34 protein-coding genes (1 of these 34 running past the window's edge) are annotated in these 57,671 nt (G+C 46.0%); 7 read left to right on the top strand and 27 right to left on the bottom strand.

The features are described 5' to 3' along the window. Together KUA46_RS00170 and KUA46_RS00165 are read right to left on the bottom strand one after the other, a co-directional pair. Positions 1 to 67 carry the beginning of a polyprenyl synthetase family protein gene (locus tag KUA46_RS00170; protein WP_153140001.1) on the bottom strand. 908 nt of this gene lie to the left of the window's left edge, so 67 of the gene's 975 nt are visible here — the first part of the coding sequence; the start codon lies at positions 65 to 67; its stop codon lies beyond the left edge, outside the window. Positions 68 to 108: 41 nt separating this feature from the next. Further along, positions 109 to 834, bottom strand: a complete 726-nt coding sequence (locus tag KUA46_RS00165; protein WP_217326279.1) for an energy transducer TonB — start codon at positions 832 to 834, stop codon at positions 109 to 111. A 102-nt stretch (positions 835 to 936) separates the two neighbouring features. Between KUA46_RS00165 and porQ the strand changes: the two genes are divergently transcribed. Together porQ and cmk are read left to right on the top strand one after the other, a co-directional pair. Then, positions 937 to 1,884, top strand: a complete 948-nt coding sequence (gene porQ, locus KUA46_RS00160; protein WP_218486670.1) for a type IX secretion system protein PorQ — start codon at positions 937 to 939, stop codon at positions 1,882 to 1,884. A gap of 37 nt (positions 1,885 to 1,921) precedes the next feature. Next, positions 1,922 to 2,614 carry a (d)CMP kinase gene (cmk, locus tag KUA46_RS00155; RefSeq protein ID WP_118063612.1) on the top strand — a complete coding sequence of 231 codons (693 nt, stop codon included), beginning with the start codon at positions 1,922 to 1,924 and terminating at the stop codon, positions 2,612 to 2,614. 414 nt (positions 2,615 to 3,028) lie between these two features. Here the strand turns inward: cmk and KUA46_RS00150 are convergent, their stop codons facing one another. Genes KUA46_RS00150 through KUA46_RS00140 form a run of 3 tightly spaced genes read right to left on the bottom strand, consistent with a single transcriptional unit; the run spans position 3,029 to position 10,592 of the window. Further along, the gene (locus KUA46_RS00150) at positions 3,029 to 3,916 is read right to left on the bottom strand and encodes a 4-hydroxy-3-methylbut-2-enyl diphosphate reductase (RefSeq protein WP_218486710.1); all 888 of its coding nucleotides are present in this window, start codon (positions 3,914 to 3,916) and stop codon (positions 3,029 to 3,031) included. Positions 3,917 to 3,929: 13 nt separating this feature from the next. Next, positions 3,930 to 4,994 carry a DUF1573 domain-containing protein gene (locus KUA46_RS00145; RefSeq protein WP_218486671.1) on the bottom strand — a complete coding sequence of 355 codons (1,065 nt, stop codon included), beginning with the start codon at positions 4,992 to 4,994 and terminating at the stop codon, positions 3,930 to 3,932. A gap of 33 nt (positions 4,995 to 5,027) precedes the next feature. After that, the gene (locus KUA46_RS00140) at positions 5,028 to 10,592 is read right to left on the bottom strand and encodes an alpha-2-macroglobulin family protein (protein ID WP_218486672.1); all 5,565 of its coding nucleotides are present in this window, start codon (positions 10,590 to 10,592) and stop codon (positions 5,028 to 5,030) included. A 158-nt stretch (positions 10,593 to 10,750) separates the two neighbouring features. On the opposite strand from KUA46_RS00140, the gene KUA46_RS00135 reads away from it, so the two are divergent. Next, positions 10,751 to 13,246, top strand: coding sequence for a GH36-type glycosyl hydrolase domain-containing protein (locus tag KUA46_RS00135; RefSeq protein WP_218486673.1), 2,496 nt, complete (start codon positions 10,751 to 10,753; stop codon positions 13,244 to 13,246). Positions 13,247 to 14,043: 797 nt separating this feature from the next. Beyond that, positions 14,044 to 14,469: a hypothetical protein gene (locus tag KUA46_RS00130; protein WP_218486674.1), complete on the top strand. Its 426-nt coding sequence runs from the start codon at positions 14,044 to 14,046 to the stop codon at positions 14,467 to 14,469. 8 nt (positions 14,470 to 14,477) lie between these two features. Here KUA46_RS00130 and uxuA read toward each other — a convergent pair whose 3' ends face one another. From uxuA to KUA46_RS00085, 9 genes are all read right to left on the bottom strand, one after another. Next, positions 14,478 to 15,749 (bottom strand): mannonate dehydratase, encoded by a 1,272-nt coding sequence (uxuA, locus tag KUA46_RS00125; protein ID WP_218486675.1) that lies wholly within the window; start codon positions 15,747 to 15,749, stop codon positions 14,478 to 14,480. Between the two features lie 33 nt (positions 15,750 to 15,782). Continuing rightward, entirely contained in the window at positions 15,783 to 17,372 is a 1,590-nt protein-coding gene (locus tag KUA46_RS00120; RefSeq protein WP_218486676.1) for a mannitol dehydrogenase family protein, read from the bottom strand. 245 nt (positions 17,373 to 17,617) lie between these two features. Then, a complete protein-coding gene (locus KUA46_RS00115) occupies positions 17,618 to 18,934 on the bottom strand; it encodes a DNA recombination protein RmuC (protein WP_153093245.1) in 1,317 nt (438 codons plus the stop codon). Positions 18,935 to 19,126: 192 nt separating this feature from the next. Beyond that, positions 19,127 to 21,445, bottom strand: a complete 2,319-nt coding sequence (locus KUA46_RS00110) for a glycoside hydrolase family 3 N-terminal domain-containing protein (RefSeq protein WP_218486677.1) — start codon at positions 21,443 to 21,445, stop codon at positions 19,127 to 19,129. 52 nt (positions 21,446 to 21,497) lie between these two features. Further along, entirely contained in the window at positions 21,498 to 22,499 is a 1,002-nt protein-coding gene (locus tag KUA46_RS00105; protein WP_256624994.1) for a COG1470 family protein, read from the bottom strand. Between the two features lie 74 nt (positions 22,500 to 22,573). Beyond that, positions 22,574 to 24,352, bottom strand: coding sequence for a SusD/RagB family nutrient-binding outer membrane lipoprotein (locus KUA46_RS00100; protein WP_218486679.1), 1,779 nt, complete (start codon positions 24,350 to 24,352; stop codon positions 22,574 to 22,576). Positions 24,353 to 24,410: 58 nt separating this feature from the next. Next, the gene (locus KUA46_RS00095; RefSeq protein ID WP_218486680.1) at positions 24,411 to 27,587 is read right to left on the bottom strand and encodes a SusC/RagA family TonB-linked outer membrane protein; all 3,177 of its coding nucleotides are present in this window, start codon (positions 27,585 to 27,587) and stop codon (positions 24,411 to 24,413) included. A gap of 28 nt (positions 27,588 to 27,615) precedes the next feature. Beyond that, entirely contained in the window at positions 27,616 to 28,836 is a 1,221-nt protein-coding gene (locus tag KUA46_RS00090) for a glycoside hydrolase family 5 protein (RefSeq protein ID WP_153079329.1), read from the bottom strand. A gap of 179 nt (positions 28,837 to 29,015) precedes the next feature. Further along, positions 29,016 to 33,149 carry an ATP-binding protein gene (locus KUA46_RS00085; RefSeq protein ID WP_218486681.1) on the bottom strand — a complete coding sequence of 1,378 codons (4,134 nt, stop codon included), beginning with the start codon at positions 33,147 to 33,149 and terminating at the stop codon, positions 29,016 to 29,018. Between the two features lie 124 nt (positions 33,150 to 33,273). On the opposite strand from KUA46_RS00085, the gene KUA46_RS00080 reads away from it, so the two are divergent. Then, positions 33,274 to 34,560 carry a M18 family aminopeptidase gene (locus tag KUA46_RS00080; protein ID WP_217745764.1) on the top strand — a complete coding sequence of 429 codons (1,287 nt, stop codon included), beginning with the start codon at positions 33,274 to 33,276 and terminating at the stop codon, positions 34,558 to 34,560. 56 nt (positions 34,561 to 34,616) lie between these two features. On the opposite strand, the gene KUA46_RS00075 is transcribed toward KUA46_RS00080, so the two are convergent. The 12 genes from KUA46_RS00075 to KUA46_RS00020 form a co-directional block, all read right to left on the bottom strand. Beyond that, positions 34,617 to 36,290 carry a DUF6377 domain-containing protein gene (locus KUA46_RS00075; protein WP_217326265.1) on the bottom strand — a complete coding sequence of 558 codons (1,674 nt, stop codon included), beginning with the start codon at positions 36,288 to 36,290 and terminating at the stop codon, positions 34,617 to 34,619. A 273-nt stretch (positions 36,291 to 36,563) separates the two neighbouring features. Beyond that, positions 36,564 to 37,919: a DUF5121 domain-containing protein gene (locus KUA46_RS00070; RefSeq protein WP_217326264.1), complete on the bottom strand. Its 1,356-nt coding sequence runs from the start codon at positions 37,917 to 37,919 to the stop codon at positions 36,564 to 36,566. Positions 37,920 to 37,961: 42 nt separating this feature from the next. Continuing rightward, positions 37,962 to 39,509: a glycoside hydrolase family 30 protein gene (locus KUA46_RS00065; protein WP_022120678.1), complete on the bottom strand. Its 1,548-nt coding sequence runs from the start codon at positions 39,507 to 39,509 to the stop codon at positions 37,962 to 37,964. 58 nt (positions 39,510 to 39,567) lie between these two features. After that, the gene (locus tag KUA46_RS00060) at positions 39,568 to 41,094 is read right to left on the bottom strand and encodes a RagB/SusD family nutrient uptake outer membrane protein (RefSeq protein ID WP_153114172.1); all 1,527 of its coding nucleotides are present in this window, start codon (positions 41,092 to 41,094) and stop codon (positions 39,568 to 39,570) included. A gap of 12 nt (positions 41,095 to 41,106) precedes the next feature. Further along, positions 41,107 to 44,085, bottom strand: a complete 2,979-nt coding sequence (locus KUA46_RS00055) for a SusC/RagA family TonB-linked outer membrane protein (protein ID WP_022120676.1) — start codon at positions 44,083 to 44,085, stop codon at positions 41,107 to 41,109. A 461-nt stretch (positions 44,086 to 44,546) separates the two neighbouring features. Then, positions 44,547 to 45,857, bottom strand: coding sequence for an ATP-binding protein (locus KUA46_RS00050; RefSeq protein ID WP_118082016.1), 1,311 nt, complete (start codon positions 45,855 to 45,857; stop codon positions 44,547 to 44,549). 302 nt (positions 45,858 to 46,159) lie between these two features. Beyond that, on the bottom strand, positions 46,160 to 46,564 hold the full coding sequence (locus tag KUA46_RS00045; RefSeq protein WP_153093238.1) for a hypothetical protein: 405 nt from the start codon (positions 46,562 to 46,564) through the stop codon (positions 46,160 to 46,162). Positions 46,565 to 46,735: 171 nt separating this feature from the next. After that, positions 46,736 to 46,897 (bottom strand): hypothetical protein, encoded by a 162-nt coding sequence (locus KUA46_RS00040; protein ID WP_218486682.1) that lies wholly within the window; start codon positions 46,895 to 46,897, stop codon positions 46,736 to 46,738. A gap of 24 nt (positions 46,898 to 46,921) precedes the next feature. Then, the gene (locus KUA46_RS00035; RefSeq protein ID WP_218486683.1) at positions 46,922 to 49,414 is read right to left on the bottom strand and encodes a BspA family leucine-rich repeat surface protein; all 2,493 of its coding nucleotides are present in this window, start codon (positions 49,412 to 49,414) and stop codon (positions 46,922 to 46,924) included. Between the two features lie 92 nt (positions 49,415 to 49,506). Then, complete coding sequence (locus KUA46_RS00030; RefSeq protein WP_022120788.1) at positions 49,507 to 49,767, bottom strand: hypothetical protein; 261 nt, start codon at positions 49,765 to 49,767, stop codon at positions 49,507 to 49,509. A gap of 116 nt (positions 49,768 to 49,883) precedes the next feature. Then, positions 49,884 to 51,035, bottom strand: coding sequence for an AraC family transcriptional regulator (locus KUA46_RS00025; protein WP_256624995.1), 1,152 nt, complete (start codon positions 51,033 to 51,035; stop codon positions 49,884 to 49,886). 478 nt (positions 51,036 to 51,513) lie between these two features. After that, the gene (locus tag KUA46_RS00020) at positions 51,514 to 52,836 is read right to left on the bottom strand and encodes a RagB/SusD family nutrient uptake outer membrane protein (protein ID WP_022121396.1); all 1,323 of its coding nucleotides are present in this window, start codon (positions 52,834 to 52,836) and stop codon (positions 51,514 to 51,516) included. 307 nt (positions 52,837 to 53,143) lie between these two features. On the opposite strand from KUA46_RS00020, the gene KUA46_RS00015 reads away from it, so the two are divergent. Further along, on the top strand, positions 53,144 to 55,504 hold the full coding sequence (locus KUA46_RS00015; protein WP_194257182.1) for a TonB-dependent receptor: 2,361 nt from the start codon (positions 53,144 to 53,146) through the stop codon (positions 55,502 to 55,504). 12 nt (positions 55,505 to 55,516) lie between these two features. After that, positions 55,517 to 56,107, top strand: coding sequence for a nicotinamide riboside transporter PnuC (gene pnuC, locus KUA46_RS00010; RefSeq protein WP_006847825.1), 591 nt, complete (start codon positions 55,517 to 55,519; stop codon positions 56,105 to 56,107). A 148-nt stretch (positions 56,108 to 56,255) separates the two neighbouring features. On the opposite strand, the gene dnaA is transcribed toward pnuC, so the two are convergent. Further along, positions 56,256 to 57,671, bottom strand: coding sequence for a chromosomal replication initiator protein DnaA (gene dnaA, locus KUA46_RS00005; RefSeq protein ID WP_153138951.1), 1,416 nt, complete (start codon positions 57,669 to 57,671; stop codon positions 56,256 to 56,258).

The following is a 57,671-nucleotide window of genomic DNA, read 5'->3' as shown; positions in this document are numbered from 1 at the left end:
TTCTTTCGTAAGGCAAATTAGCCAGAAACTCATTTACCATGCTTAAAATTTCATCTGCTGTCTTCATAATAATGTATAATTTATAATGTATAATTTACAATGAATAATTTATAGCTGGAACACTACCGGGATGGCAATCATCGTGCGACAGACCTTGCCTTTATCGATGCCCGGTTTCCACTTCGGCATCATCTTCATCACCCTCAAAGCCTCGTTGTCGAGCAATGGATCTACCGAAGTGCTTACCTTGATATTGGCAACACTTCCATCCTTGTTTACGATAAAGGATACCACTACGGTTCCCTGAATCCTATTCTTCTGGGCAGCTACAGGGTACTTCAGGTTCTTGGTAAGCCACTGCATGAAGGCAGACCAGCCACCAGGAAACTGCGGTATCTTCTGCACGACGGTCAGTTTGATAGGAGCCTCAGCTCCCGGATTCTCAATGGGAGTTTCAGGAACCGCTTCCTTCACCTCAGCTCCATCCACTACACCCGAGCCGTCGCCGATAACCAGTTCGCTGGTTGTAGAACTGATTTTCTGCGGTGCCTTCTGAGTCTGTTGCTCGGCAGCCTTCACTTCCTGAGTAATTGACTTAGAAGCAGGAGCCGAAACAGCCTCTGCACTCACCATATCTTTCAGGTCGGGACGAGCCGACATTTCCAGATCCTGTGAAAGATCTTCCATCGATTCCGACAAGTCATCATCTCCCTGCGGACCTTTCTGATATTGGAGTCCTACGAAGATGAAAGTAAAAGCCAGCAGCAAACCTAGCAGGAAAAATGTAACCCGCTTATCTTCCAGTTGTGCGCTATTTGATTTCTTAATTTCCACAATAAAAACCGTTTAAAATCGTTATTTCCTACGAAAACATTGCAAAATTACTTCTTATTATTGAAAAAAGCAGTATCTTTGCCAAAGAATTAGAAAATTTAAATGAAAAAATATGTAATTTCCGCAATATTGACGCTTTTTGCGACAATTATTGATGCTCAAGAGAGCCAAACGGGGTATAATTTCCTTCGCTTGCCGGTGAGTGCTCACGCAGCTGCTCTGGGTGGCGACAACATCACCTTGATAGAAGATGATGAGGCACTCATATTCCATAATCCGGCTCTTCTGTCATCAGTAAACGACAAGACGGTCAATCTCAATTATATGAACTATATGTCGGGGGTGAACACTGCCTCGGCTAGTTTCAACCGTATTGTCAACGACAAGGCTTCGTGGGCTGTTTCGGCTCAGCTTGTTGACTACGGCAAGATGAAAGAGACGGATGAGAACAACATCCAGATGGGTGAGTTCTCTGCAAAGGATATTGCCATTGCGGGTTACTTCTCTTATATGCTCGGTGAAAAGTTTGCGGGTGGTATTGCCGCCAAATTCATCACTTCGTATATTGGCGATTACAATTCTATCGCTGTGGGAGTGGATCTGGGCATCAACTATTACGACCCTGAAACGGAATGGTCGGTTTCTTGCGTGGCAAAGAACCTGGGTGGACAGCTGAAAGCTTACGACAATGAATATGAGAAGATGCCGATCGACCTGCAGTTGGGTGTGACGAAACGCTTTGCTAACGCACCGTTCAGGGTATCAGCCACACTGGTCAACCTGAACCATTGGGACAGCAGTCTTCGTGATCATGCCGTAGTAGGTGCCGACATTCTGCTTTCGGAGAGCCTGTGGATAGGTGCCGGCTACAACTTCCGGAGAGCCAACGAGATGAAAATCAGCACCTCAGAAGATGAGGAAAGCAGTCATGGAGCCGGTTTCTCTGTGGGTGGCGGTATCAACCTGGAGCGCTTCCATCTGAACGTTGCCTACGGCAAATATCACGTCAGTAGCAGCAGCCTCATGCTGAACGTAAGTTACAGATTATAAATTCTACATTATTATACATTAAAGTTAGTTCGAAATTATGAAGAAAATAACAATAGCAATAGACGGATACTCTTCTTGCGGTAAGAGTACGATGGCAAAGGATCTTGCCAAGGAAATAGGTTATGTTTATGTAGATACGGGCGCCATGTACCGCTCGGTAACTCTCTATGCGCTGCGTCATCAGCTCTTCGAAGCAGATGGAGCCGTAAAGACAGAAGAACTGCAGAAGGAGATGAAGAACATCAGCATCTCATTCAAGTTTAATGAAACAACCGGTCGCCCAGACTGCTATCTGAACGGCGAACTGGTAGAAAAGGAAATCCGTTCGTTAGAGGTTTCCAACCACGTTAGTCCGATTGCCGCCGTTCCTTTCGTCAGAGAGGCGCTGGTAGAGCAGCAGCAGAAGATGGGCGAAGACAAGGGTATCGTGATGGATGGTCGCGATATAGGTACCACCGTGTTCCCTAATGCCGAACTGAAGATTTTCGTTACAGCCAGCTCACAGGTGAGAGCACAACGCCGTTTCGATGAACTGAAGGAGAAAGGAATGCCAGCCGACTTCGATGCGATTCTGAAGAATGTAGAGGAGCGCGACTATATCGATACCCACCGCGAGACTTCCCCACTCAGAAAGGCTGATGATGCCATCACGCTCGACAACAGCAACATGACCATTCCTGAACAGAAGGCATGGCTGATGGAACAATATCAAAAAGCAATAGCAGAATAAGCTACAGAAAAGAGACTGCCGGGTTATTTATGCAAAAATACGTTAAATATGCTACTTTTACCGATAAATTTATTTTATTTGATGAAAAAGATTTGGAAAAAAAACTTCAATTTAGTATCTTTGCAATCATATTAACAAGGTAGTAATGATATAGATTATAAATTTTGAGTTAATTACTGTTTTTTGAAGGTGATAGGTCTTCGGGAGAAGATTTATCACCTGTTTTATTTTCAGACAGTTTATAAAAGATAAAGCCCCCCTTGCTACCGCAAAACGCGGTAGCAAGGGGGGTTAACTAATTAATAACCAATATATTAAGTTTTTCAATCAACGATAAAACTATCCTCTACCCATATACGGTGAAACACCGTATCAAGTATATCAAGTTACTGATAATCAACTCTTTAACTTTTACTACAACAGAGCAGAACTTTCCTTGATAATCTTCTCCCTGCACTCTTCCATCAGCCACTTCGGCGTACTGGTAGCGCCACAGATACCAACCGTTTCCACATCCTTGAACCAGTTCATATCTATTTCGTCGGCACTTTCTATCTGGTAGCTGTTGGCATTCACGCTCTTGCATTCCTTGAAAAGCACCTTACCGTTCGAACTCTTTCTGCCACTCACAAAGAGGATGACATCATGCTTGCTGGCAAAGGCAGCGATGTTAGGCATGCGGTTAGCCACCTGACGGCAGATGGTATCGAAACTCTTGAAGACAGCGCCCTCAACAATATGCTCCTGGCAGTATTCGATGATGCGGTGGAACTCATCGAGACTCTTGGTAGTCTGGGAGTAGAGATAGATATCTTTAGAGAAATCCAACTGACCGCTTTCCTTCAGCTGCTTCACATCCTCAAACTTCTCTACCACGATGGCATGACTCTCCGTCTGCCCCACCAGTCCGAGCACCTCAGCATGCCCGTTCTTGCCGAAAATCACGATCTGTGCCTCCGGATTGTTGACATACTGCTTCTTGATGCGGCGCTGCAACTGGAGCACCACAGGACAGGTAGCATCGATGATTTCAATGTTGTTCCGTTCGGCAAGGGCATAAGTTTCAGGCGGTTCACCATGAGCACGGAGCAAGACCTTTACGCCCTGCAGTTCCTCCATCTGCTCATGGTCTATCGTGATGAGTCCCGCTTCATGCAGGCGCTCCACCTCCATACCGTTATGCACAATATCGCCTAGGCAGTAAAGTTTACCGCCCTTAGCCAACTCCTCTTCAGCTTTCTTGATGGCAGTGGTTACGCCAAAGCAGAACCCACTGCCGTTATCTATTTCTATCTGCACGATATTCGTTTTTAATTCATTGTACATTAATCTTCACCACCACCTTAGCATGTTCAGGATCATTCGTAATCATGAGGATACGAGGGTGTCTGACACGCGATTTCTTCAAGTCGGCAGCCACAGCCGTCACCTTCATCTTAACGGTCTCTCCTGGCTGAATCTTACTCTTCTTCAGGTTCACCTGCAAGCCCATCGTAAACATCTGCATGCTGCGGATATCCAGTTCCGACTTACCCTTATTGGTAATCAGAATCTCACCCTTCAGTTTCTTCTTTCCATTGAAACTACCCAGATTGAGATCGGTGGCAGACATCTCTATCTTCGGAGCCAGTGCCTTCTTGGCTGGAGTCATGTTCTCGAAACCAGGAAGAAGAACGGCTGATACCACGATTTCCTTCTCAGGCGCAATCCTATCGCCAGGACGCTCACCGAGATAAACCGATGTCTGGTTCAAGCCCAGGTCGCGCAGTTTCTTGGAATCCAGCACGAAACTGATTTCGGCAGAATGACGCGGAGCTACCTTGGAAGGCGATACGAAAGCATGAAGATAGGGTGGCAGATGCATCACTACCGGCTCCAGTAATTCGTCGGTAGGATTGAAGATATGGATGCGCTGAACCGGACGGTCGCCACGGTTCACGTCATCAAACTCCACCTCCTGGGCATCACTCTTGATGACACCCAACATCTCATCGTAAGAACCAGCGAAATCTACTACGCTGCCCACTACCTTTCCCCTCATAGAGAGGATGAACGGGTCTTCACCCGCATTGGTATAGAGGCAAACCTGCTTGGTGAAAGTACCCATCTGCTTGGCATCGTATACCGCCTTGATGACGAAACTTTCGCCGGCAGCAATGCTCGTCTTCGGATAATCTACCTCCGTACAGCCGCAGCTTTTCAATACATTGTTGATAACCAACGGCTTGAGCCCGTCATTCTTCAGCACGAATTCGGCAGTTACAGGCTTGTTGAACACCACCTGTCCGCAGTCTACCACCTCGTGCTGGGTTGTAATCTTCTGTGCTGATGCAGGCAGCGCCAACAGCGCTGAGAGCATCCATATATTCATCCGTTTCATACTATTCTATTTTAAATTATCAATCTATAAACTTTAATTATTAACTTTCAATTCATAAGTCTCTGTGCGGCCACCAAATTCCGGACTGTAGGTACACTCAGCGGTGCAAGTTCCGCTCTGATAGTCGCCCTTTCTATCCACGTAATACTCCATTTCTACGATGTGCATACCTTTAGATAAACGATCGAAATAAAAATTTGTTGCATAATCTCTTGGAGAAACATAGCAGCCTATGCCCCACTGATAACCACTCTTCTGGTTAACCGGTTCCAGACATGCCGCACGCTTATCCGTAATCTGCACAAAGTCGTAGTCGCGGTCGGCGGTGATGAGGAGTGTTACCTTCACCATCTCACCTACCTTCGCCTGCGCCTTGCCCTTACCCTGAGATTCGGCAGGAACGATGACACGGCGCACCTTGATGCCCGACTCCATGGAACCGATTTCGCTGATAGGCTGCTTAAACTCTGCATAGACGGCTCCCCAGCTGGTATAATCGCTCTTTTTGTCGATGCTCAGCTTAGATGCCTTGCCCGGTCTTTCGGTCTTCACATAGCCCAAAGTAGTGGAATCCTGCGGCATCGGCAGCAGCTTGCCGTCCAGTTTCAGAACGGCATTCTCAGCCTTCCTGTTCCAGTTGCTCTCATTGCCCTTCATAAAGGCGTAGACAGCATCCACGGTGTTCACCGGCGTATCCCAAACCTGGGTACGTTTCGACATCAGTAGCCAGCGCTGCAGTTCCTCGATGGTCTGCTTGTCGTTCGGCTTCAGCATCTGCATCGCCTCTATCACGGATACCTGGGTAGGAATCTTATAGTTTCTCCAGCTGTAGAGTGCCTTGCGGGTATCGTAGTAGCGGCCCATCTCCTCACGGTAAACGGCATATTCGTTCACGCTCTGCAGATATTCGCCTGCCTTCTCGCGGTAAGCAGCATTCTGCTGGCTGTTTCTGGCGAGTACCACGGCAGCACGCGCCTTGCCATAGATGGAGAAATCACCGGTCATCTTCGACATCTTTTCCAGGAGATAAGCCTTATCCTGCTCCAGATTCTGCTTCATTTTTCTGCCATCCATCGAAAGGATGTAGAGATAATGCAGCGCCTGTTCGCTAGGACTCACCTTCTGCTTTTTCTCCTCCTGCTTCTTCATCTCTCTTACTTCCTGTGCGGTCTGCAGAGAGAGATAATCGATGGCGGAAGTCAGCATCCGGGCGGTTGATTTCTGCACACCTGCGATGGCATTCAATCGAACCATCATTTCGGCTACCGACGTTGTCATATATCTGCTGCCCTTCATTCCATTCCACCAGGAGAAGGAACCATTAGGGTTCTGCAACTTCTTCAGTTTCTCCACCTGATTCTGCAGACGGATGCTCTCCTGAGAGAGATTCTTCTGAGAATGATTATCCAAAGAGAGAGTCTTCTGGATATGGGAGGTGATGGTATTGGCGTAGATGGCAGACATCAGCGAGATGGCGTTCTCCTCATCCGGATTACTGATAGCTGGCAGCGCCTTCACCATCAGCCAACTTGGATTGTTGGTGTACTCGATGGTTACCTTTGCCTCTTCAGTGCCCTTCGCCTGCTTGCCCTCCTTGTTCAGGAAGAGTTTGCTCAGGTCGAAGTTCTGCTCGCCCTTCTGATGCAGGGTGATAGGCAGGGTGTTCACCACGAGTTCACGGTTGCTCAAAACCGGCAGATAGTGCTGTTCACCATCGCTGTAGCCATTACCGGCAGCCACCACCTTATTAATATATACGCCTTCTTTCAGTCCCTGGACATCAAAGGAGATGGTAGCAGAGCCCTCGGCATCAATGCTGTAGTTCTGCGTCTTCTGCCAAACCACCTTGTTGGTCTCCGGGTCAAGAATCTGCATACGGGTGTTGCCGCTCACTTTCTTGTCGGAAGTATTGAAGAGTTTCACCACGATGATAGCCTTGTCGCCCTCACGAAGGAAACGAGGCATGTTAGGCTGCACCATCACGGTCTTCTGCGCCACAGCCTCATCTACCAGCAAACCATTGCGCATCTCCTTATCATGAGCCAAGCCCATGAACTTCCAGGTTGTCACGCTTTCTGGCAGGGTGAAGTTGATAGCCACATTGCCCTGATTATCGCTCTCCAAAGCTGGATAGAAGAAGGCGGTCTCGTTCATATTCTCACGCACCTGTACCTTGTCGAGGAATTGTCCTGCATCTGACCCAGAACCACCGGCAAACTGCGGCATCTCCTCTACTACATCAAAAACCTTGTTGGCAGATGGAGCAGCCGCTCCGACACGGGTCATTTTAGAGCCGCGAATCCTGATGACTTTCGCTTCTTCTCGAACCAGCTCGTCTTTCTGTACACGAACAGCCTCAACGGTTCCGCCAGAAGAACGTTCCAACTTGCTCAGTTCCACCGCTTGCATATAAGCATAATAGCTAAAGTATTTGCCATCAAACTTATCTACATCCAGTTGCTTCTCGTCATAATACTTGGTAGGATAAACGCCATTCAAGTAAAATGAACGGAAAGTGAGGTTGTGCTTCCAGTAGCAGTTTGGCAAACTCTGATAGAAACCCAGGGAGAAATTCCAGGAATGCGGGGCTATCTGGTCGAGCGACTTGTCATAGAGTACGCTCATCAGCTGCGCCTTGGCTGGCTTGCCGTCAGGGGTGGTAATCTTCAGCGTCCACTCCTCCTTCTGTCCAGGGGTCAGACGGTTGCGGAAGGTCTTCCAGGCGATGTTCAGTTTCTTCTCAGGCAAAGGACGGGCGATGCTCATCATTCGGGTATAGCACTTACCTTGCTTCACGAAACTATAGTTCAGTACGATGCCCGATGCATATTCCTCCTTGTAGGTGAAAGGCAAGGTCACGATACTGTCGCCCAACTCCCAGGCGCCCTTCTCCAGCAGTTTGTTGCCGGCGATGATGGAATATACGATGTGCGCTCCGTTCTCCGAAGAGCCCACCTGGATATAGACCGGCTTGCCATCACGAGGGAAGGTCTTCGCCGTCTGATAATACCATTCGGTAGTTGGCTCCACCGGATGGGTATCCTTCATGCTGAAAAGGGTGAATTTCTGCTGCAGGGTATCCTGTCCGCAGATTGCCTCCAACTGATGAACGCCAGATTTCCAAACGAGGGAAGAAGATGCAGAAGAAGCAGAAGAAGCATATTCCTTGATAGAAACCGGTGCATTCGCCTCGGCATCCTTCCATTCGCCCTTATCAATTCGATATTTCAACCTACTAGAAATCGGCATTCCACTGGCATTGCGGTAAGCGAAGGTCACCGTCTTCAGACTGTCTGTTTCGATACGCTTAGGAAGATTCACCGTGAGGATGGTTGGCTTGGTGCCCAGAGGCAGACTCATCACGCCCTCATGGCTCTCACCACTGATGTCGGTAACGATGGCTGAGACCTCGAAGTTGAAGAAACGGGCGATGCGCATGAAATCGCTCATATCAGCCTCGTCTTTTCCTGACAAGGAAGCCTCCAGCGGAATCTCGACGTCGAAGGTTCCGTCCTCACGAGTCACGCAACTGTCAGTTTTCACCAACTGTCCGGCAGATCCTGCGCCCCACCACCAGAGTTGGTTTCTGCGGGTCACCTGATACTCCACCTTGGCACCCTGCACCGGCACTCCGGCATAGGTCTTGGCTGAAGCTTTCACCACCACGGTGTCGCCCCAGGTATATTTCTCGTTCACCTTCGGGAAGGTAATCTCGAAGGTTGGACGCTTGTACTCCTCAACTCTGAAATATTCGCTTGCTGTACCATTCACGGAGATGGAATACTGTCCTGTCTTTCCCTCCTTCGGGAGTTCGAAATCTACCGAAGCCGTACCATATTCATCGGTCGTAACCTTCTGTTCTGCCACCTGCTTCCAGTTGGCATCACTCAGGACAAACTTCAGTTCCATACTCTTTCCTGGCACGCTGGCATCCAACCCCTTCTTGACAGTATAGGAAATGGCTGAGGCATGTACCTTCTGCCCCGGGCGATAGATGGCACGATCGGTATAAACCTGATATTTAGTCTCATTATCCTTCTTCTCATAATAGCGGGTACGGCTAAGATAGATGTCCCTGGCTGGCGTAAACTTGTCATTGTTGGTAGAAATCAACACCATTCCATCCACATTTTTGAAGTAAGCCTCTCCGTTCTCATCTGTTGTCAAGCGGGCATGAACTATTCGCTTGTCCTTCTTCGTCTTGAAATCATACCGCTGGTCGTAGAGTTCTATCTTAGCCCCAGCGATAGGCTGTCCGTCTGTAGCATTCACCACTACATAGCGATGTTTATCATCCGGCAACTGCTGGATCATCACCGCCAGATTGCTGACATAGAAGAGTTCTCGCTGCGGAGCGATGCCGGTATTATCCGAAGTCACCTCCATCAGATAGGCACCCAGCGGCAGATTGCCACCGATTTCGATGGAATCCTTCACCTCTTCGTAATCCGGACGACCATAGTAGTTGCGGCTGAAATCCTTCTGATGCAGCTTCGTAGTCTTCTTCAGGAGCATCTTATAGGTAGCCTCATCCTGGGCATTATAATCGTTATCTGCCGTAATATTGAGGCGGGAGATACTGATTTTCAGGTTCTGAAGATTGCGCACATTCAGATGCACCCACGCCTTCTCTCCAGGTCGCAATACCTGCGGCATATCCTTCACCCGGAACATCGGTTCGGTGAGTCGCTTCTGCGCATTTCTCAGTTCGTTCATTCTCGACCATCCCCCCCAGCGGCTCAGCGCATAGTTGATATAGTTGAGCTTATCCTGCGGTTTGGCATCGGTAGCACCTTCCATGAAGCGGAAATGCTCCACGGCAAGTTCGCCTGCCTCCGGAATATCCTGATAAACCTGGATGAGCGAGTCGATGGTCTGCAGATACTTCGATTTCTTCACCTCTCTCACGTCGTCCTGGCGGTATTTCTCGATGAGCTTATAGGCACAGAGACAAGCCGCACCCCGATTGCCCACCTTATTATAATAGGTGTACAGCTGCAGATACGCCTCCTTGCTGTCTGCCTCGAATCCGATGAGATGCAGCAAATCATTCTTGAAGGAACTTCCGTCCACCCCTTTTAGAGTCAGCGGCACATACTCAGTAGAAGCATGCTTGGCAAGAAGCTCTGGGTGCGCCATCGCTTTTTTGAAGAACTCCTGGCTCTTCTTCAGGTTTACCTTTCGCTGACTTTGATAATAAGAAGCATCCTCCCTTTGTTCCAAAGAAGCCTCATCCACTTCTATTCCATACGGATTATCATGATATACCTTGCCGAGCACAGCATATCTCACCGCTTTCAGCATCGGGTCATTTGTCTTCAAAGCTTCAGCCTCCATCCGCTTCACATTCGGCGTCAGTGAGTCTGCAGAAATCTCTTTCCAGAGCATCACCTGCCTCATCTCAGCCGCCAGCAGCTGACCGTAGTCTTTAGCCGCAGAAGCCTTGGAGATGATTTTCTGCATCACCCCAATTTCGCTCTTCGGCTGGTCCTTCTGAGCGATGATGTCAGCTTGCTTCCACAAGTTGTCATAAGTTTGAGCCGTAGCTTGCAACATGGCAAACACAGCTATGATAAGTGATAAAATGTTTCTTTTCATAAGCCAACTGTATAAAATGTTAATGGAATGATGATAATCATCAAACTTTTCATTGCAAAAATACAAAAAAAAACTGTTTTCTAACCCCGAAACTTAAACTTTTTACTATCTTTGCACCAAAATAGTATATTTTACCAAGAAATAACATTAAAAAAACAATGGCAGAAAAAAAGTATGGTCATTTTGATGACGCCAATCGCGAATACGTGATTACTGACCCAAAGACCCCATGGCCTTGGATCAATTATTTGGGTAACGAGGATTTCTTCTCGCTCATCTCAAACACAGCAGGTGGTTATTCTTTCTACAAGGATGCCAAGTTCCGTCGCATCACCCGTTATCGCTACAATGGTGTGCCGATGGATAACGGCGGTCGCTATTTCTATATCAAAGATGGCGATACCGTATGGAACCCGGGATGGAAACCTTGCAAGACACCGCTCGACAGCTACGAGTGCCGCCACGGCATGAACTATACCCGCATCACGGGCAGCAAGAACGGCGTAGAGGCGAGTGTGCTCTTCTTCGTACCGCTCCATACATGGGCTGAGGTGCAGAAGATGACGCTGAAGAACCAGACTAAGGAGGTGAAGACCCTCAAGGTGTTCTCCTTTGCAGAGTGGTGCCTCTGGAATGCTGCTACCGATATGGAGAACTTCCAACGCAACTTCTCTACGGGCGAAGTAGAGGTAGAAGGCTCTACCATCTATCACAAGACCGAATATCGTGAGCGCCGCAACCACTATGCTTTCTACACAGTGAATACCGAGATTCAGGGCTACGATACCGACCGCGAGAGCTTCATCGGACTCTACAACGAGTTTGCCGAGCCTGAGGCTGTGATGGAAGGCAAGCCACGCAACAGCTTTGCCCACGGCTGGAGCCCTATCGCATCTCATTATATCGAGGTTACCTTGCAGCCAGGCGAGAGCCGCGACCTCATCTTCCTGCTGGGCTATGTGGAGAACGAACAGGACAAGAAGTTCAGCGCCAAGAAGGTAATCAACAAGGAGAAAGCTCATCAGCTTATCGCCCAGTTTGATACCACCGAAAAGGTGGATGCTGCCTTCGCAGAACTCAACCAGTACTGGGATAACCTGCTGAACATCTTCACCGTGAAGAGTGGCAACGACAAGTTAGACCGCATGGTGAACATCTGGAACCAGTATCAGTGCATGATCACCTTCTGTATGTCGCGTTCGGCAAGTTTCTTCGAGAGCGGCATCGGTCGAGGCATGGGCTTCCGCGATTCCAACCAGGACCTCGTAGGTTTCGTTCATCAGATACCTACCCGTGCCCGCCAGCGCATCATCGATATCGCCAGCACCCAGTTCCCTGACGGTGGCTGCTACCACCAGTATCAGCCGCTCACCAAACGCGGCAACAACGATATCGGTGGCGGTTTCAACGACGACCCTTGCTGGCTCATCTTCGGTACCGTAGCCTATATCAAGGAGACGGGCGACTTCTCTATCCTCGCTGAGCAGGTGCCTTTCGACAACCAGCCAGGCACAGAAGTAAGCCTCTTCGAGCACCTCAAGATTTCGATGAACCATGTTATCAACAACCTGGGTCCACACAAGTTGCCACTCATCGGAAGAGCCGACTGGAACGACTGTCTGAACCTGAACTGCTTCTCCTGGGACCCTAACGAGAGTTTCCAGACCACCGAAAACAAGGGCGAAGGAAGCAAGGCAGAGAGTCTGATGATAGCCGGTCTGTTCGTGGTTACCGGCAAGGATTATGTGGCTCTGTGCAAGCAGCTTGCCAAGGAAGCTATGGAAAGCAAGGAGGGCGAAATAGCCGGTCTTGCAGAGGAAGATTATTTGACAGAAGCCGAGCGCATGCAGCAGGCTGTAGATGAGATGAACGAGGCTGTGAAGCAGCATGGATGGGACGGTGAATGGTTCCTCCGCGCTTACGATTTCTTCGGCAACAAGATTGGTAGTGATGAGAACGAGGAAGGCAAAATCTTCATCGAGAGTCAGGGCTGGTGTACGATGGCTGGTATCGGTCTGGAAGAAGGACTTTGCGATAAAGCACTGGACAGCAGCAAGAAACGACTGGAATGCGAGCACGGAATGGTGCTAAACAACCCAGCCTACACCACCTATCATGTAGAAATGGGTGAGATTTCTTCTTATCCTGAAGGCTACAAGGAGAACGCCGGTATCTTCTGCCACAACAATCCTTGGGTCATCATCGGAGAGACTGTAGCCGGTCGAGGCAACGATGCCTGGAGCCATTATACCAAGATTCTGCCTAGCTATGTAGAGGAAAAATATCAGACACTTCACAAGGTAGAGCCTTACGTAAACTGCCAGATGGTAGCCGGTAAGGATGCAGCCAAACCGGGCGAAGGAAAGAACTCCTGGCTCACCGGTACAGCGGCATGGATGTGGTATACAGTATCAGAATTCATCCTCGGCATCAAGCCAGATTATGAAGGTTTGCTCATCGATCCTTGTCTCCCAAGCACCGCTAAGGAGTATGAGGTAACCCGCAAGTTCCGTGGTGGCGAATACCATATCACAGTAAAGAATCCTAGCGGAAACCAGAAGGGCGTGAAGCAGATTACAGTGGATGGCACTCCTATCCCAGGCACCATCGTTCCTTGCTCTGAAGGCAAGCATGAAGTAGTGGTTGAGATGTAAATCAGCCAGATCTCATCAAGTTACGATTTGAAAGTTCAATGTAACGAAACTCTTTTCATACCCATACGTTGTGTTTCACGACGTATGGGTATCACAATAAACACTTGACCCCTCATTTCAGGGGGTCAAGTGTTTTATTTATCTGATAATCTGATACTTAACTTTTAACGTAAGCACCTATTCAACAGTATCAAGAGTAAGATTCTAAGTCTCTATCATTGACTCAGTTCCTCAGTTCCTCAGTTCCTCAGTTTTTTCCTAAGGGGTATATAGCCCTTATAGTTCAAAGTTGTTTTAAATTGTTATATATTATATATTATTATATATATATATTATATATATAATAAACTTCTAAATAAAGGAAAAAGTGAAGGGTCAGAGAAAAACTGAGGAACTGAGGAACTGAGGAACTGAGTCATTGCAGTAAAAACATCATAATCCTCGTAAACACCTGATTTACTGGTTAACTCTATACTTTACGAGAACAAAGCTATGAGTTGTTACCCGTAAAACTATGAGTTGTCACCCACAAAACTATGAGTAAGGAAGTTTAACTACTTTCAATCTGAAAGCACAGTTCAAACATTTCCTTATCACACCCCCAAATTTGGCAGTATCAGAGAAAAGTTGTATCTTTGCACCGAATTCTATCCTCCGCGCCCATTCCACCCCCTTTTCTACATTTTTGGCAAAAAATGTTTCCCCATCCATACCCTCGTTCAAACTATTTTTTGTACTTTTGCAGCCGAAAAGGCATAAAGCAAACAAAAACTCAAAAAGAAAGGAAATAACAGACAATGAAAAAGATATTATATTTTGCGGCAGCCCTCGCCGCCACTGCCACTATCACAACAACCAGTACCAGCTGCAAGTTTGCACCCGACCAGCATGACGGCGACACGGTAGCTGCCAGCGAGTTTTACCCGATAGATACCTCTGCGGCTCATGCCAAGAAGATGGCGAAGATTGCTGCCATCAAGAACGGAAAAGACAGTGTAGGCATCTATTATGTGGGCAGCAATTCTACCAAAGACCTCATCGAGCTCGTATCCTATCCTTCACGCCGCGACACGATGATGTACAGCAAGACCCGACACATAAAGGTGAAGGGCAATGCCGACATCAACCACGTGGTTCGTGTAGACTTCTATCTGCATAACGGCAAGGATTCGCTGGTGAAGTATGTTGAGGAAGTGAATTTCAAATCACTTAATAGCCTATAAACTATCAACTAATCATAGAATCCCGGCTGCTTATACTCAATGCCCAGTTCATCATCTACTGTTGCGATGACACCCTGAATCTGACCCATGGCAAACATACGGCCGAGGAGAGTGTAACCGGCATTGTGACCATGATTGCTCTCATCGAATACGCCGCCTGGCTCATCAGTGAAGGTCATACCGTGGTCTACTCGCATAGGCAATCTGCGGCCCGAATTGCACTTACCTTCCTGCTCAGCCTTCTCGAAGATGCGGCAAAGTTCAATGAGATGGCCGCGACCACCCAAGTGAGAAGCCTCTGTAAAGTTGCCGTTAGGGAAGATGTAGCAGGAGCGCAGATGAACAAAATGAGTGCGGTCGGCAAACTGCTTCGCCATCGCCACACAGTCGTTGTGCTCGCCGGCAGAGAATGAACCTGCACAGAAAGTCAAACCGTTGTGCTTGTTTGGCACAGCATCGAGCATCCACTGGATATCCTCGGCACGACCGATGATTCTTGGCAAACCGAATACAGGATAAGGAGGATCGTCTGGGTGAACACACATATTGATATCGTACTCATCGCAGATAGGCATGATAGCCTCCAGCCAGTACTTCATGTTCTCCTGCAACTTCTTTTTGTCGATGCCATCATAAAGCTTCAAGAGGTCGCGGAACTTCTGGACAGGAGCAGAATCGCCCTCGCTGAAGTTACCGGATACGAAACCCTGGGTCTTGATGATGATATTCTCTACCAGGGCATGATCCTGCTCTGGTGTAGAAGTCTTCTTGATTTCATCAGCCTCAGCCACCAGGTCTCTGCCCCACTTGTGCTCCTTAGAGAACTCAGCCCAATCCTCACGAGCGCCTTCACGCTGCAGGATATAGATATCAAAGTAGGCAAACTCGCCCCAGTTCATATAGAGGTTGTTGGCTCCGTTAGGATTCTCGTGTGCCAAATCGGTACGAGCCCAGTCCAAAACAGGCATGAAGTTGTAGCAGATGCATTTGATGCCTTCCTCGCCCAGGTTGCGGAGACTTTCCTTGTAAACCTCAATCTGATGATCACGGTCAGGACCGCCATATTTCAGGGTTTCAACAACAGGCAAAGACTCTACCACGCTCCATTTTATACCGTAAGACTCGATGTACTCCTTGAGTTCATGAATCTTCTCGCGTGTCCAAACTTCGCCCAGAGGAACATCGTGCAATGCGGTAACAATGCCCTCAACACCAATCTGCTTCAACTGTGCAAGTGTAATCTTATCTTTCTTGCCAAACCAGCGCCATGTTCTTTCCATATATATTATAAAATGTATAAGTTTAAAAATGAATTATCTTGCAGAAACATATTTATGCAATGTCTGTCTTACGGCACCCTTGCCGACGAAGAGTTCCTTCACCATACCCTCAATCTGCTCGCCGAAGCCAGCCTCGTAGAGATCGAGACCGAACACATCCTTGCGAGAATAGAGATTCTTCAGGCAAGAGTAGTCCTGATCTGTCTTGCCTACCTCCAGAGGAGCCACGATGGCCTGCAGTTCTGCCAACAATGGGTCGGAAGATGGCTCGAATGGCTTCAGGTTATCATCCAATGCCTTGAGATAACGGGCGTAACCTGCCAATACCAATGGAATCAACACGAGATTGCTCTTGTCGAGACCGCGGTTGATATACTTCTTGATAGTCTCACCGAAACGGATAGAGAGTTTCTGACTGGTATCAGTAGCGATACGCTGAGGAGCATCTGGCATGAATGGGTTTGGCAGACGCTTGTTGATAACAGTGCCGATAAACTCGTATGGGTTCAATACGCCTGGGTCTGTAACCACTGGCATCGCCTCGATATAACCTATCTTCTGGATGAAGGCACGAAGGTCCTCATCAGCCATCTCGGCAGAAATCAAGGTATAGTCGAGCATGCAACCATAGATAGACATTGCTGTATGGAGAGGGTTCAGACAGGTGGTTACCTTCATGGTCTCAACCTCATCTACAGTCTTGCGGGATGTATAGAGCGCACCACCCAACTCCAATGGCGGACGACCGTTGGTATAAGTATCCTCGCAAACGAGATACTGCACTTCCTCGGCATTTACGAAAGGAGCGGTGAAAGTATGCTTCTCGGTGATAATCGTATTGTTATCCTCGAAACCATCCTCAGCGAGCATCGCCTGTACCTTCTCGTGAGGACGAGGAGTAATCTTATCAATCATAGACCAAGGATAGGTAATCTTGCTGCTGTCATTGATATAATCTACGAAACCAGCCTCTACGATACCATCCTGTGCCCAACGCTCAGCATAAGCCTTTACGCCAGCCTTAACATGGTCGCCATTGTGAGAACAGTTGTCGGTAGACTGAAGAGTAAGCGGCAACTTGCCTGCCTTATAACGCTCATAGAGAAGAGCGGTAAGCTTACCCATAGCAAAGACTGCATCAAGACCACGTGCCAAATCGGCATCATTGAAAGAATATCCCTTCTCTGTGATGGTGAAAGTTACCATCTGCAGACTTGGAGCCTGGAAAATCTGGACCAATCGTGCCCAGTCCTCACCAAACTGCTTATCCGCCTTGAGGCTTTCGGTGATAGAAGCGATGACCTTCTTCTCGATGGTTCCGTTGCTCTGGAGGCTGACGAGAAGAGAGAGATTATTGTAAGGGCGATAAGCCTTGTCGATAATTTCGTAGTCGAAGCTTTCTGCAACAATAACACCCCGATCGTACTTGCCGGTGTTAAGTGCATCGTTAAGAATAGCAGCAGGGAACGCACGGAAGATGTTACCTGCACCAAAGTGAACCCAAGTAGGCTCGTCGTGAGTCTTCTTAGCTACGGCTGCGATGTCATACTTAGGAAGCTCATAACCCTTAGCTTCCCATTCTGCAGCATTAAAGCTGTCAGAAAGAATTTCGTTCAGTTTCATGATTAATAATTATTGATGTTGTTTTATGTAAATTTTTACCTTTTTATAAGCAATACAATGATTTCTTTTCTGTTGAGTCAGGGCAAAATTACGAATTTAATCTGAAATACCGCTCCTTTTTAGAGATTATTTCAAAATATTGAACAATAAGAAACTTAAATTGAACAATTAGAAATGTTTCGGTAACAAAAAATACTTTTCGCCCTGTTTCCCTTTTAACCGGTAGTAGACTATCAGTATACACTTTACAGATTATCCAGTTCCTTGATCTGCTTTTTCGGTGTCACTCCAAGTCCCTTCAGGCTCTCTACCCTTCTCATCACATTGCCGGTGCCGTCATAGAGTTGCTTCTTAGCCTTGTCGAAGGTACCCGAAAGGCGGGTTATCAGATCACCCACACTCATAAAGGTATCTTCGAAGCCAGCCACCTTATCATACAGGTCAGCAGCCGTCTTCACGATTTTCTCCACATTCTTGTTCTGCCGGTCATACTGCCAGAGATTATACGCCAGCTGGAGTGCCATGAGCAGATTGCTTGGTGAGATGATGATAATCTTCTTCTGATAAGCATAGCGGCTGAGATCAGGCTGCTGCTTCATGGCTGCGATATAGCTGGTCTCGTTAGGGATGAACATCAGTACGAAACCGATGGCATCATCCACCAGTTTGGAATAGTCTTTGGCTGCCAGTTCATCGATGTGCTTTCGTACGCTCAGCGCATGTGCCTTCATCAGGCGTTCCTGTTCAGCCTCATCTTCAGCTGCCAGAGCATCGGAATAGGCGGTAAGCGAAACCTTGGAATCGATGACCACACTTCTGCCTTCCGGGAATCTGACGATGACATCCGGACGATAGTTCTTTCCCTCTTCATCTTTCGTATTCTCCTGAATGAAGAATTCCTCATCTTTACGAAGTCCGCTGTTCTCCAGGATGGTTTCCAGCACCATCTCGCCCCAGTCGCCCTGCATCTTGCTGTCGCCCTTCAATGCCTTGGTCAGGTTGGCAGCATCGGAGCCAATCTTCTCGGTCTGCTCCTTCAGGTTCAGTACAGCCTGCTGCTGTTCCTGCTGGAAGAGTTTCATCGTTGCCTCGAAGGTGTTCTGCAGTTCCTTCTTGTTCACCTCGTTCTGGGTTTTGCTCTCCTCTACCGATTTCTTGAAATCAGCAAACTGTTCCTTGATAGGTTTCAGAAGTTCATCCATCTGCAGTCGGTTGTTTTCCTGCAGAGCCGACTGCTTGGCAGCCAACTGCTCAGCCGCCACCTTCTGCTGTTCTATCGTCATTCGCTGCATTTCCTGCTTCAGGCTCTCGAGTTTCTGTGCCCACTGCTGGTCGCTTTCCGCCCTGAGTTTTGCCGCATACAGCCGCTCATTCTCCATTTGAGATTTCATTGATTGAACCTCAGAAGCATGATGCAGTTTTATCTGTTCGATGTTAGCCGCCAGCACCTGAGCCTTCGCTACGAGCTGGGTTTTCTCCTCTCCCGCACTTTTTGCTTCCATCAGTTTCCCTACGAAGAATCCGATGGCAAGTCCTATGATGATTCCAATTACTATTTCCATTTATCCTTGTTTTGAATGATTCTGTAAATCTGCAAAAATTATGATTTGCAAAAGTAATCATTTCAAGACATAACACCAAACATCATGGGGGATTCTTGTAGATATTTAACTCTTCTGCATTTTACTATGCAAACAAAAAGAGCGCACCACTCTTGGCACGCTCTTTTCTTTAAATCATCTTTTAAATATACATTATCGGTTGGCAGTAGGCCACTGATAAGTATCAGTGCAATGGATATCAGCACTCTGGTCGGCAATCATCAACTTGAAATCGCCTTCCTCCAATCTCCATTTGCCATTCCAACCTACGAAGGCCAAATCGTCTGCCTTTAATTCAAATGTCATGGTCTTGGTCTCACCAGGCTGAAGTTCCACCTTGTCGAAGGCACGAAGACGACGGCCATCAGGCACCATACTAGCGATGAGATCGCTACTGAACAGGAGGACACTCTCCTTGCCTGCCACCTTTCCCGTATTCTTCACATCCACGCTCACCTTGATGATGTCGCCGTGGCGGAAATCAGACTGAGAAACCTTCAGGTTGCTATATTTATAAGAGGTATAACTCAAACCATATCCGAAGCCCCACTGCTGGGTAATCTTCGCATTGTAGTCGTAAGCACCTTCCATCGTACCCACCTCCTCACTCTTCTTGAAGTCATAGTTGGCGAGCGAATTGATTTCCTTAGGATAGGTGTAAGGCATCTTGCCACTGAAGTTTGACTTGCCCGATACCAGGTTTGCCAAGGCATCGCCGCCCATGTTGCCAGGGATAAGGATGTCGATGATGCCCTGTGCCAATGGTTCGATGTCAGCGATGAGACGAGGACGACCTTCATTCAGCACCAGAACGACAGGCTTGCCTGTCTGAGCCAAAGCCTTGACCAGATTGCGCTGGTTCTCTGAGAGCCAAAGGTCGGTCAGGTTGCCCGGAGTCTCTGTATAGGAGTTCTCGCCAATGCAAGCCACGATGATGTCAGCATCCTTTGCTGCATCAACTGCGCCCTGAATCTGAGGTTCGTTCTCCTCCCAGTATTTTCCCTTCTCATTATAGGTAACACCCTGGTTCAAGATAACATTCTCCTTGCCATACTCATTACAGAATGCCTCATAGATGGTATTGTACTTACCGGCAAACTCATCGGCACGATGTCCCTGCCAGGTATAGCTCCATCCACCATCCAGGCAGCGCATCTGATTGGCATTAGGACCTGTAAGGAGAATCTTCTTGCCATGCTGCAAAGGAAGGATATTACCCTCGTTCTTCAGGAGCACCATACTCTCGGTAGCTCCCTCCAAGGCGAGCTTGGCAAACTCCTCACCACCAAACTTAGGATAATTCTTCAGTTTCTGGGTTGGGTTCTTGAAGAGATCGAGACGGTACTTCATGCGAAGCACACGGCGACAGGCATCGTCGATGCGACTCATCGGAATCTTACCTTCCTTCACCAGTTCTACAAGATAGCCACAAGCATCGCAAGAATAAGGTTCCATAATCATGTCGATACCGGCATTGATGGCGATGCGGAGCGCATCCTTCTTGTCCTTTGCCACCATCTCACGAGTATAGAGATTGTTGATGTCTGCCCAGTCGGTAATGAGCACACCATCCCATCCAGTCTCTTCCTTCAGCCATCCTGTCAGAATGTCCTTGTTGGCATGCATCGGCATACCGTTAACGGAAGCGGAATTCACCATCACGGTCAAGGCTCCAGCCTGCAGACCCGCCAGGAAAGGAGCGAAGTGCTTCTCTCGCAAGTCGGCTGGAGAGATATAGGCTGGCGTACGGTCTTTACCGGTCCAAGGCACACCATAGCCCATGAAGTGCTTCATTGAAGTGGCAATGTGATACTGGTCGATGTTGTTTGGGTCCTCGCCCTGGAAACCATAGACCATCGCCTTGCCCATCTCAGAACTGAGGTAGCAATCCTCGCCAAAGTTCTCCCAGATGCGAGGCCAACGGGCATCACGACCGAGATCAACGGTAGGACTGTAAGTCCAAGGGATGCTCACGGCACGAGTCTCATAAGCGGTAGCCTCAGCCGAACGGCGAGCAATCTCACGATTGAAGGTGGCAGCCACATTGATGTTCTGAGGGAAGAGCGTTCCACCCTGTGTATAAGTAGAACCGTGGTTCTGGTCGAGACCGAAGACACAAGGGATGCCGATGCGCTTCATCGAGATCTTCTGGATTTGTGCGATGTACTTCTCCCACTGCTTGGCGGTTGGTGCGCAGGTATTTGGAGCGTTGAGGATAGAGCCAATCTTATAGCGGGAAAGGATAGAATCGGTCTTGTGCTCGTCGATATAGAACACACCGTTCTTGTCGTTGGCACCGAAGAGGTCGGTCACCAATTCCATCATCTGACCTATCTTTTCCTCCAAGGTGAGTTTCTTCAGGGTTTGTTCTACCTGAGCCTCAATCTTAGGGTCGCTCTTGATAACTGGAACATTGGCACTGGCTGTATAAGCCAATGCCAATAATGAAATAGATAATAAAATTTTCTTCATAAACAGTAAAGGTTTGACGCTTTATGATAAAAACGGAAATCTTTCTAATATTTTATTCAATAGTTACTTTATCTACATAATAGCCATGTCCCACACAGATGAACCCATCCTGGGCAGCTATCTTGTCGAGTGCATCCTGGGTCAACACAAACTTCACGACATTGCCCTCACCAAACTCGTATGGAGAAGTCAAGTCTTTCCACCAGTTGGTGGCAAGCTTGATCTGATGGTATTTATCGTCATCCTTCATCGAGCAGTAAACTCGGAGGGTCTGCCCCTCCTTCCACTTAGCTACCTGGTCCTTAGTGATGAGGTTGAAGCTCTTGTTAGGGTCACCATCTCCCAAGTCCCAAGATACATAGTGATGACCTTCCCAGAGGGTAGTCTCCATAGATGGACGTGGCTCTGTAGTTACCTTGATTTTACCGCAAGGGAACTCTACACCACTGCCATCTACCAATGTAATGTCGTAATCGCCATTGGCGAGGTCAGAAGGAGCTGTAACTTTCAATGCCTTACCCTCATCGAGAACTTCGAAGGCAGCCTCCTTACCAGCGATGAGTACTTTCTGAACGTGATCCACCAGGTTCTTGCAGTTGCGGATGGTTGTAGTTTTTCCCGGAGCTACCCAAAGCTCGCTGGCATTGGTACCCAAAGCTGGGTCATCGGCAGCAGGAATCACGGTAACTTTCAAGGTGCGGGATGTGGTCTTATTCTTGGTGGTGGTTGCCACAATTTTCAGTTCATGATCACCTAAAGGCAAAGTCTGGTCGATAGTATTACCTTCGGCAATCTGATTGCCGTCGAGCAACCATGTCACAGTGGTGTAGTGAACAGGAGTGACTTTAATTTCCAAGTTCAATTTGGTCTTGCGATCCAACTTCTGGTCAGCCAAGTCGGTGTTCAAGATACGAGGATTGTCATCTTCTGATACGGTGAAGAAAGGATCATCGTCAGAGGAACAAGAAGACAGTGTAGCAGTGCCTGCGAGCGCAAAGCTCATGGCGAAAAGCATCATCATTGCCTTCAAGACATTACCTTTATATTGATTCATTATCTTTTTCATCTTGATAATTATTAATAGTTATGGCGTTAGCCAATTCTTAATTGTTCATTCTAAATTCTTAATTACTTAATGTATCCTTTACCATTAGCTGGAGCGAATTCTGGCTGAAGGTTGATGTTAGCCTTATCCCACCAAAGCTGCTTGTGCCAATCATCAGTACCACCCATACGCTCGATGGCAGCCTTATAGTTGACGCTGTTATACTGACCTTCCAACTCTGGATAACGCAAGCGAGTAGGCATAGCCATGTTAGAATCGGTATAAGTGAAACCATTGGTAAAGATGCCTAGTCGGCTTCTGTCCAGGATAGCAGGATAGTCGGAGCGACGCAAGTTAGCCCAACCCTCTGATGGGTTCATCATGTGGAGAATCCATGCCTGGGTGTTGATGGTCGCCTCAGGATTGTCACCCAACTTGTTGTTGGCAATGAACTCATTGATCTCATCCTCAGAAATCTTGTTGGACGTGAGATAATAGTTGTTGAGCATCTCCATAGAAGCACGAACACCTTCCTCATAGAGAGTCTCAGCGTCACCACTTACATTCCAACCCTTGGTCTTAGCCTCGGCCATGAGGAATTTCACCTCGGCAGAGGTAATCAGAATACCAGGGCAAGAAGGCATCTCAAAGTCGATGTTCAAGCATGGACGCATCATACGTGCACGAAAATCTGAGTTGTCATAATTGTTAGCATCCTGCTTAGCCAACTTAGCGAGAGTAGGAAATTCTGATACCTCAGGCACGTTCATCCAGTCGCTATACCAAGCAGCACCAGGATTACAAGGCTCCTCACCAATACCTTGACGCTGGAAGTAAGCCAACACCTCATCGGTCAAATCGATGTTCTGCTCCTTGTCTGGCTTCACCTGACTACGCTTGATGTTGTAATAGTGGCGACAGATGCGATAGAGACGAGGGTCGTTGGTATTCTGCAACTGATAGAACAAGGTAGAGCATACCATGGTAGGCGATGTGGCATCCTGACCATAGAGTATCTCTCCCAAGGCATTGGCACGGAAATCGTAGTCGTTGGCTCCATCATAATAGGTAAATGGTGCATCAGCATACTTGATATAAGCATCATCGGCTGCACTGGCGATAGCACCGGCAGCCACAGCCTTCTCAAACTCTTCCTTTGCCTTCTGTGGATTAACATCGGAAATGCGCATGGCATAGCGCATACGGAGTGCATTGGCATACTTCTTCCACTTAGCTACATCACCACCCATGCTGGTGACATCACCAGAAATGTGGTCGGTACCTGTGCCAAGCTGCTTCTCGCAAGCGTCAAGTTCATCGAAGAACCAGCTATAGAGTTCCTCTACGGTATCATACTTAGGGTTGGAGATACCTGAGATATAACCCAGACCTGCCTCCGAACAAGGCACGTCACCGTAGATATCTGCCAAAACTGCCGTGAGATAGACACGATGGATACGAAGTACCGCATTCAAGTTTGCCTTGTCTGCAGAATTGTGGATGGCATCCACAAGGTTCTTGATACCGATTTCATAATAGCGGTCCCAAACTCGACGGGTCATATCATCTTCTCTGGAATTAGAACCAGCGTAATTGGTTACATTCCAACCACCAGCGAAATACTGTGGAAAACCAGTTATATAGTTACGGTAGGTATCCATCAGACTGAAGTCACCGTAAGTCTGCAACAAAGCTGTTGTCAACTGTGCGTTAGGGTCGAGCTCGTTCACTTTGGTCTTGTCGGTATTGATGTTGCTCAAGGTATCATCAGAGCAAGAAGTCATCGCAGTGCCGGTTGCCATCAGGGCGAAAGCCATCATCAGGCTGCTCTTACCTATATATTTCTTGATTATATTGTTCATTTTCTTACCTTATTATATATTAGAACTCTTCTAAAGAAATTGATTCATTTTTTCGAGACTAGAACTTCACATTCACGTTCAAACCATAACTCTTGCGAGATGGCAGGGAACCATATTCCAGACCGAGACCTGAGGTGTTGTAGCTGGAGTCTGGGTCGATGTTAGGAATGTTCTTCCAAACAATGAATGGGTTACGAGCCACGAAGGATACGGTCAAGCCCTTGACATACTTGCCCAGGATGCTCTCTGGGAAGGTATAGCCGAAAGTAATCTCACGACACTTCACGTAAGAGTTGTCATATACAAACTCGCTCTGTACGTTCTGAGCCATGTGCTTCCAGTAATCCTCTGGGCTCACAGCGATGTCGTTCTTACGATAAGTACCATCACCATTGTCGATAACACCATCCACTACGAGTCCCTTGCAGTTGCCAGACTCACGCCATGCCGAGATGTCCTTACCTGCTGCCTGACGAGCCTCCTCAGAAGCGTACCACTCCTCACGGCCTGCCAATGTTCCCTTTGCCTTACCAGTCTGGTATGCAGAGCGCATAGACATAGAGTAGATATCAGCACCCACCTTCACATCGAAAGATGCAGAGAGGCGGAAGTTCTTGTAAGAGAATGTGGTATAGAAACCACCAGTCCAATCCCAAGAAGAGTTGCCGATGGTCTTCACGTTCTGGTCAACCTTTGGAAGTCCTGTGGCTGCATCGATGACAACTTGTCCCTGCTCATTGCGAACAACATCGTGTCCACGGATAGCACCATAATTCTCGCCAACCTGAGCACCTACTGATACACCGCACCATGTGGCCTTGGCAAGTTCAAAATAGTCCATACCATCTACGAGCGACTTCACCTTGTTGGTATTCTTGGAGAAGTTGACACCCAAGTCCCAAGCGAAGTCCTTAATCTGCAAGGCACGGGCATTGAGGGCAATCTCGATACCCTGGTTCTGAATCTCACCGGCATTGATGAGGCGGTAAGCATAGCCAGAGGTGGTGGTTGAAGCCAAACTCAAAATCTGGTTCTTGGAGTTCTGGTTGTAATAGGTGGCATCCAAGCCCAAGCGTCCGTTGAGGAACTTCATCTCCAAACCTACCTCGTAAGAACCTGTCATTGTAGGCTTCAAATCCTTGTTTGGCTGTGTTGAGTTGGCTATCATACCGATGGTATAACCCGAGTAGCTATACTTGCCTGTGGAGTAGTTGAGTGCAAGCTGGTAAGGGTCGGTATCGCTACCTACCTTTGCCCAAGATGCGCGAATCTTACCATAATTGATAAACTTCTTGTTCTTGATGAACTCGGAGAAAACCAAACTACCCGATACAGATGGATATACGTATGTATTGTTATTTGTAGGGAGCGTAGACGACTTATCGCCACGGAGGGTTCCCTCCAAATAGTAAGTATGCTTGTAGCCGAGGCTCGCGCTGGCATAGAGAGAGCTGATCTGCTTCTTGTACATACTCTCACGAGTGTTCTGCTCCTGATAGTTCATGATGTTCTGGATGCCATTCATCTGCTGGTTAAGACCGGTATTGGTGATGGTCTTGTTGTTCACCTTGAAGATGTTGCCACCCGCTGTGGCATTGACATCGAAATCGCCCCATGAGTTGTTGTAGAGGGCAAGGAGCTCTGCGTTCAGTGTTCTGTTATTGAAGATTTGGTCGGTAAGCTTTCCTGCTGGTGTACCTGGAGTTGTCTTGGCGATGAAGTCCTCGAAGTTCATGCTGTTGATGTCGGTACCGATGGTACCCTGCAACTTCAAGTGCTTGTTGATGTTCCAGATGGCCTTACCTGTCAAGCGGAACACATCTTTCTTAGAAGTATTGCCATTCTTATAGAGATCCCAGTATGGGTTCTTGTTATACTGGTCGTTAGCATTCCAGTTGGAGTAGTTGCCGTCGGCATCCTCATAGTGCTTCAACCAAGCCTGGTTGTAGGTACCAGCCAGGGTCATGAGGTTCTTACCCACGTTGCTCTTAGAATCACCCAAGGCTGGACGGTTCTTCACGTTCTCACGAGTATAGTTGGCGGTGAAGTCGAAGTCAACAGGACCTGCAGAGGTATTCACACGGAGGTTGAAGTTGTCACGACTCATATTGGTATTTGGCAAGATATCCTTGTTGCGCATATCCGTAACAGAGAAACGCATACCCGTCTTACCGGAATTAACTGAGAGGATGGCAGAGTTCTGGGTGGTGAAACCTGTGCGGAAGAAATCAGAAGCATTGTTAGGATGCATCATGAATGGACGTTCTTCGCCATCGAAATATTTGAACATGAAGTCATCGGCCTTAGGTCCCCAACTTGAGTTCGTACCAGAAGTGCTGGATGTAGGAAGCTCGCCATTGTAGCCAGCACCATATATCTCCTGGATGTCGTCCCATTTAGCCAACTGGGTATCGATAGTATAAGAACCATTGTACTCCACGGAAATTCTATCCTTCTCCGCCTTCTTGGTCGTAATCAAGATAACACCATGAGAAGCACGGCTACCATAGAGGGCAGAGGCAGCAGGACCTTTCAATACGGTCATCGTCTCGATGTCGTCAGGATTGATGGCAGAGATACCATCACCGAGGTCATAACCACCACTTTCACCAGCACTGCCAAAGTTGGTATTATCCAAAGGCACACCATCCACCACGTAAAGAGGCTGGTTATTGCCTGCCATTTCTGTATTACCACGAAGAAGCACGCGGGTAGAACCTGAAGCACCGCCAGCGGTGTTCTGGACAACGAGACCAGCCACCTTACCAGAAAGAGAGTTGATGACGTTGGTTTCCTTCGCCTTGGTAAGTTCCTCACCTTTAACCTCCTCCAAGCCATAGCCGAGAGCCTTGCGGTCGCGCTTGATACCAAGGGCGGTAACAACGACCTCATTCAAGGCCTTACCATCCTCTTGCATCGTGATTTTCATGCCATTAGCAGCTTTCACAGTCATTGTCTTGTAACCGATGTAGCTCACTTCGAGCGTTGCTCCAGGCTTGCAGTTCAACGTAAAGTTACCATCTATATCGGTAACGGAACCGTTGGTTGTACCAGCCACCTTCACGCTAGCGCCAATCAAGGTTTCGCCAGTGGCATCCACCACTGTACCCTTGATGCCTTGGTTCTGCTGAACGCTCATCGCTGCATTGTTCATCTGGGCAGCGAGAATGGCAGAAGCAGGCATCCACATCAAACCTGCACCGAGCAGGCCGAGAAACATAGTTTTCTTTCTCATAATTGATATTTTTGTTTTTAGTTTAACATTATTCTTTCCCAAAGATTCCTTCGAGAATCCAAGGAGCATTCACCTTCATACTCTTGAAACGGTCGAAGATGCCATACTTCTCAGAGCCGTTGCCGAAGTGGTTGTTGTCCCAAACGAAAGTAGAGAAGCCTCGTTTGCGAGCCTCCGTAGTCAAGAACTTACAGTAGTAGGTCATGTTTTCATGCACTTTCTCTGAGTTAGACTTATAGTGATCGGTTACTCCCCACTCTCCTATTACGATACCCAGTCCTTTGTTGCTCCAGGTATTCACCGCCTTGTCGAAGAAATCCGTCATCGTCTTCTCGTTTTCTGCAGGTATCTTGCCAGCATCCTTGTAGGCATCACCCCAGTAATCGTAGGTGCAATCGCCGGCGTAGCTCCATGGCTGATAGTAGTGAAATTCCACACTCATATAGTTGTTGCCATTGCCTTCGGCATCCTTCGGAATGATGAAATCTCCATTCTCTATGCCAAACCATGGGTTACAAACGTAAGTCTGTAAGATGAGGTGGCGCTTGGCATTGTTGCCGCCTGTGGCACGAACCATATCCACGAATATCTGATTGTAAGCATTCTGCACTTCGAGGTTCTCGGCAGTAGGTTTGCCCCAGTTGTCCCTGATGTGAACCTCATTGGTACCGGCGAAAGCCAAGCGACTGTCATAATTGGCAAACTCAGAGGCGATATTCATCCAGAGGAGCGCAAGCTTCTGGCAGTTTTCTTCCTTATATTGATAGGTAGGACGACCTTCGAGCCATTTTTCATGATGCACATTGATGATAACCTTCAAACCGTTGTCAAGGCACCAGCCCACCACCTCCTTGATGCGAGCAATCCAAGCCTTGTCGATGCTCATCGCCTGAGCGTTGGTAATGTGGCACTGCCAACGGATTGGAATACGGATGGCATTGAAACCTGCCTTCTTCACAGCTTGTATCATCTTCTTGGTAACAACGGGATTGCCCCAGGCTGTCTCTGCATGGATAGAACCATCAGGGTTGCCAATCTGCATCGACTCACCATCCTGTCCAGGAGCTGAGCACTCGAATGCGTTGCCAAGATTCCACCCCACAACATCTTTATTCCATTGCTGGGCAGTAGGTATGGATTCGCCTACACCTTCAGAACTGCTGGATGAGTGCAACGTACTTGCTTCGCATGAGAGACATGTGAAGACGCCTATTAAAAAGAGGCTAATTTTCAAAAAGTTCCTTTTCATTTTTATGTTTATATTGTTATTGTTTCGTTTTTTAAATAACTGTTTGACTTACTTAACAGAATCTGGTTGCAAAGATAAAGAAAAGGAACTTCCAGAGGGTTAGATAACAAACAAAAAAAGGTTTCAATTCAGACATATCGTCTAAACAGAAACCTTTTCTTTGAATTTAAAACTCTAATTTACAGATACTTACTTGGAGAAACCCCAAAGTGTTTTTTAAATACAGTACTAAAGTACTTCACATTTACAAAACCGGCTTTCACAGATACATCCAGCACACTATCCCCCTGTTTCAGGAAGATTGCAGCCTGCTCCAGACGTATCAAACGCATAAAATCCTGCGGACTTTGGCCCGTAAGAGTCTTCAGCCTACCATAGAAAAGCGTTCTGCTCATCGCCATCTCTCTACAGAGTCGGTCGATATTAAAGTCTGTGTCGCTCAGATGAGTCAACACCAAACGGGTAGCTTTATCTACAAAAGCCTGGTCTTGCGGATTCAGAACAGTGTCTGCCACATTTTCGAATGTCTGGCCTTGCTTATTCAAGACAGTATCATCCTTTTTTTCTTCAGAAGCTCCAGTAGGTTCCAAGTGTTCATCGGAAGAATCAGAACCCACAATCTGCTCGGAAGAAGCAGACTCAGAAGCAACCTCTCCTTTAACAAGAGCAAGGCTTCTGTCCATATAATACTGACTCAACCGGCGACGATTCTTCAAAATACTGGCAACCTTGCTCGCAAGAATAGCAGTATCGAATGGTTTGGCTATATAGTCATCAGCACCCAGTCCGAGTCCCTCTATCATAAAGTCACGACCAGCCTTAGCAGTCAGCAGGATAACAGGCAGCCATGATGTTTCCTTATTTTCCTTGATGCTGCGACAGAACTCATCTCCGTGCATTCCCGGCATCATGACATCTGAAACAACGATATCACATATCCCGCCCTCTTTCAAATATTTCAAGGCAGCCTCTGCACTCTCCACATCAACTACTTGATAAGAATCACCAAAAGTCATTCTGATATATTTGCGAAGATCTTCATTGTCATCGACAAAAAGAAGTGTATCCGTTGAAACATCAGCATCCTGCAGAACCGCAGAAGACACAGTCTGGCAAGTTTCATCATGCTTATCTTCAGCTAAAGAAGATTCAGTTACAACATTTTTCTTTTCTCCAACAAGCCGGACTGAAGAATCTGTTACATGACCTAATGGCATCTTCACACAGAAAGTAGTACCCTTTCCTTCCTCACTTACGAAACTAAGCTTTCCTCCTAATTTCTCTACAAGCTTTCGTGTAAGCATCAGTCCTAATCCACTTCCCATTTCCTGAGAATTTATCGCATTAGAAGCCCTGAAGAAGGTCTTGAAGATACTCTTAATTTCGGCCTTTGGAATACCTATACCTGTATCACATACATGAATCATAGCCATCTTACCTTCAACAGAAGCCGACAACGTAACCTTTCCACCTTGAGGTGTATATTTGATAGCATTCGAGAGAAGATTTTCCAATATCAGATCCATCATTTTGACATCAGAATGAATCTGTTGCTGCGGACACGTTTCAATACACAGTTGAATATGCTTCTCTTGAGCTGCCAATACAAACTTTTCCAACTGCACACGTAAAAGCATCGGCAATTCTATATCTTGCAGGCGAACCTGTTCGGCAGACTGCTCTACCTTTTGGAAGTCAAGCAATTCTGTAACCATCTTCAAAAGTTTGTTGCCGTTGCGATGCGCCATATCCAAGAATCCACGGCTTTTCTCACTCAAGCTGGAATCATTAGCCAGATTATCAAGAGGAGCCAACACGAGACTCAAAGGAGTACGTATGTTATGGGCAGTATTAACGAAGAAATTAATTTTCTCATCATAATACTTTCGCTGTAAGCGCTCTTTGTAATACTGCCAGACAAAATATAAGATGACAGCAAAAATACAGAGATAGATAATCCATGCCCACCAGGTATTCCACCAAGGTTGGGCTATATGAATTTCCAAAGTTGTTTCTCCCAATTCTCTACCATTACTTCTGCAGATAGCCTTTACATGAAGCACATAGCTGCCCGAAGGCAAATTTACAAATCGTGCCAACTGATTAGAAGATGGTTTACTCCAATTACGGTCGTATCCTTCCAAATAATATTGATATTGAATATCATACTGGTATTGATAATTGATGCTCTCGAAAGAAACAACCAGCGTATTCTCATTATGGCTAAGTTTCAATTTGCCTTCCTTCAACATTTCAAAGAGACATTCATTCCAGTAATCGGAACGTTTGACACCTTCAACCTCAACACTATGAATACGAAGTGGAGCGGCATAATTCAAACCTTTGGCAAACATAGGAGTCAAAGCGACAACTCCATCGTTGCTGCCAAAAAGCACCCTGCCATCTGAAGTACACGCAACAGACATTCGGTTATACTCACGTTCCATTCCCTTAAAGATGTTGAGGTTTACTATCTTACCCTGTTTCATGAACGCCAATCCTTTATCCGTACTGATCCACAAATTGCCATTAATACCTCTTATAAGTCCATAAACTGTATTAGAAGGCAAAGCGTTCTGATTAGTATAACGCTTAAACTTCTTTGTCAGTAAATCATAATCATAGAGTCCTCCTCCATCCGTTCCAATCCAGATATGACGGGAATCCTGAAAAGACATACTGTTGACAAACAAATTAATGTCTTTACCGGGATACTGTTCAGGATAAAAGAAACGACGAGGATGCAAAGGTTCGCGCTTATCAATCAAATAGCCTCCATGCGAAGTTCCTACAGCAATAAAACGCTTATCCAGTGATTCCGTGATGCATTGCACTTCGTTGACAGGCAGATAGAATACCGACTTTCCCGTTCCATTCAAATTATATTTATCTGAAGGGAAACAAGCCATATCTCCATCCAAACATCCCACCCAAACATTACCATCGCTATCAGTAAAAAGACTGAATACGTAATCACTCTTCAACATTCCTGTTTCCACAGAATAAGCAGGCATACTAGTGCCATCAGCATGAACCTGATATACGCCATTACCATAGGTACCAACCAGAATTCTGCCGTCTACAGTCTGACAAATCGTAAGCGCCACTTTATTATATAATCCATGATGCCAAAGACGAGTCTGCGCATCATAAACACTTACTCCTTTATCTGTGGCATACCATATTTTCCCATCACGGCTTTGGAAAACATCGTTCACACAATTATCTATCAGTGATTGATTGTTGAGATATTCATGTGTGATATATTCCAATGTATGTTTCATCGGTATTGCCAAATCTACTCCTCCCGAGTAAGAGCCTGTCCACAAATCGCCAAAACGATCGCAGCACAAGGTATATAATCCATTACCATTCAGAACGTTACCCGGACGTCCATCTGTATCAAGCAAGAGCTTGGTTTGTTTATCCGAACTGTCATAAGCATATATTCCTGCTCCATCTACAGCCATCAGAAGAGTCTGCTTATCATATAAAATGATTGAACGTACGGGAATTTTAGGAATGTTTTGCAAAGATTGGAAATCAGCAGATTTTATCAGCTTCCAAGTACGATCATCCACCACTTTTACTCCTTCGTGAAAAGTACCCAGCCAGATACGATGTCCCACAATATCATGATAAGAGGATACTACAGAACTGCCACTAATCTTCTTTTCTAACTTCCGGGCAGACATCGAATAGCAATAAACATCTTTAAATGTTCCTATCAAAAGTTTCTGACCTATAAATTGGATATGATTAATATAGGTATTTTTCAATACAAACCTACCCTTAGCTGTCTCCCGAACTATCTCCTTTCCATCAGTAGCTGCTGATAAGCAATAAATGCCTCTATCCATAGCTAACCAGAAATTGCCCTTTTCATCTACCAACAGTTCGTTCAACACGATACTTCCACCTAAAATTTTCTGAAGATTACATTTCAAGACAAATGTATCTTTCCTCTTATCATATATATACACCTTTCCCTTGTTGTCGTAGGCGTAAATCAGATGTTGCGCATCCTTAGTCAGTTTTATACATCTACCACTAGCATCACTATACGGCATCTCTGTGTATAAAGTATAATTGGTTACCTGTTGCCCATTATATCGGTCAACTCCACGCTTAGTACTTATCCACATGGCACCATCCTCAGCCTCGACAATAGAATAAACTCGAGGGCTGGAAAGACCATTGTCAGCATTGAGATTGGAAAGCATGAACATATTTCTGGAAATATGCGCATATGCCTGAAGAGCCGATGCCAACAACAGTAATATAATGAGAGTATAGGATTTATATCGTTTCATAATTCATTCATTGATCTTATTTGGGGACAAAGATAATACAAAAAAATGAAAAACAAATAGAATAATGAGATAAAATGAAAAAAATCTATTATCTTTGCAAGATATTAATATAAAGATATAGACTATGATCAAAAGATTATTATCCTTTCTAGACGCATCGCCAGTGAATTTTCTGGCAGTAAAGAATATCTCCGAGGAATTGGAGAAGAACGGGTTCCGCCGTATGAACCCACAGGAGCCTTTGGGCAAGATTGAAGCGGGTGAAAAGTTCTTCGTTACCAAGAACGACTCTTCCATCTACGCCTTCCAAATCGGAAAGAAGCCTTTGGCTGATGCCGGTTTCCACATGATCTGCGCCCACTGCGACTCGCCTACCTTCCGCATCAAGCCAAATGCTGAGATGCTTTGCGAGGGCGGTATCGTAAAACTGAATACCGAGGTTTATGGTGGTCCTATCATGTCAACCTGGTTCGACCGTCCGCTCACTTTGGCAGGTAGAGTTATCGTGAAGGGCGAGAATGCGATGAATCCCCATACGCTCCTTCTTCATGTGAAGCGCCCATTGCTGCAGATCAGCAATCTCGCCATCCACTTCAACCGTCAGGTGAATGATGGTGTGAAGTTGAGCAAGCAGAAGGATGTACTTCCTATCCTCGGCATCATCAATGATGAACTGGAGAAGGGTAATCTCCTGATGAATGTGATAACCGACGAACTGAATATCCAGAAAGAGGATGTTCTTGATTTCGATCTTTATCTGGCTGATGCCACTCCAGCCTGCACCTTCGGTGTTCACGATGAGTTTATCTCTTCAGGCAGACTCGATGACCTGTCTATGTGCTGGGCTGGTGTAGAGGCGATGATTGCATCTGATGCCAATGATACCACCCAGGTTCTCGCCATCTTCGATAATGAAGAAACGGGGTCTCAGACCAAACAGGGAGCCGGAAGTCCATTCCTTTCATATATGCTTCAGCGCATCGCCCTGGCACAGAGCCATACAGAAGAGGCTTATTATCAGGCAGTAGAGCGTGCCTTCATGATTTCAGCCGATAATGCGCATGCCTGGCATCCTAACTATAGCGAAAAATTCGACCCTACGAATCATCCTAAGTTGGGCGGTGGTCCGGTCATCAAGTTCAATGCAGCCCAGAAGTATGCGAGCGATGCTGTATCAGCAGCCATCTTCGCCAACATCTGCGATGCAGCCGGTGTACCATGCCAGCGTTTCGTAAACCACAGCGATGTAGCAGGTGGCAGCACATTGGGCAATATCCTCGCCTCTTCCATCCCATTGAAGGGTGTGGATATGGGCAATGCCATCCTCGCTATGCACAGTTGCCGCGAAACCGGTAGCGTTATCGACCACGAATATTGCGTGAAGGCTTTCACCAAGTTCTATCAGTTGTAATAAAAAACAAAGAGGGTGTGTCTGTATTTATGACACACCCTCTTTGATTTTATATATTAACCTTTTCCTTTTATCGTTCCTAATTCTTTCACATTCTTCTCAAATTCATTTCTTTCACCAATAGCTCCATTACGCAGTTTTGCCCGATAATTGTATATCGTATTAACTGCATAATGAAGGAATTCTGCTATCTTCGTACTGTCATCAATACCCAGTCTTATCAAGGCGAATACTCTCACCATTGCCGGAAGTTTCGCAGCATCAGTAAGATGGATTTGTGCCTCCGGCTTCAGAAGGCTATTGAGGTCTTCCACGAAATCAGGGAACAGATGCAGGAAGACCTTATCGAAATTTGCATAGAGTTCTCCCAACTCGTGTTCCTTCAGTTCACTGCTTCTCGTCATTGAATAAAGTTCCTGATATTCACGGTTCTTTACCATTTTATTGACATGGAGACGCAACTTATCCAGTTTGTCTATATAATGAGAACATGCTCCCAGGAACTGGCCTATATATTCTTCCTTCACACCATTTGACTCATTCAGTTTATCATTCGAAGTCTTCAACATTTCGTTGGTAGCAGAAAGTTTCTTATTCAGTTCCTCCAATTGTTCATTCGTTTTCTTCAGTTCATTTCTCGCTATGGTAACATATTTCTTCTGTTTATTGACATAGAAAGCCAGAACACCTAAAGAAAGAACCAGAAGACTGACACAGATGATGGCAAAGACAAGACGCTGGTTTGCCTTCTTGAGCTGTGCCTGATAATTATGATCGATGGTACCAAGAACTGGCGAAATCTGCCAACTGCGAATACGCGTACTAAAACTCTTATTGGCATTCCAGGAGAAGTTGATGTATTTATAGGAACGCTCAACATCTCCCTCCTGACTCAGAATATCGGCGAGCATCCAGAGCGAAGCCTGATCATTGATAGCACACTTCACATCACAAATGGCAGATTTTAGCAACCAATATTTCTTCATTTCTTCTTTTTTCAGAGAACGGTAAATCAGATAGCGATAGTAGGCTACGATGCCGTATTCATGACTCCCCTCCTTACATAAATTCAACCGTTCATCATTCACCTTCAATGCTTCATCCCATTTATTCTGACTGGTAAGCATCACCTCTTTACGCATGAGATAATCTTCGCTATGATGTGGAAGGATAGCAAACAAAGTATCCCGATATGCATTCTGACGACTAAAAAAATTCTGACTTAAATCAGTATCTACATGTATATTAGAAAAGCCCAACTCACCATAGACATGGTAATAGGCGATGAAATAATCTTTCCGGTTCGATTCATCCAATGTCTTTTTATCTATATGATTGAGTACCTCCAAAGCCTCAGCAAAAGCTCCGGCTGTAGAATACTGTAAAGCTAACTGACTTTTCAATCCAGCAACTTCAGCCGGCAGTCCTTCCTTCTGAGCCAATACAATGGCTTTCTGAATATAAGCCACAGCAGAATCGCTCTGGTAGGGCTTATATTCAGAATAAATCTTGCGATAAGTATTGATGAGCAACTTCGGATTGTTCTCCTGATGAATCAATTCCTTCAACTGAGCGATGCTACTTTCTTTCAGTTTGGTATAGTGCTGGGATTGCTCTATAGACCGATCAAGTTGGGCATACAGTTCATTGATGCTTTCCTTTTGAGCAAAGCATGATGTAAGTGTAGCGAAACACCAGATATACAATAGAGATAATAATCTTTCTATCATAGGTTGATAATATTTTGTTGTATAGGTATCATTAGAACCAGCCCTTACTGCTGTATAGGACATTCAAGAGACAAAGGTATAGTTTTTTGGGTATATTTCCAAATTTTCTAGCATTTTTTTGATATTCTTTTTTACTTTTGTTGTTCTTACATCCTTGCACCTCCCCAAAAAAGGCTGCCCCAAAAAGTCTGGAGCAGCCTTAAACAAAGCTTTATACCCTAAATTATTTAAACTAAAACCTAAAAAGCTTATGAATAATTATAAACCTACATATTATTTCTTTTCTACTTTGAGAACAGCCTTGTCTACACCGGCAGTCAAGTCAACTGTAAGAACGTATGTCTCGCCATCCTTCAGTTCTACTCCATCTTTCAGATAAACATTGCCGTTGTCGTGACCGTTACCGTCACCGATGCCGAATACCTCGCTCTCAGTTGAGATGAGATGGCTGTTATCCTTACCCTTGAACTCAATACCCCAGTCTGCCTGACCGAAGAACTTGAAGTCTACGCCAGTAGCTCTGAGCTGCTTACCAACGGTGAGTGTAACCTGATATACCTTAACCTTGATTGGAGTGAGGCAGACGTCAGAGTCAACACCTGTCCACCAGCCATGATTTACAGCGTCCCAAGTTGGCTTGTTGACACCTTCATTACCGATGATCCAGAGTGCACCAGTACCATCGCCATTCAGTGACATAGGCTCACTTCCATTCATTGTCCAGATGCGGAATGACTTATGGGTGAAGTCTGCCAGAACGGTATATCTGCCGGTAATAGCCTTGAAGGTATAGCTTCCATCCTCTTCTTTCTGGAACCAGTCGCTGTCATAATACCAGTCATCTGGCAGATTATTGCCGTTGATGGTAAGGTTGCAGGTAGCCCCCTGCTTGATCTCACCAATCCAAGTCTTGCCTGCATCAGTATCGGCAAAATCGAGGATAGTAACCGGCAATACGTCGGTAGGACCAGCCGTATAGTTCTTGGCATCGAAAGTGACAACTACATCGCTCATATTCTCAGAAGTGAAGTTGAAGTTGCCTGTTTCTCCCAAACTGATATCCTTACCTGTGCTGGAACCGAAGACAAACTTTCCATCCTTCGTTGCAAAATATCCCTTGAAGGTCTTCTTACTGCTAGGAAGAACAGCCTGATAAACAAAGTCGCTTTTCTCTGTCATGTCATATTTAACACCATCAGCACTCACAAACTGCAGATTGTTGAAATGAGGGCGCTTGATATCAAACGACAAGGTCTCTGTATTCGATTTGGTTGATACATTCTGCAGAGTAAGTTGAATATCCACCTTTCCATCAGGAACATTCTGTGCATAAGGCACTTTCAGTTTGACTGTATATTCACCAGCCTCCTTGGTACGGATGGTAGTTTCATCTACACTCTGCCCACTAAACAGGAGGTTTGCTTTCAAGGTAGAGAGAGCCACTCCTCCATCATCCTTGCAGTTTACTTTCACCTCCACTTCATCGCCCATCCATACAGCTGAAGCAGGAGCCGTATAGCTCATCACAGGATTACCGGCAGGAGTAGGCGCACTGTAATCATCATCGCCGCAAGATGCCATCAGTGGCAGGGCGAGCAACGCCATGATATAATATCTGATATGTTTCATAATGATCGTATCTTTAATGAATCATTTACTATAGTTTATGGATTACTTATTCCACTTGCAAGAAATCACACCATTAGCAGGAACATTGCAGGTAAAATTATGAGTTCCATCACTGAGGTTGATTGACTTAGCCTCATCTCCCTCGTTGATAATGACAGCAGCATAACTACCATCAGGATTAACAAACTCAGCATGTGTAATCTTGCTGTCATTAACGGTGCGGGACGTATTACCAATGCGAACCGCACCAGGAGCAACGACACTAGACATGTGGTTGATGATGTAATAATGAGAATTGTAGCTCAACTGGTTGTAGCCATTCTGATTGATATCAATAGCACCATAGCAGGTCTGGCATCCACCATCCAGGTTAGGTCCCATCTTATTGTCAAGCATCAGATTCCATACAAGCACTGCCTTGCAATACTGGTTTACCGTAGCGAGCGCCACATTCTTCATATCCGCCATCAGTCGTTTACTCAAGTCACGTCCGTTATTCCAGGTTCCGATACTGGTTTCCGAGAATATCAGTTCCTTGTCAGGACGCTGGTTGTGGATATCAGTCAACTCGCTGTTGTTGCCGCCATAATCATGATAAGCAGCACCTACAACCAGCTCTGAACCCTCAAAGTTATCACCGATAGCATTGTAGAGTTTCACAGGATAATCTTCCTGATCGGCAATCTTGTCATAGTTGTAATTGTGATCGAAGACATAAATCTTGGTCTGCAGGTTATTCTTCTTAAACTGCGCTGCCAATTCCTTTACGAAAGGAGCCTCTTCCTGCCAAGGCATATAGAGAGATGCACAGTTTGCTTTGTTCAATGGCTCATTCTGAGGACTAACAGCATAGATATTGATACCTTTCTCCTTCATCACATTAATAAACTTCACAAAGTACTTGGCATAAACCTCGCGATAATCAGGATTGAGATGACCATCTGTCCATGAATCCTTAGGATTCTTGGTGTTTATATCTGTCACCTTCATCCATTTCGGACAAGTCCAGGGAGCTGCGATAATCTTCAGATTAGGATTGATGGCAAGAATCTCCTTCAATACCGGAATCACATAATCGTTCTCATCGCTATAGAGCGCGAAGTTGCTGATAGGGTCAGATTCGCTGCCCTTCGTGTCGCAATAGGTATACTCAGTACTTGAAAAGTCGTTGCATCCCAAAGAGATACGGGCATAACTTACGCCATAACCCTCTGTTGTAGAGTAAATACGCTTCAAAAGAGCCAGACGCGCCTCTGGAGTCATCTGCATCAGATTATAGCAGGATGAATAAGTGATGGCATAACCGAATCCATCAATCGTCTGATACTTCTTATTTAAATCGAGTTCGATGGTGGTTGGTGCCATAGATACTCCATTATACAACTTTACCTCACCCTGTGCCAATGAATAGACTCCATCGGCTGTGGTAATGAAAGTTTTGGCTGTTCCTTGTGCCGGTACTGGATTTGGTGCCTCACTAGGAGTATCAAAGTCTACAGGATCTGAGAATGAGTTACTGCTGCTGCAAGCTGTCACAGAGAAAGCTGTTGCGCAGACCAGCATCATCAGTTTATTGCTATAGTATTTCATATTCGTTTCTTCTATTATTTGTTAATAACGGTTTGAGTTGAAAGCTATCCAGGTTAGCTTAGTAACCTGGATTCTGCTCTAGATTGGTATTCTGGTCAAGAGCGGTCTGTGGAATTGGCAACAGGTATGAGTTGCCGTCAAACTGTCTTACCTGTCTGATGCGTCCGCTGTCACGGTTGTCTATTCCGTTGAGATATTGCTCCACCTTGTTGTTGCGGCAGAGGTCGAACCAGCGTTCTCCCTCAAAGGCAAGTTCCAGACGGCGCTCATGGAGAACAGCCTCTATCATAGATTCCTTGCTGCCAGTCTTGTCGGATGTCAGTTCCTTCAGTTTGGCACGCTTGCGAATCTGGTTCACGAGTTTCGCACTCTCGGCAAGATTGCCCTTATAGGCTTCTGCCTCAGCCTTCATCAGGATAATATCAGCTAGGCGAAGCCAGTAAATATTATTGTATGAAGAGCGTAACTTATACATGAACGGATAGTTGGAAGCCGGATAATAGTTGCTCCAGGTACAGGCATAATATACGATAGCCTGATTCTTACGAACCTCATCACCTTCCTTGTCAAAGTCATTGATGATGTCTCGTGAAGGAGTAATCCACTTTGCCCAGGTAAAGTAATAATCCCAGTTGTCTAACTGACGGCCGTACATCCAGGTTTCCCAGTTTCCGCTACCGGTTGTCCAATGCACCTCCAGAATACCTTCTTTGGTATTGCGTTTCATGCAGTCTTTTGCAGTCTCATCATAGCCCCAGAGGGTTTCATAACTGTCTTCCAGCTCTACACCGGTTGTTTTCATCACCTTGTCGGCATAAGCGATTACCTTGTCATAATCCTGCACTTCCTTTTCGGCATAAACCTTGGCAAGCATAGCCTGAGCTACGGTCTTGGTCATCTTGGTGCGGTCGGAATTGTCATTATCCGGTGCATACTGCTCAGCATCCGTCAAGTCGGCAATAATCTGCTCATAACATTCCTTCGGCGTCTTGCGAGGAGGATAATAGGTAGGATATACCTCATTGATATTCTCGGATGTAATGGTCTTGGCGATGGTCGTGATGACAGGGAAAGAACCCCACAGACGAGCCATTCGGAACATCATCAGGGCACGGAAGATTTCGCCCTGTGCCTTATAGGAATGATATTCTGCTTCTGATATCTGACCATTCTCCTTCAATTGCTCAACACCATTGATCAGCACATTTGCCTGGGCGATATCCTCCAGATAGCGGTTCCAGTCACGGCTCAATACCGAGTTGCTGGCATCGATAGAGTTGGTTTCATAAGGTACCACCTCTGCACCGGTAGTTCCGGCATAAGCATTGTCGCTATGTGAATCGCCTATCAGAAGATAGTCGAGATGGGTATGCTCCTGACGGTTGCGGAACAACTCATAGAGCGATTTGAGCTGTGCATCAGCAGCAGCCTTGTCCTTCAATACGGCTGTTGAGGTCTCTGTCTGACCGCCCTGTGTTATTTCTGATGGCTCTGATAATGGCTCGTAGTCGAGAGAGCAACTTGCCAAAGAGAACATTGCGATGCCACCGAGCGCCAATGTCTTGATTGTATGATATGTTTTCATTGTTGTCGATGTTTAGAATTCTACTTTTACACCTAATACTACACTCTTATTGAGTGGATATGTACCCCAGTCGATGCCCTGCACACTACCACTGTTGCCATACTGGTTAACCTCCGGATCCATACCTGAATAGTCGGTCAGGGTAAGCAGGTTGGTTGCTGATACGTATGGCTGCAGACGGGTCAGACCGAAGCGAGAAATCAGTTTGCGAGGCACATCGTAAGAGAGAGAAATATCCTTTACACGGAGATAACTGCCATCTTCTACGAAGTAGGTTGAGTTGCGGATATCCCACTTAGCCTTTGGCACATCGGTAATCTGACCAGGAACTCTCCAGCGAGCAAGCACCTTGGTGCTTTGGTTCTTACCATCATACATTCCTTCGGTTTCCATACGTGAAACGTTGTAGATATCGTTGCCATAGCTTCCCTGGATAAGAATACTGAGATTCAAACCTTTATAAGAGAAGGTATTGGTCAAACCGAAGGTGAAGTCTGGGTTCGGATCACCGATATAAGTACGGTCACTGGCTGATACCAGACCATCACCGGTCACGTCCTTATACTTCATATCACCGGTCTCGGGATCCACACCTTCTGCTACATATCCCCAGAAACTGCCCAATGGCTTACCAGGCGTATTGCGAACCACCTGTTCGTTGACGAAATCGGTAGTCGTGGCTTCATAATATACCTGAGTCAGAGACAGGCTCTCCAACTTATTCTTGTTGAATGAGATGTTGAAATCTGTATTCCACTTCAAGGCACCTGTCAGATTCTGTGAAGAGATAGCAAACTCCCAGCCTTTGTTGATCATCGAACCGCCATTATAGGTCAGGTTGCTTGCAGCAGCACTACCTGCCGGCAAGGTGATGTTCATCAACATATCCTTGGTCTTCTTATAATAGTAATCAGCATAGAAGGTGAGGCGGTTGCCCAGTACGGTCAAGTCGAGACCTATATTGGTCTGGGTTGTTGTTTCCCAAGTCAGTTCAGGGTTGCTCAGATTGCCCTGTGAGAAAGTAGGAGTAGAATTGGCATCATTTCCTTCGCCAAACCACTGCACACGATTGATATTGTATCTTGCCAGATAGCTGTAATCGCCCAATCCGCTCTGGTTACCGGTCTGTCCCCAGCCTCCACGAATCTTCAAGTCGTCAATCCACTTGATATCCTTCATGAATTTCTCATTGCTTACGCGCCAGGCACCAGAGAATGATGGGAAGTAGCCCCAACGGTGATGCGGTGCCAACTTGGAAGAACCATCGGCACGCATATTAGCGGTTACCATATAGGTATCATTCCAGTTGTACTGCAAACGGGCGAAAGTAGAGAGAATAGCCCAATCAGAAGCTGACGAACCGGTTCCTGTCCAGGAAATCTTGTTGGCTGCATTCAAGGTTGGGAACAGATCGTTGGCATAGTTGCTACCATTGATATAGTTCTGGCTCCACTTGCTCTGTGTCCAGGAACTACCAGCCATCGCATCCAGACTGTGCTTTCCGAATGCCTTCTTATAGTTTAATACATTGTCCCATACGATAACGCTGCTGATGTTTCTACCATCATATCCTGTACCGAATTCCTGACGGCCGATGGTGGTAGATATCGGGTCAAGGAAGTTGGTGGTTGTTCCTTGTGTACGGTCGAACGAGAGAGATGTGTTATAAGTCAGTTCAGGCATAAAGGTGACAGTAGCCTTTCCGGTTGCAAGCAATCGGTTGTAAGCCGACTTATTATTCTGAGTACGGGCGATATTCTCTGCTGGCGAGGTAATGTTCACGCCATAGAAGTTGTTGTAGAACTGGCTAGGATTCTCCGGGTTCCATACCGGTGCATAGGTTGGCGTATTGACGATAGCGGTTACTACGCCGCCTCGGTTAGAACCGGCACCCGAAATGATACCTGTACCCTTGTTGGTATAATCAGAATAAGTTACACTGGCATTGAGTCGCAACCACTTACGTATATCGTTTTCTACAGATGCTCGGAAGTTGTAACGCTGATAGCTTGACTTCTTGATAACACCATTTTCGCCTGTATAGCCACCCGAGATAAAGTATCTCAGTTTATCGGTACCATTGGTGATAGAGAGCTGGTAGTCCTGTACATTACCCGTACGGAACACCTCGTCTTTCCAGTCGGTCTGGTCTTTCAAGCCTTCCGGCAGTTTCACCAGACCGATTTCATCCATCAGCTCCTTATACTGAGCCGCATTAAGAGATTCCTGGTTGTCACGTACAGTATTAAATGCATAATGTGCATTCAGAGATACCTTGGCTACACCAGCCTTACCCTGCTTTGTACCGATAATGATGACACCATTGGCTGCACGTGATCCATAGATTGCAGCAGAAGAGGCATCCTTCAACACCTGGATATTATCAATATCATCTGCTGCCAGGAAGTCGATATTGGTCATTGGCACACCATCTACTACATAGAGCGGATCATTGCTACCATTTAAAGAGGTGGTACCACGCACACGGATGGTTGGTGAAGCACCTGGCTGACCGTTGGCTTGCGAAATCTGCAAACCGGCTGCCTTTCCCTGCATACCTGCTGCGGCAGATACGATAGGACGGGTATCAAGGTCTTTGGCTGACACACTGGATACGGCAGTAGTCACATCCTTACGCTTGACAGAGCCATAACCGATAGCCACCACTTCGTTGAGCATATTAGACTCCTCTTCGAGCATAATCTGTACACCGTTAGAAGCTTTCACTTCCTTATTCTTATAACCTATATAAGAAATTTTGAGTCTGGCACCTGGCTGTACTTCGATGGTGAAGTGACCATCCAGGTCTGTAGCAACACCATTTTTGGTACCATTCTCCAGAACCGAAGCTCCGATAACGGGTTCATTGGTATTGTCGATTACAGTACCCGTAATCTTCACCTTCTGTCCCCAAGCTGTCGCTGAGACCATTAGGACGAGTGCTGAGGCTGCTAGTCCTCGCAACATCGCATTACTTTTTGATTTTCTCATAATTTAAACTTTAGTTATTCTCATTTATGTTTAAAATTGTTGTCTGATAGTCGGGAATCCATCCATGATTGGTTTCCGGTTGCAAAAGTATATAAAATGTCTGATATTTGTTGGTCGATTAAATAATTAAGTGGTAAAAATGGCCACCTGTTTTTACAACTGCATTTGATTATCAGGACTTTACATTTTTCATAGTTCTAAAAATAAGTGGTAGATTTATAATGGTAAAAGATACAATTATAGAAGAAAAAAACTGTTTTCTGATGATTCAGCCAGAAGATTTATGCAGACAATTCAACAAATGAGTTGTAATATAAGCAATCCCGATTTATCTCTTCACTCTTCACCTTCTCGCCCGTAACCCCTCTGTTTATCGGGGTTTCGGGAGGTGAAGAGTTTTCTTTATCTCTTCACCCACTCTTCACCCCTCTTCACCCATATATCTTTTTTCTCATTAAAAATTATTTAAAAATCAGTTTCTCCGTTCTATCAGCCAGGAAAAGAGGGATGTTGATAAAGGAATCATCCCTCTTGAGATTAAGCATCGAATATCTGATGCGCAAACCAGGTGAGTACCTTTTGTTATACTCTATCAAACTACGCCCCGTGACACTGGTACCCGACTTCACTTCCACCGGAATAACTTCCAAACCACGCTGAACAATAAATTCCACTTCTGCTTTATTACCCGAAGCCCAATAATGGGAACAATTAACGCCATTAGCCACTAGACTCTGAAGAATATAATTCTCTGCCAAAGCGCCCTTATATTCTTTAAATATAGGATTATCAACCAGATAAGCCTCAGGACTCAAATCAGCAAGCACTCTCAATAATCCCACATCAAGACTATAAATCTTGAAGATGCTCAAATCTTCATACGATTTCAAAGGAACTTGCGGAGTAGAGCACAAGCTTACCTTATATATCAATCCCGCATTTTTAAGCCATGTAAGAGCATCCTCATATTCCCTCGCTCTTGCACCAGGACGAACCAGCTGATAAACAAACTTTCTATTTTCCTTAGCCAACTGTGACGGCAAAGACTTCCAAACATGCGAAATCCTATTAGCCAGTAAAGGCGTAGCATGCTTCACAAAGTCCAAGGAATAATCTTGCAAGATATTACGTAGAGTTGTTTCCACGCCACTCAGATCCTTTTCTATCATCTTCATTGCCGCAGCTGGCATTCCACCAGATATACGATAGGCAGTAAATGCCTGAGAAAGTCTATCAAAAAAAACGTCAGGAAGAGGTTCCAAGCTATCTATTGACATATAATATTGGTAAAGCCTTTCATCTCGCTGCTCCAAAAACTCAGAAAAAGTGACAGGATACATATTTATATGGTCAACCTTACCCACAGGAAACGAAAAGCCTTGATGACCAAAAGCCAACCCCAAAAGAGAACCAGCACAAGCCACAACATATTCCGGCGTCTTTTCGCAGAAATATTTCATGGCGCTAATGGCTTCCGGACAGTCTTGTATCTCATCAAGAATAAGCAAAGTCTTCTGAGGCAAAATAGGTTCTGAAGTAAGATATGACAATTGCTCGATGATTTGCAGCGGGTTCTTGGTCTTGCGAAAGATATCGCAGACTCCCTCTTCTTCATTGAGACTAAAATATGCGCAATGCTCAAAATATTCTTCTCCGAACTTCTGAAGTACAGAAGTCTTTCCTACTTGTCGAGCGCCCAGCATAATCAATGGCTTACGGTCTTTTTTAGCTCTCCATTGTTTTAATTCTTGAATAATTATTCTATTAAACATTTTTTAGCACCTCCATCGTTAAAGTGCGGAAAATGTGTAAGTTTGCACATTTTTGATACTTCTTTTGTGAAATTTTCCACATTTTCCACACTTGAGTTTTATTTTTCATCGCAAAGATACTAAAAAAACGACAAGCAAACAAGCATTTACTACATTTTTAACCAACTTTATTACATCATTAATTTCAAGAGGAGCATAAGACCATCCGTAAGATTCTTTCTAGCTCATTAAAAAAAAGCGGAAAAAGCCCCCGAAGCGTAATAGCTCCGGGGGCTTTCCGTATTTATCACCAGGCATTGTATCTACTGAATCTGCAGTATCTGGTCTTCCGTCAAACCAGTTATTTCCTGGATTGTCGCCTCATCCATACCTTTTGCCAGCATATTCTTAGCAATCTCAATACTTCTTTGGCTTTTGCCTACTTCTTCGCCTTTTGCCATGCCTTCTTCCATTCCTTTCTGGTACCTGTCATCCAGGAGGGTTCTTTCAACACTTACCGAATCCCAGAATTTGTCATAGGCACGGAGCTCGGCATCTGTAAAGCCAGAAATCTCCAGCTCCTCTGTTGTCGGCAGATATTGTTGCTGTTGTATCAGTTCATCTTCATTGAGTGACTGAAGGGTATTCAGAAGGTTTTTCAATCGATCGGGATGATTGCCGAATATCTTCTTGAACGTGAGGTCTGCCTTAGGGTCTAAGTACTTCATAACCTTTCTGTTTTAAAATGATACCGCAAAGTTACGATTTTATTTTCATATCAGCAAGAGATTTCTGATAAAAATTATGAAACAGCCCCCGAAGCGTAATAGCTCCGGGGGCTTTTTATTTTGCCCCAGGCATCAGATGTGCTGCCTGGGACTACGATAGAGAATCAGGGGCTAGTCTGCCCAAATACCCTTATTTGTATCCCAGAAATCCTTCACATTTTCATTGCTGTAATCCTCTTCTGACGCCTTCGGGATAACAGAGCCGGCGAGGATGGCTGTGGTTTCCATTTCCATGACGCTAACCACTGGCTTGATATATCTTTTCTTTTTCATATCTATTTTTATTACTATTTTTTATTACTTGATGATAACCTTCATGGTCTTGCCGCCACGCTTCACGATGTTTATGCCCTTCTGCAAATTCTGGAGGCGACGACCCTGGAGATCGTAGTATTCAGCCTTGCTATCTGCTGTAGTCTCCAACTGCTCGATGGCTGTGGTGCTGCCGCCGACGCTGATGCTGAACATTCTGGCACCTGCTGCAGGAGCAGAAGAGTTATCTGCCATGTAAGCACGGAAAGGCTTGCTGCCCACAGACTCTGTTGTTGTTTTATCCAACAGCTTGGCTGGGTTCATCAGCTTGGAGCCCTTCACGATGTAGCAGTTGTTATCAGTATCCTTGCTGAACTCCTTCTGGGTATAGAGTCCCTGGAGCTGATAGTTGCCATTAGCGGTTTCTGCAGTCTGAACATCTTTTTCAATCTCCTTGTCGGATACAGTGAAGTTGAGCTTTGTTGCTCCATCCTTCATCTTGATGATAACAGGAGTACCAGCCTCGATCCTTGTCTTTATCTCTTCGAGTTCTACGGTTTCTGTAACATCATCAGCCGAAAGGAGCTTGAAGGCACGGAAGTTCTGATTCTGCAGTGATACCTCGAATGGCAGGCAGAGCGTAGCCCAAGTAGTGCCTTCCTTCATTGTGCGGCTATAAGATGCAGCCTTAGCTGCGAATGGCTCGTAAGCCACGAAATCCTTATCGTCATCAAGTACGAGATTATCCGTAGCAAGAGTTTCTCCCGTTGCTCCTATCTTCTCATCGCCATTCTTGCCTACCAGCTTGGTGAAGTAGCCAGTCTTGTAGTTTGCGTATTTGTAATTCTCTTTGTCTGTGTTCTTGTTATACTCTATAAAACCTTTGAGTTTTATACAATTAAAGAACATATTAGAACCTGTTTCTACGTTGGTCGTTACAAACTCATCGCTGGCGTAGATGGTTGTGAGAGCGGAGCACTCATTGAACATCTGACTCATATCCGTCACTTCCGCTGTGTTGAACTTTGTGAGGTTGAGCGAGGTGAGACCTGAGCATTTTTTGAACATAAAGCACATATCCATCACTTTCGCTGTGTTAAAGTTAGTGAGGTCGAGCGAGGTGAGAGCGGAGCATCCATAGAACATATAGGCCATAGAAATCACATTTCCGGTGTCGAAATTAGTAACATCAAGAGATTTGAGACCAGAGCATTTCATGAACATAGAGTACATATTCCTTACTTTCGCTGTATTGAACTTAGTGACGTCGAGCGAGGTGAGACCTGAGCAGTTATTGAACATATAGAACATATTCGTCACATTTCTGGTGTCGAAATTAGTAACATCTAGAGATTTGAGACTAGAGCAGTTTGAGAACATAGACATAAGAGTCGTCACATTCGCTGTATTGAACTTAGTGACGTCGAGCGAGGTGAGATCTGAGCAGCTCGCAAACATGAGGGCCATATTCGTCACCTTCTCGGTATTAAGATTCTCGATGCCTTCTATATTGACCAGATTTTTGCATTCATAGAACCAGTAATAACAGCTTGTTGGTCTTGCATTGGCAAACGAAGCATCGAAGACCACCTTCTTGATTTCATTTTTATGCGTACGCCACCCTGGATCAGTAATCCCCACATTTAGGTCATAAGCTCCTTCGGGCTTGACTCCCTTGTAACGGAATGTAAGAGTTCCAGTAGCATTGTCAAACTCGGCATACCCACATCCAGGAGTAAAGTAACCATCCGTGCCGCAGTTGGCATAGTTGTGGTCGGTCTTGCTGGCAACATACTCTAATGTTGTGCCTTTGAGCGAGGTGCAATCATAGAACATATTATAACTATATTCAACCTTGTCCGTAACAAAATTATCGCTGGCGTAGATGGTTGTGAGAGCGGAGCAGCTATAGAACATATTGTTCATACCCGTCACATTCGCGGTATTGAAATAAGTAACATCTAGCGAGGTGAGAGATGAGCAGCATTCGAACATACTGTTCATATTCGTCACCTTCGCGGTATTGAAATGAGTAACATCTAGCGAGGTGAGAGATGAGCAGTAAGCAAACAAGCGGTTCATATTCGTCACCTTCGCGGTATTGAAATGAGTAACATCTAGCGAGGTGAGAGATGAGCAGTTAAAGAACATGTAGCTCATATTCGTCACCTTCTCTGTATTCAGATATTCCAGACCTGTAATTGTTTTCAGTTTTGTGAGATTCGCAAAGAATTTGTACAACGATGTAGGAGTGTATGTGCTAAAGCTCTTATCGAAAACAATGTGCACAATTGTGCCATTCCCTAAATTATTAATGATAGTAGCCACCGTCATCTTATCTTCCACCCAAGCACTATTTTTAGGAAGGGTTTCACCCACATTTTTCTTGAAAGTCAAAGTTTGGGTAGAGGATTCATACGTTGCTATATACTTAGAACTGGAAGCTGCCTTCTGCGCCACCATGCGGGCTGGCAGAAGCAACAACATGAGCAACATCAATGGGAACAGAGCGAATCTACGGATTATCGCCCCCCCCATTGTTAATACGGCCGGCTTGCGACCCATTGGATTGATTGGTAAATCTTTTCATCATTAATAAATATGTTTTGTTATTATTTTTTATCAAGAAATTACTGAATACTGATTGCCATCAGACTGACTACCAGACACACGAACGTGATAAACACTACGCCGAGAATGAGGCAGATATAGAAACGCCCTCTCCTGATGAAATCACCCAAGCTGAAATGATACATCGGGTAATCATCAAGATAGGTCCTATATTCCCTCACCATGACATTAATCATGATGCCAACATAAATGAGGAGAAACAAAGCTACTATCAGGATAGCCTGTTCTTCTTTGGCTAATGATTCTATTATACTTTTCATGGTGCAAAGATAGTGTTTTTCTTTGAAACAAGGTGTCGCATTCCCCCACATAGGTGTCGCATTCCTACAAAAAAGGTGTCTCATTCGTGGGGAATGCGACACCTAATACATACTTTTTAACAGTTTTTCTCTCTCCAAGCCGTAGGAGAGCAGCCTTCTTTCTCTTTAAACATACGGTAGAGATGGGTACGGGAAGAGAAGCCGCACTCAGCAGAAATGATGTCATTACCGAAGTCGGGGTTATCCAACATCATCTTCTTGGCAGCCTCAAAACGCACCTCGGCAAGCCAGGGGCGGAAGGTGGTATTGAGACAGGATGAGAGGTAGCGCGACAACTCGTATCTGCTGATATTCAACGAACGTGACAGGGTAATCATATTCAGCGACGTATCCCTATAACCCTTGGTAGCACACCATTCATCCAACTTCTCACGGACGATCTTCTGCCGTCTTTCTGAACGCAGTGATTGTAAAGTTTCTTTCTTATCATCAAGTTCTTCATCCTGCAGTTCTAAACAGGCATTGTCTTCCACACTTTCCATGGCAGCCTCCTCTTCTTCCTCCTTATCCAGAAGTTCTTCGGTAGGCATGTAATTATAGCCCAAAGCCATGAAACTGAGCGTGAAGAAAAAGACAGCAAGCAGTCCCAGAGGTCCGATTACATATAGAGATTTGGTGGAAAGGACTGCAAAAGGCAGGGCTACTGCAGGGAAAAAGACGATGAATACACTGGCTCGCGCATATCTCACGTAAGGCAGAATATCGTAACCAGCCATCACCTCCAGCATTCTTCTGCGCTTTCTGATTTCCACTATTATCATATAGATGCAATAGGCCACGCTGAAGGCGAACAGGACTATCATCACATAAATCCAGCTGCCGATATGGAAGTTTCCGCTCTGGATAAAGCCGATGCAGAAGGCAGCCAATATGGCGGCATAAATGCTGGCGCAAACGATGCTCATCTTCCGGCGGTTGGCATGCGTTGCCTCGATATTGTAAATGCCAATAGAGATGAGCGAGAAGCAAGGGGGATAGACCAGAATGTTGAAAACGGCCCCCACAGCAGCGTCTTGAGCCCGGAAGCCCAGAAGCATCTGCATGAGAAATTGTATGGCCAATCCTACCATGGCTCCGATAATCAGCCACCGTGACACTTCATATCGCCGGTTCATCCACTTCATGTGCAGTCGGGTAATACCCAGGATGAGGATATTGACGAGCATAAATAGGAAACAGGCGAACTGCAATAAATATAATGTATCCATTTCGTTCTTATTTTTGTATTTGGCATCTGCCAAGATTACTGTTAACACGTTAAAACGTATGCAAAAGTACAAATTTTATTTTTAAATGGAGGGGAGAAATGGGGAAAAAGTGAATAAAAGGACGAAAAAAAATGGTTTTATTTATCGGGAACAGCAGACTGGCGAAACTAGAACAGCAGACTAGCGATAGGAAGAACAGTGGGCTGTCTGAGCCAAACAGCGAATGAAAACCGGTTTGCCAGGTTTTTAAATAACCGAAATATCACAATGGTTACGGCTGATATCAGAAAAGAAGAAGAAAAATTGATTTTACTCTTCACTCTTCACCCAATCGCTGGGAATGCCTTTATATAAAGGGGATTCGAGAGGTGAAGAGTGGGTGAAGAGAGGTGAAGAGTTACAAAAAACTCTTCACCCTCCGCAACGCCTTTATATAAAGGGGATTCGAGCTATCGGGTGAAGAGTGAAGAGTTTTTGGCTATTCCATTGCCTCATATCCTTTATTCTGAACCAACTTGCCATTGAAGGCAAGACTTCGCTGAGGTATCGGGAAGACGATGGAACAGGACGAGAGAGCGGACTGAACAGAACGGCGAAGATGCGAGGACTTGAGGAACTTGCCGAAACGGATAAGATCCTGACGGTGACAGGTCTCGCCCGCCAGCACAACCTGACGGTCTTCCAGAATATTGGCAAGCGAAGACTTGCGCGCAGGCAAACCGGCATGCGCACGAACCATATTATACTCTGCCCTGCCATCCCCATCGTTGCGCTCCATCGCCTCAGCCTTCATCAGCAAAACATCAGCATAACGGAAACGGAACAGAGGTTTGGCTGGTCGGGAATGCTGAACAGAATCAGCCTCATCCATCACCAGCGCATCCTTCGGCATCAGATAACGCGCAGAACTGTTGAAGATTTCATCCTTCTCTAAACTGCAGCCCTCATCAGCCAATCTGTTGCAATAGAAGATGCAGGTTTCCCAAGCATTCAATATCTTGCTGCGGTTCTCACTCGCCTTGCCGCCCGTAATGAGCGAGGCGCCATCGGCAGTACGCACCATAAATTCCAGGTCCCTACCCTTCGGACGCTTCCTGTAACCCTGCTCCCAATCGTTGTACATATAGATTTCAGCATTCAGCGCCAGCTTAGCCAGCAGGAAGTTGACCACAGGCTGCGTGATGCGCCCATAATGAGAGCCTTCCTCCAAACTGGACGTCTGAGGAAGATAAGGCAACACCTGCTGCAATTCGCTGAAGATGAAATGGAAGATTTCGCTCCGTTCGCTCTGAGCCGACAGCTTTTCATCGGTAACCGAAGAGCCCGAAGCCGGTTCATAGATGAGTGATTCTGCCGCAGACAGGAGTACCGGAATCCTGCCATACAAATCCATCGCCTCATAATACATCATGGCTCTGATGGCACGCACCTCAGCCTTGAACTGCGCCTTTTTGTTATCGGTAAGCCGTACTGACTGTAAATCTATCATATCCAGCGACTTGTTGCACATACCGATAGCCCGATAAAGATATTGCCAGGAAGAATAAAGCTGCTCATCATCAGGAGAAAGAGAAAGCAGACTGTCCAGACGCTGAATATCGCGGATGCCTTCCCCATCTATCGTTCCACCCATAAAATCATATAAAGGAGCTATGGTCGTATCGAATATTTCAGACGCAGAACCATTGCTGCCACCCCCATCGAGCTGATCCTTAGGATGCTCATTCAAGCACGATGAGAATGCCAACAGGGTCAGGAAAGAGATGACCCAAGTGAACAAATGTGAAATATACCGTCTCATAATCCTATCACATGAAGTTTAGGTTTCAAACTGTCAAGACTGCGAATAACAGCAATCCGACTGCAAATATAAGAAAAAAGAATGATAAAAGGACACAAATATAGTAAAAATCTACGTAAATTTTGCGGTTATCAAATTTATTTGTACCTTTGCACCCGGTTAGCAGAGAGCTAACTAAGGGGTGCTACCGCCGGAAAAGAGAAAAAAGCGGATGCTGAGAATATACCCATCGACCTGAACCAGGTAATGCTGGCGTAGGAAAATAAGGCACATTCCCCCCTTATATAGATGTTTTTAATTTAAATAAATGAAAAGATTCAACGGGATCGCACTCAGTGTAGCGTTTTGCTCTTTGGCAAGCCAGGCTGCACTGGCACAGACAAAAATCGACACCTTGAAGGTGCAGAATTTGAATGAAGTGATTGTAAAAGGCGTACGTGCCGCAAAGGAAGCTCCATACGCCGTGGCTAACATCAGGAAATCAGAACTCAAACAATTCTCTTGCTCAGGTCAGGAATTGCCATTTCTCCTTTCTCGTACACCGGGCATTCTCGCCTGGAGTGAGAACGGTATCGGCACCGGTACTACCTATATGCGCATTCGTGGCGCTGCCGGAAGCCGCATCAATGTAACACTCGACGGAGTGGCTCTCAACTCACCGGAAGACCAGACCGTTTTCTGGGCTAACATGAACAGTTATTCTTCGCTCCTGGGCAGCATCCAGGTACAGCGCGGCGTAGGCTCTTCTACCAATGGCGACGGTGCCTTCGGTGGAAGCATCTCTATGGCTACAGCTGCTCCTTCGCTCACCCCTACTGCAGAAGTTACCGGTTCTTTCGGTTCTTACAATACCTATCATACAGGCGCCAGCTTCTCTACAGGTCTGCTCGGCAAGCATCTGATTTTTGACGGTGCTTATCACGAGACAGCTACCGACGGTTATGTAGACGGCACAGCAGGCCGCTCAGGTTCTTACTATGGCGGACTGACCTGGCTGGGCGATAACTTCAAGATAAGCTACAAGAACATCGGCAACTTCGAGAAGACCGGTCAGGCTTGGAGCGGTGTGCTGGGCGGAGATTACAACTCTAGCTTCACCCTCCTTGAGGATGGCATCCGCACTTATAAAGATATGTATAAGGCAGGTCTGGATAAGTTTAACGTGCTGACAGGTGATTTGGTTCGCAACGGCAAGGGCGATTATACCATCACTCCTTATACCCTGCGCGACGGAAGCAAATGGGACAAGACTACTGATAACTTCTATCAGAACCACAACATTCTTTCGGCTACCTGGACACCAAGCAGCCACTGGAGCCACAGCCTCTCACTGCATTATACCTATGGCTACGGCTACTACAAGGAGTTTAAGAACAACGCCAAGTTTGCCAAGTTCGGACTCGTTTACAAGGATGCAGAAGGCAACAAGGTTAAGAAGTCTGACTTCATCCGCAAGAAGGGACTCACCCAGCATACCTACGGCATGGTATACAATACCAACTACAAGGATGAGCACTGGGATGTTATCGGCGGATTGAACCTGCAGCAGTTCCGCGGCAACCACTGGGGATACCTTACTTATATCGCCAACCAGGATGCCGAGAAGAAGTTCTTCGGCAGCAACGGCCAGTATAAGTACTATGATTCTGATGCCCACAAGTATGACTACAGCGCCTTCATCAAGGCAAGCTATCGCTTTGCAGACTACTGGAATGCCTTCGCTGACCTGCAGTATCGCCGTGTAGAATACAAGACCGACGGTATCAACGATAAATTTATCGCCCAGGCAGATGGCAGCTACAAGAACCAGGAGCTGAACATCAACGAGAAGTACAACTTCTTCAATCCTAAGGCAGGTATCAGCTTCAACAAGGATGGCCATAAGGCATACGCATCTGTAGCCTACAGCAACCGTGAGCCAGAGCGCAACAACTTTACCGACAACTTCAACTATCCATTCCCTAAAGAGGAGAAGCTGCTCGATGTAGAGTTCGGCTATCAGTATCAGGGCGACAACTGGCATGCAGGCGCCAACTTCTACTATATGGATTATGACAACCAGCTGGCTCAGACCGGACAGTTGAGTGACATCGGCGAGGCGCTGACCACCAACATCAAGGATTCTTACCGTATGGGCGTAGAGCTGACAGCCGGCTGGGCACCATTGTCATGGTTGTCTGTAGAAGGAAATGCCGCTTTGAGCAAGAACAAGATCAAGGACTTTGATGAGTATGTAAGCAACTGGGAAGACGATACGAAGCCAGGCGTAGTACATTACGACAACTCAACCCTGTCTTATTCTCCATCAGCTATCCTGAACGGATTCATCGACATCCACTATGCCGGTTTCTCAGCTACCTGGCACACCAACTTTGTAAGTCGCCAGTATATTACCAACACAGAAGACCGCGACTTCTCACTACCATGCTATTCACAGAGCGACCTGAGCCTGAACTACAGCGCTAAGGTAACCAAGGCACTCGGCATCAAGGAGGTAAGCTTCGGTGTGGACATCAACAATATCTTCAACCGCCACTATGCTGCCAGCGCATTCACCTGGGGCAATGCTACCGGTTACGGATATACATTGGACAAACGATTCAAGCAGATAGCCTACATCCCGATGGCAGATACCACCTGGATGACGCATCTTACATTGAAGTTCTAATCAGAAATCATCATGATGGATTATATTGCATCACATGGTTTAGACATCTTTACCACGGTACTCGGACTGGTTTATATCCTGTTGGAGTACCGTGCCAGTATCTGGCTCTGGCTGGTAGGCATCATCATGCCCGCCCTGGACGTATGGCTCTATTGGAGTCATGGTCTTTACGGCGATGCGGGTATGGCGGTCTATTATACGATAGCCGGTATATATGGTTATGCCGTATGGAAATATGGCAAGAAGCACAACCAGAAGGAGAAAGAAGAACTTCCGATTACCTATATGAAGAAGTCGCTCTATCTCCCTACTCTTCTGTTCTTCCTGGCAGCCTGGGGCATCACCTATTATATACTGATAACTTTCACCAACTCTACAGTTCCTCTGCAAGACAGTTTCACCAATGCCCTGAGCTTTGTGGGTCTCTGGGCGCTGGCACGCAAATATATCGAGCAGTGGTTTTTCTGGATTATCGTAGATGCCGTTTGCTTCTATCTCTATATCGTCAAAGGCATCCCATTCAAGGCAGGACTTTACGGTCTCTACGTCATCATCGCCGTAGCCGGATACTTTAAATGGAAGAAGATGATGAAAAAGAGTTGATAGTTTACAGTTAACAGTTTATAGACGGAAAAAGGAAGCCAAGGCAAAAACAAACTTGCCAGGCTTCCTTTATTTCATTTATATAAACAAGAACCACTATACCAAGGTTCCGCGCTTAAACTTATCCTATCAGCGAAAAGCACATCCTTTATGCCCTTTTCACCTTTAATCCGTTTTCGATACTAACCAGTTCATCGTTGAATCCAGCATCAATCTTCAGCCTTTCTTCCACTTTTGTACAACTGTGGATAACTGTGCTATGATCACGATTACCAACGAGTTTGCCGATTCTCGAAGCAGGCATTTTGGTATATTTCTGTGCCAGATACATCGTTACCTGTCTTGCCACGACATAATCACGCTTACGGCTCTTGCTGTTCACGGCAGTAACCGTTACATTATAATGATGGCAAACCGTTTCTACGATGTCATCGATGGTGAGCGGCTTATCATCCACCTTCACCGCACGCTTGATGACGCGCTCGGCAAGACGGATATCAATGCTGCTGTTATAAACGATGCTGTAAGCCAGAAGACCATTGATGGCTCCCTGCAAATCGCGCACACTTCCGTTACAGGTCTGGGCGATGAAAGAGATGACATCTACCGGAATCTTCAAACCGTCACGACGGATCTTATTGCTCAGGATATCCACACACAACTGGATATTCGGCTTCTCCAACTCGCAGACCAGACCGCAAGAGAAACGGGTAAGCAGACGGTCTGGCATATCCTTCAACTCTACCGGAGGGCGGTCGCACGCCAGGATAATACGCTTTCCGTTGCGGAAAAGGTGGTTGAAGATATGGAAGAAGGTATTCAGCGTCTTCGCCTTACCAGCCCACTCCTGGATATCATCCACAATCAGCATATCGATAGACTGATAGAAATTGATGAAATCATTGCTCGCATTATGGAGCACGGCATCGGTATACTGGGTCTGGAAAAGACGGGCACTCACATAGAGCACACGCTTCTGAGGATACATCTGCTTCGCTTTCAGGCCGATGGCATTCACCAGATGCGTCTTACCGCTACCCGAAGGTCCGTAAATGAACATTGGGTTAAACTGGGTGGTGTTGGGATGCTCGGCAATAGACAATCCTACGGAACGAGGCAGCTTATTGCTGTCACCCTCCATATAATTGTTGAAAGTAAGCTTCGGGTCTAACTGTGTATCAATGTCTTCCTGCTGCTGGGGAGCGGCAGGCTGGGCAGCCGTCTGCTGGGCACGCTCACGAGTTTGCTTTGCCATATCAGCATCGTCTGGATCTGCCTCTATATCTTGAGAAAGCTTATGCTCCTTATCGGTTACAACACGATAAGTGAGACGGATTCCTTCACCAAAATTACGATGCAGCACCTTACTTAACAAGTCAACGAAGTTCTGTTCCAAGTACTCGTATACGAACGGACTCGGAACCTGCACCAACAAAGTCTTTGTCGACGGCTTGTACGATTCAAAGACGATTGGCTTGAACCATGTGTTATATTGCTGCTCTGTTACACTGTCCTTTATGAGCAAAAGACTGTTGTCCCAGAGGGCTTTTGGACTTGCTAACAT

It is taken from the genome of Segatella copri (assembly GCF_019249765.2).
Lineage (GTDB): Bacteria > Bacteroidota > Bacteroidia > Bacteroidales > Bacteroidaceae > Prevotella > Prevotella copri_K.
The sequence above is the reverse complement of the archived record's forward strand: the minus strand, read 5'-3'. Positions and strand labels throughout refer to the sequence as shown.

Excerpts from the sequence above, each read along its gene's own strand:
- KUA46_RS00035 (WP_218486683.1), bottom strand. The coding sequence starts at position 49,414 with ATGGGGGGGGCGATAATCCGTAGATTCGCTCTGTTCCCATTGATGTTG.
- KUA46_RS00050 (WP_118082016.1), bottom strand. The coding sequence starts at position 45,857 with ATGTTTAATAGAATAATTATTCAAGAATTAAAACAATGGAGAGCTAAA.
- KUA46_RS00100 (WP_218486679.1), bottom strand. The coding sequence starts at position 24,352 with ATGAACAATATAATCAAGAAATATATAGGTAAGAGCAGCCTGATGATG.
- KUA46_RS00090 (WP_153079329.1), bottom strand. The coding sequence starts at position 28,836 with ATGAAAAGGAACTTTTTGAAAATTAGCCTCTTTTTAATAGGCGTCTTC.
- uxuA (WP_218486675.1), bottom strand. The coding sequence starts at position 15,749 with ATGGAAAGAACATGGCGCTGGTTTGGCAAGAAAGATAAGATTACACTT.
- KUA46_RS00095 (WP_218486680.1), bottom strand. The coding sequence starts at position 27,587 with ATGAGAAAGAAAACTATGTTTCTCGGCCTGCTCGGTGCAGGTTTGATG.
- KUA46_RS00015 (WP_194257182.1), top strand. The coding sequence starts at position 53,144 with ATGAAAAGATTCAACGGGATCGCACTCAGTGTAGCGTTTTGCTCTTTG.
- KUA46_RS00030 (WP_022120788.1), bottom strand. The coding sequence starts at position 49,767 with ATGAAAAGTATAATAGAATCATTAGCCAAAGAAGAACAGGCTATCCTG.
- KUA46_RS00070 (WP_217326264.1), bottom strand. The coding sequence starts at position 37,919 with ATGAAACATATCAGATATTATATCATGGCGTTGCTCGCCCTGCCACTG.
- KUA46_RS00145 (WP_218486671.1), bottom strand. The coding sequence starts at position 4,994 with ATGAAACGGATGAATATATGGATGCTCTCAGCGCTGTTGGCGCTGCCT.
- KUA46_RS00120 (WP_218486676.1), bottom strand. The coding sequence starts at position 17,372 with ATGAAACTGAACGAAATTCTTTCTGACAGCTTTAATGCTGCAGAATGG.
- KUA46_RS00105 (WP_256624994.1), bottom strand. The coding sequence starts at position 22,499 with ATGAATCAATATAAAGGTAATGTCTTGAAGGCAATGATGATGCTTTTC.
- KUA46_RS00065 (WP_022120678.1), bottom strand. The coding sequence starts at position 39,509 with ATGAAATACTATAGCAATAAACTGATGATGCTGGTCTGCGCAACAGCT.
- KUA46_RS00045 (WP_153093238.1), bottom strand. The coding sequence starts at position 46,564 with ATGAAGTACTTAGACCCTAAGGCAGACCTCACGTTCAAGAAGATATTC.
- KUA46_RS00085 (WP_218486681.1), bottom strand. The coding sequence starts at position 33,149 with ATGAAACGATATAAATCCTATACTCTCATTATATTACTGTTGTTGGCA.
- KUA46_RS00135 (WP_218486673.1), top strand. The coding sequence starts at position 10,751 with ATGGCAGAAAAAAAGTATGGTCATTTTGATGACGCCAATCGCGAATAC.
- KUA46_RS00075 (WP_217326265.1), bottom strand. The coding sequence starts at position 36,290 with ATGATAGAAAGATTATTATCTCTATTGTATATCTGGTGTTTCGCTACA.
- porQ (WP_218486670.1), top strand. The coding sequence starts at position 937 with ATGAAAAAATATGTAATTTCCGCAATATTGACGCTTTTTGCGACAATT.
- KUA46_RS00020 (WP_022121396.1), bottom strand. The coding sequence starts at position 52,836 with ATGAGACGGTATATTTCACATTTGTTCACTTGGGTCATCTCTTTCCTG.
- cmk (WP_118063612.1), top strand. The coding sequence starts at position 1,922 with ATGAAGAAAATAACAATAGCAATAGACGGATACTCTTCTTGCGGTAAG.
- KUA46_RS00110 (WP_218486677.1), bottom strand. The coding sequence starts at position 21,445 with ATGAAGAAAATTTTATTATCTATTTCATTATTGGCATTGGCTTATACA.
- KUA46_RS00140 (WP_218486672.1), bottom strand. The coding sequence starts at position 10,592 with ATGAAAAGAAACATTTTATCACTTATCATAGCTGTGTTTGCCATGTTG.
- KUA46_RS00080 (WP_217745764.1), top strand. The coding sequence starts at position 33,274 with ATGATCAAAAGATTATTATCCTTTCTAGACGCATCGCCAGTGAATTTT.
- KUA46_RS00060 (WP_153114172.1), bottom strand. The coding sequence starts at position 41,094 with ATGAAAACATATCATACAATCAAGACATTGGCGCTCGGTGGCATCGCA.
- KUA46_RS00025 (WP_256624995.1), bottom strand. The coding sequence starts at position 51,035 with ATGGATACATTATATTTATTGCAGTTCGCCTGTTTCCTATTTATGCTC.
- pnuC (WP_006847825.1), top strand. The coding sequence starts at position 55,517 with ATGATGGATTATATTGCATCACATGGTTTAGACATCTTTACCACGGTA.
- KUA46_RS00040 (WP_218486682.1), bottom strand. The coding sequence starts at position 46,897 with ATGAAAAAGAAAAGATATATCAAGCCAGTGGTTAGCGTCATGGAAATG.
- KUA46_RS00115 (WP_153093245.1), bottom strand. The coding sequence starts at position 18,934 with ATGGAAATAGTAATTGGAATCATCATAGGACTTGCCATCGGATTCTTC.
- KUA46_RS00130 (WP_218486674.1), top strand. The coding sequence starts at position 14,044 with ATGAAAAAGATATTATATTTTGCGGCAGCCCTCGCCGCCACTGCCACT.
- KUA46_RS00055 (WP_022120676.1), bottom strand. The coding sequence starts at position 44,085 with ATGAGAAAATCAAAAAGTAATGCGATGTTGCGAGGACTAGCAGCCTCA.
- dnaA (WP_153138951.1), bottom strand. The coding sequence starts at position 57,671 with ATGTTAGCAAGTCCAAAAGCCCTCTGGGACAACAGTCTTTTGCTCATA.